The sequence below is a fragment of the Pseudomonas palleroniana genome (genome assembly GCF_003031675.1).
In the GTDB taxonomy this organism is placed as follows: Bacteria; Pseudomonadota; Gammaproteobacteria; order Pseudomonadales; family Pseudomonadaceae; genus Aquipseudomonas; species Aquipseudomonas palleroniana.
This window is the reverse complement of sequence record NZ_PYWX01000011.1, coordinates 228,847-280,716: the sequence shown is the minus strand read 5'-3', so window position 1 is coordinate 280,716 and position 51,870 is coordinate 228,847. Positions and strand designations below refer to the sequence as shown.

Below are 51,870 nucleotides of genomic sequence, written 5' to 3'. Positions count from 1 at the left end.
TGACTGGCACACCCTCATCGGGAGCAAGCCCCCTCCCACAAGTTATTCATCGTCCGTTCTATCGCTTAACTGACTGGCATTAGGGCCTGTCCCGCGCTGGGGGGCGAAGCCGCCCCAACAAGGACGCCGTGGTGTTTCAGCAATACCCAGGTGTGCGGATTTGGGGCGGCTGCGCCACCCAGCGCGGGGCAAGCCCGCTCACTACAAGGCAATGCGTTTGCCGGGGCGGGTGCTGATCGGCGCGGCCTGTCCGTCCTTCTGTTTGCCCGTTCGCGCTTCGCTGATCAGGCCCGGTATCAATTTGCCCTCCGGCAGATTCTTCCAGAACCGACTCGGCAAGTGCCCTTCCATGACTTTGGGGTTCAAGCGCGCCGGGTTGAAGATATGGCTGTAGTAGGTCAGCCACATGTCGCTGTGCGGGTCTTCGACAGTCTGCGCCAGTTGCCGCCACGCCTCGGGGCATTCGCGTTGATGAATCAACTGCTCGCCGTCGTAGTACACCCCGTCCAGAGGCGTGGCGATCATCCAGCGATGGCGCCCCATGCGTCCGATAAAATGCTGGCTGGCACTCTCGAGAATGTCATGGGCCGGCTCATGCCAGGCGACGTACTCCGGCAACTGCGGCCCCGCCTCGGCCGGCAGTGCAATGAACCGTACAAAGGCATGCAGGTGATGGGCTTCACGGCTCACCTGCTTGATCCGCCGCTGCAACTCGCTGCCCAACTTGTCCCCCGCCAGCATCGCCGTACGGTCGCCATGGCTGACCCGCCATAGCACTTCGTACAGCAGGCTCCAGCGCTGGTCGCCGTGGTAACGGGCCGCCGACTCCAGCAACACCAGCAATGCCTTGGGAATGCGCGCCTGGAACGGCCCCAGCCCGGCAGGGATCGGCTCATCGGTGGCAAACAGGTCCGCCACCTCTGCCTCACCCCAGCTCACCTGGCTCGGGTCGACCTGATGGCTGAGCAACCAGCGCGCCTGTTCGCGCCAGGTGCTGAACAGGTTGTCGCATTCCAGGCTGATCAACCCCATAACCCCATTTGTTGCGGCTGCGGACGGTCGCGCAACTGCTCGCGCAGCAGCACACTGCTGCTGTCGGCCTGTTGCGGGTGATAGTCACTGGTGATGAAGAACGGCTTGGCCTTGGCCAGCACGCACCGCATGCGCGCCAGGTCTTCGAAACGGATCTTGCGTTCACGCCGCAAGTCCACCAGGCGTTGGGTGGTACGCAAGCCAATGCCGGGGATGCGGGCGATCAACGTGGGTTCGGCGCGGTTCAGGTCCAAGGGAAACACTTCGCGGTTGTCCAGGGCCCAGGCCAGCTTGGGGTCGATATCCAACGCCAGGTGGCCTGGGCCTTCAAACAGCTCGTTGGCGCTGAAACCGTAGCTGCGCAACAGGAAGTCGGCCTGGTACAAGCGGTGCTCGCGCATCAGCGGGGGTGCGGCCAGGGGCACGCTTTTCGGGCTGTTGGGAATGGGGCTGAACGCCGAGTAATAAACGCGGCGCAGCTTGAAGTTGCCATACAACGCCTCGGCGCCATGCAGGATGGTGCTGTCGTCAGTGTCATCGGCGCCGACGATCATCTGCGTGCTCTGCCCGGCCGGGGCAAAACGCGGCGCCCGGGGTTCGTTGAGGACGGTCTGCTCGCCGGTGTAGATGGTGCGCATCGCCTGCTTGATCGAGCCGATCTGTTTCTCCGGTGCCAGGGTTTGCAGGCTGGCATCGGTGGGCAATTCGATATTCACGCTCAGGCGATCCGCGTAGCGCCCCGCTTCGGCGATCAGCGCCGGGTCGGCTTCGGGAATGGTCTTGAGGTGGATATAGCCGCGAAAGTCATGCTCTTCGCGCAGCAGCTTGGCCACGCGCACCAACTGTTCCATGGTGTAGTCGGCCGAACGGATGATGCCGGAACTGAGAAACAGCCCGCTGACGCAATTGCGCCGGTAGAAGTCCAGGGTCAGGGTGACCACCTCCTCCGGGCTGAAGCGTGCGCGGGGCACGTCGCTGGAGCGGCGGTTGACGCAGTACTGGCAGTCGTAGAGGCAGAAGTTGGTCAGCAACACCTTGAGCAACGACACGCAGCGACCATCCGGGGTATAGCTGTGGCAGATGCCCATGCCGTCGGTGGAACCCAGCCCGGCCTTGCCCTCGGAACTGCGCTTGGGCGCGCCACTGCTGGCGCAGGAAGCGTCGTACTTGGCGGCGTCGGCGAGGATGCTGAGTTTTTCGATCAACTGCATGGAGGGCTACCGATACTGGTTTTTTGTACAGTATCAGGAGCCGGACGGCGTTGCCAGTACCGTCTGTAGGAGCGAGCGTGCTCGCCCCTACGGCAGACGATCAGCTCGCGGTGGCGAGGAGCAGATCCTGCACCGAACGTCCTGTGCCACGATGGCGGTCATGCTCGAACAACGAGCTCGCAATTTCGTCCGCGCGAATCGGCAGTACCGACAGCAAGGTATCGCTCAAGCCATGGCTGGCCTGGCTGAAGCCCTGGATGTAGACGCCCGCCTTGCAACGTTCATCGGTGATGATGCGGTAATCGCGGGCCACTTCGAAGTCGCCCATATAGGCCTGCAACGGCGCCAACAGTTCGCGGTGTTGCTGGCGCTCATACCCCGTGGCGAGGATGACCGCGTCGTAGTGGTTGACGCTGGTTACGCCGCTGGCGTTGTCGCGCAGGATCAGTTCAATGCCCAGCGCGCTGGCGCTGGCTTTCTCCACCACGGTCAGGGGGCGGAACGCCTGGCGGGCGATGCCGGAGACTTTCTGGCGGTAGAAGATGCCGTAGATACGCTCGATCAGGTCCAGGTCCACCACCGAGTAGTTGGTGTTCTGGTACTCGGCAACCAGCCGCTCGCGTTCGGCACCGACTTGCTGGAACACCAGGTCGGTAAAGGCCGGCGAAAACACTTCGTTGACGAACGGGCTGTCATCGGCGGGCTTGAGTGCCGAACCGCGCAGGATCATGTCGACCTGCACCGACGGGAAGCTGTCGTTCAAGTCGATAAACGCCTCGGCCGCACTCTGACCACCGCCGATGATCGCAACACGCATCGCCTTGCCTTCGACACAGGGCTGGGTGGCCATGCGCTCCAGGTACTGAGAGTGGTGGAACACACGGCCATCATCCTTGAGGCCCTTGAACGCTTCGGGCACGCGCGCGGTGCCACCAGGGCTGACCACCACGTTGCGGGTGGTGCGTACATGCTGCTCGCCCACCGCATCGCGGGAAATCACACGCAGCGCTTCAACCTGCTGCTGATGCAGGATCGGCTCGATCGCCAGCACTTCTTCGCCGTAGCGCGCCTGGGCCTGGAACTGCCCGGCGACCCAGCGCAGGTAGTCGTTGTACTCCATGCGGCACGGATAGAAGGTGCCCAGATTGATGAAATCCACCAAACGGTCGTGGGCTTTCAAGTAATTGACGAAAGAGTAAGGGCTGGTGGGGTTGCGCAAGGTCACCAGGTCTTTGAGGAAAGAGATCTGCAACTCACTCTGGGTGACCAGGGTATTACCGTGCCAGCGATAGTCGGCCTGTTTGTCGAGAAACAGCACGTCCAGTTTGCCCTGGGCCTTTTCGCGTTCCTGCAGGGCGATGGCCAGCGCCAGGTTCGAAGGGCCGAAACCGATACCGATCAGGTCGTGAACCGCAGCCGAAGCAATTGCCTGTGTCATTCCAGTGTCCTCTGGATAAGCCCCTGGCGGTGGGGCGGGAATACCTTCGCGACCCGCACATCAGGTCGTGTGTTGATAGGAAACGAGGACAGTGAAATAAAATTTAACTGATCAGCGATCAGTGTGCTTCCCACTCGCGCATTCGCACCCGGCAATGCTTCATGGCATTGACGATGTGCTTTTCTACCAGGGCGCGGGAAATGTTCAGGCGCTCGGCGATTTGCAGGTGAGACAAGCCGTCGAGTTTGCGCAGCAGGAAGCTGTCGCGGCAGGCGGCCGGCAATTCGGCCAGGGCACGCTCGAGCATTTCCAGGCGCTGCCCGCGGTCGTGACTGATGTGCGGCGAGTCCGTGGCGAAACGCTCTTCGCTGTCCAGCACCTCCAGGGGTTCGGCCTGACGCAGGGCATTGCGTCGATGGCCGTCGATCACCAGGTTCAGTGCCGTGCGGTACAGAAACGCGCGTGGCTGCTCGATCGGCGTGTCACTGGAGCGTTCCAACACCCGGACATACGCGTCATGCACCACATCCTCGGCCACCTGGCGGTTGCCCAGCTTGGCGTTGAGGAAACACACCAGCTCGCGATAGTAGTTTTCCAACATGACTCCCGACAGACCCGTGGCGGCATTAGGTGCGCGCACCGGCAAGTGCGACTGTTCAGTGATAGCAGTTTGAGAGCGTGCAATTTATAGTAATTCTCATCTACTTTTAAACAGCTCTCGCCTCAACGGTCATTTTTTTTCTTCACCGAACCTGTAACTGCTTGTGTAACCGGCTAAATCTCCGGCCAATTTCCTCGTTTAACTGTCAGCTCTGCGCGACTGCGCCCCGATCTTGACTGGCTGGAACACAAGCATGAAACGCCCTCGACCTGCCCGACGCGCCCTGCTTATCGCAGCGTGCCTGATTCCCATCATCGCGGCCGCAGCCTGGCAGGCCCTTCCCCCGGGCCGCGACACTTACGCGACCGTCACCGTCACCCGCGGCAGTATCGAAAACAGCGTCACCGCCCTCGGCACCTTGCAACCCCGGCGCTATGTCGACGTTGGCGCCCAGGCTTCCGGGCAGATCCAGAAGATCCACGTAGAAGCCGGTGATCAGGTCAAGGCCGGCCAACTGCTGGTGGAGATCGACCCGTCCACGCAAAAAGCCAAGCTCGATGCCAGCCGCTACGCCATCGAAAACCTCAAGGCCCAGTTGCAGGAACAAACAGCCCAGCATGCCCTGGCACGCCAGAAGTACCAGCGTCAGCAACGCCTGGCCGCCGGCAACGCCACCCGTGAGGAAGATGTGCAAACCGCCCAGGCCGAACTGAGTGCCACCCAGGCGCGGGTCGAGATGTTCCAGGCACAGATTCGCCAGGCCCAGGCCAGCCTGCGCAGCGACGAAGCCGAGTTGGGTTACACGCGGATCTTCGCGCCGATGGATGGCACCGTGGTCGCCGTGGACGCACGCGTCGGCCAGACGCTCAATGCCCAGCAGCAAACACCCTTGATCCTGCGGATCGCCAAGCTGTCGCCGATGACGGTGTGGGCTGAGGTTTCAGAAGCCGACATCGGCCACGTCAAGCCCGGCATGACGGCCTACTTCACCACACTGAGCGGCGGTAATCGACGCTGGACCAGTACCGTGCGCCAGATCCTGCCGATCCCGCCCAAGCCCCTCAATGAGACCAACCAGGGCGGTGGCAGCCCCAGCAGCACGAGCAAAAGCGGGAGTGGCCGTGTGGTGCTGTATACGGTGCTTTTGGATGTGGACAACGCCGACAACGCGCTGATGGCCGAGATGACCGCCCAGGTATTTTTCGTCGCCGGCCAAGTCAAGGATGCGCTGACCGTGCCCGTTGCCGCCCTGCAAGGCACCGCCAGTGCCGACCGGCAGATCGCCCGGGTCGTGGCGAAAAACGGCGCTATCGAGGACCGCGAAGTCCGCCTGGGCATCAGCGACCGCCTGCGTGTCGAGGTGCTGGACGGCTTGCGCGAAGGCGAGCACCTGTTGATCGGCCCGGCCGACGGCAACGGGGGCTGAGTTGAGCACGCCCCTGATCGAACTCAAGCACATCCGCAAATCCTACGGCGGCGGTGACAGCCCGCAAGTCGACGTGCTGCGCGGCATCGACCTGTCGATTCATGCCGGGGAGTTCGTCGCCATCGTCGGTGCGTCCGGTTCCGGCAAATCCACGTTGATGAATATCCTCGGTTGCCTCGACCGACCCACCGAAGGCGAGTACCTGTTCGCCGGGGAAAATGTCGCGCACCTGGACAGCGACGCCTTGGCCTGGCTGCGCCGAGAGGCGTTCGGGTTTGTGTTTCAGGGTTATCACCTGATCCCGTCGGGCTCCGCCCAGGAAAACGTCGAGATGCCGGCGATCTACGCCGGTATCAGTGCCGATGAACGCCATGCGCGGGCCCATGCCCTGCTCACTCGCCTGGGCCTGGCCGAGCGCACCGGCAACCGTCCGCACCAGCTTTCCGGTGGCCAGCAGCAACGCGTGTCGATTGCCCGGGCACTGATGAATGGCGGGCATATCATCCTCGCCGACGAGCCCACCGGCGCCCTCGACAGCCACAGCGGCGCCGAGGTGATGAACCTGCTGGACGAGCTCGCGAGCCAGGGCCACGTGGTGATCCTGATCACCCACGACCGTGATGTGGCCGCACGCGCCAACCGTATCATCGAGATCCGCGACGGCCTGATCATCAGTGACTCGGCCGAGGCCGACAGCCCCGCCCCCACTCTTACGGCCGGCGCCCTGCAAGCGGTGGACCTGCGTCAGCGCCTGGCCGACGGCGCCGAACACAACGGCGCCTGGAAGGCCGAGCTGCTCGACGCCGTACGGGCGGCGTGGCGGGTGATGTGGATCAACCGATTTCGCACGGCCCTGACCTTGCTGGGGATCATTATCGGCGTCGCCTCGGTGGTGGTGATGCTGGCGGTGGGCGAAGGCAGCAAACGCCAGGTGATGGCGCAAATGGGCGCGTTCGGCTCGAACATTTTGTATGTCAGTGGTTCGTCGCCGAACCCGCGTACACCGCTGGGCATCATTACCCCGCAGGACGTGGCGGCGCTGGCCACGCTGCCGCAGGTCAAGCGCATCATGCCGGTCAACGGCGCCGAAGCCGGCGTGCGCTTCGGCAATATTGACTACATGGCCTATGTGGGCGGCAACGACACGCAATTCCCGGGCATTTTCAACTGGCCGGTCGTGGAAGGCAGCTACTTCACCGAAGCCGATGAACGCAACGCCGCCACGGTGGCGGTGATCGGCGCCCGCGTGCGCGACAAGTTGTTCAAAGGTTTGATCAACCCCATCGGCCAATACATCCTGATCGAAAACGTGCCATTCCAGGTGGTGGGCGTACTTCAGGAGAAGGGCTCCAGTTCCGGCAACAAAGACAGTGACGACCGCATCGCCATCCCCTACTCCGCCGCCAGCATCCGCCTGTTTGGCAGCTACAACCCGGAATACGTGGTGATCGCCGCCGCCGACGCCAGCCGGGTGCACGACGCCGAGCAGGCCATTGACCAATTGCTCAAGCGGCTGCACCACGGCAAGCCCGACTATCACCTGACCAACAACGCCGCCATGATCCAGGCCGAAGCCCGCACGCAGAACACCCTGTCGCTGATGCTGGGCTCGATTGCCGCCATTTCGTTGCTGGTGGGTGGCATCGGCGTGATGAACATCATGTTGATGACCGTGCGCGAACGCACCCGTGAAATCGGTATCCGCATGGCGACCGGTGCACGCCAGCGCGACATCCTGCGCCAGTTCCTCACCGAGGCGGTGATGCTCTCGGTGGTCGGCGGCCTGTGCGGTATCGGCCTGGCGCTGCTGGTGGGCGGCGTGTTGGTGCTGGCGCAGGTGGCGGTGCAGTTTTCCCTGGTGGCGGTGGCGGGTGCGTTTGGCTGTGCGCTGGTCACCGGTGTCGTATTCGGCTTTATGCCGGCCCGTAAAGCAGCCCGGCTCGATCCGGTTAAGGCGTTGACCAGTGAATAAACCCTTCCCGCTATCCGTGCTCAGCCTGTGCCTGGCGCTCAGCGCCTGCGCCGGCAACCCGCCGGCTGTGGACAACGGCATCGCGCCGCCGACTGCCTGGCAGTACGCGGAACGTGAGGCCGCGCAAGCAAGCAACCAGCGTTGGTGGACGCAGTTTGGCAGCGTGTCACTCAACCGGCTGATCGATCAGGCGCGCCGTGACAGTTTCGACGTGGCCGCCGCCATGGCACGGGTGCGCCAGGCCCAGGCCAGTGCCGTAATAGCCGGGGCGCCGTTGTTGCCTGAAGTTAAATTCAACCTGAGCGCCAGCCGTGAAAAACTGCTGCACGGCAGCGGTAACTCGTCGCTGGATGCTACCGAAAACAACAACACCGTGGACAATTTCGGCGCCAACCTCACCGCCAGTTATGAGCTGGACTTCTGGGGTGGCCGCGCCGCCGCCCGGGACAGTGCGCTGTACACCCTGCGCGCCAGTGAGTTCGACCAGGCCACCGTGGAACTGACGCTGCTCAGCAATGTGGCCGACCGCTACGCGCAAACCCTGGCCGCACGCCAACGCCTGCAGATCGCCGAGCTGAACCTGGCGAATGCGCGCAACGTGCTGAACCTGGTGCAAACCCGCTTTGACTCAGGCGCCGCCACCGCCCTGGAACTGGCCCAGCAGAAAAGCCTGGTGGCCAGCCAGCAGCGGCAGTTGCCGTTGATCCAACAACTGGCCGAGGAATCCCGGATTACCCTCGCCGCGCTGCTCGGCCAGCCGGTGCAAACCCTGGACCTGGGCAGCGAAGCGTTCCAAAGCCTGACTTGGCCGGCCATCGGCGCCGGGGTGCCCAGCCAGCTATTGAGCCGCCGTCCCGATCTCGCCCAGGCGGAAGCGCAACTGGCGGCGGCCAGTGCCGACATCACGGTGGCCCGCGCGGCGATGCTGCCCACCGTGACCCTGGGCGCGACCCTGGGCTCGGGCTCGTCCAAGGCAGAAGAGATTCTGCGCAGCCCGTTCTACAACCTGACCTCCGGGCTGGTCGCACCGATTTTCAACCATGGCCGTCTGACCGCCGAACGCGACAAAGCCCGCGCGCGCCAGGATGAGCTGCTGCAGGCTTACCGAGGCGCGATCATCAACGGCTTTGCCGATGTGGAAAAAGCCCTCAGCAGCATCACGCGCCTGGACCAGCAGCGCGAGTGGCAAGCCGAAGAACTGCAACAGGCCCAGACGGCCTTCCAGATCTCGCAAAGCCGCTACCAGGCCGGCGCGGAAGACCTGCTGACGGTTCTGGAAACCCAACGCACGCTGTACGCCGCCCAGGACTTGAACGTGCAACTGCGGCTGTCGCGCGTGCAAGCCAGCATTGCCTTGTACAAAGCATTGGGTGGCGGATGGAGTACAGATATCCGATAAACGAAACTCCTGTTTCTTACACAAACCGTTTTCTCCGCCTACATTTTATGACCCCAGGTCCTTGGTAAAAAAGCCGCCATCACATGGCTGCCCGGGACCTCTCGATGAAACCCAGTGTTCTTGTAACCAGCCTGGCGGGGGCGTGCTTGTGGCTGATGGCAGCGGTGCCCCATGCGCAACCGCTGATCGCGCCCACCGCGATTGACTGGCTGCTGGACTGCCCCCTCCCGGCTTTTGAACGACTGGATCCCGAGGTGCTTGAACGCACCCAATGCGGCCAGGTGAGCGTCCCGCGCGACCACGCCGCCCCCGCACGTGGCCGTGTGCGCCTGAACCTCACCCGCGTCGGTGCGCGGCAACCGCTCAACCGTGAAGGCGTGGTCTTCATCCAGGCCAGCGAGCCGCAAACCGCCAAGCGCACCACGTTTGCCCAGCAGTTGGCCAGCCGCTGGGAGTCTTATGCCACCCCGGCCTATCGCACACTGGTCGACCGCTATGATGTGATCGAATTGAGCCTGCGTGAGCTCAACGCCCCGAACGCAATCGAACAGGCCGCGCGAGACCTGGAGTATGTGCGCGAACAATTGGGCGAGGCCCAACTGCATTATCTGGGCAACGCCCAGGGCACCCGGCTCGGCAATCGTTACGGCGCGCTGTTTCCCGAGCGCGTTGCACGCATGGTGCTGGTCAACACCCGGCCGGGAGAACCGGGCGTTGCGGGTGTCGAGCAGTTGCTGCTCAAGGAGACGGCCCGATCCGGCAGCGATGGGTGTGTGGCCCGTTGGCTGGGGGATTTTCTGGTTTATGGCAAGCACCCGCCGCCTTCGGCGCGTTGCCTCGACACTGGCCATTGGGAGTAACCCCACGACAGCGTGCGTTGACCTGCCACTGATCAGTTCTACAATGCCCCCCATTCTTTCCCGGGAGCCTTCATGGACATCGAACTGGCACGCACCTTCCTCGAAATCGCCCGCTGCGGCAGCCTGGCCGCCGCAGCCGAGAAGTTGCACGTTACCCAGACCGCCATTACCGCCCGGGTCAAAAGCCTGGAGAGCCAGTTGGGCAGCACGCTGTTCGTGCGCAATCGCGCCGGTGCGCGGTTGACCGCTGATGGCGAGGCGTTTGTGGTTTACGCCAACCAGTTGCTGCAAACCTGGGAAGCGGCGCGGCGCGACCTGCCGTTGCCCGACGGCTATCGCAACGTGCTGCATATCGGTGGCGAGGTCAGCCTGTGCACCCCGTTGATGCTCGGCTGGGCGCGGGTGCTGCGCGAACAGATTCCGGGGTACGCGCTGCGTACCGAAGTACGCGAAGGCGACTACCTGCTGCGTCAATTGGAATTGGGCGTGCTGGATGCCGCCCTGGTATTCCAGCCGCAGTACTGGCCGGGTTTGCAGGTGGAGCAGGTGCTGGAAGAGAAACTGATCCTGGTGCAACTGGTGAGCAAGCCTGCGCCATACGTGTATATCGACTGGGGCCCGGGCTTTCGTCAGCAGCACGACGCCGCTCTGCCCGACAAGGCGCGTGCCGCCTTGAGCTTCAACCTCGGGCCACTGGCGCTGCAATACATCCTGGAAAATGGCGGCGCCGGCTACTTCCGCACCCGCGTCGTGCAGAGCTACCTGGACAGCGGCGTGATGCAACGCGTGCCCAAGGCGCCGGAGTTCAGTTTCCCGACTTACCTGGTGTATTCACGGGCGCGGGACTCGGCGGTGTTGCAACAGGCGCTGGAACTGTTGCGCGGGGTGGTCAAGGTCGAAAGTGACTGGTCGCAGCGCTGGGACCCACTGATGTGAATCACCCCTCGCACACTCAGATCACTTCGCCTGCAAAAACTCGCACAATTTCGAGCACCAACTAAGCTGACGTTCCAACAAAAAACACCGAGCTGCCCACCATGGCCCATCCCACCGAAGCCTTCCGCGCCCGCTACCGTGCCGGAGTCAGCCGCCATTACCACCCCTGGCTGCACGCCGGTTTCGTGTTGGGCTACGGCATTTTCTGCATCATCCTGGCCGGGGCCTCCCTTGAGCGTATCAGCCCGCTTGAATGGCTGACCGTCCCGCTGACGCTGGTGTTCTTCAACCTCTGCATCTACCTTGTCCACCGTCACCTGGGCCATCACAAGCACGCCTTCGCCCGGCTGTTCTACGCACGCCATACGGGCGATCACCACAGTTTCTTCACCCCCGGCTTCATGACCTACAGCAGCCCCAGGGACTGGCGCGTGATCCTGTTCCCGGCCTGGCTGATCGTGCTGCACAGCCTGGTCATCACTCTCCCCGCCTGGTGGTTGCTTCAACCACTGAACCCCAACGTCGCCGGGCTGTTTGCCGCCTGCATGATCCTTGGGTATTTACTTTACGAAGTGTTTCACGCCTGCGAGCACCTGCCCGTTGCCCATCCCATCGCACGCCTGCCATGGGTGCGCCAGATGCACCGGCTGCATGCCCTGCATCATCGCCGCGAATTGATGCAGGGGCGTAATTTCAACATCGTGCTACCGCTGATGGACTACCTGTTCGGCACCCTGCATTGGGAGCCGGCCCCCCACGACAACCAGGAATCGTCATGAGTACCCGTCCCAAAAAACTGCGTCATCTGCTGTTCGTACTGGTTCTGGCGGTGATCGCTTTTCTGCTGCTGATGCCGACCAAAGTCCAGCCGGTCAACTGGACGCCGCCCAAGGCGCCTTCATTGAAAGACGGGGTGTATGCCGAAAACCAGCGGCTGAAGCATGTCCAGAAAGTCGGCGCACAAAACATACCCGGGCCCGAGGCTTTGGTGCTGGATGCCCAGGGTTTGCTGATCAGTGGCTTGCATGACGGGAGGATCATTCGTACCGCGCCCGACAGCCAGACCCTGGAAGTACTGGCCAATACCGGTGGGCGACCGCTGGGCATGGCGCTGCATCCGGATGGGCGCTTGATCATTGCCGATGGCATCAAGGGCCTGCTCGCCCTGGATGGCGCCCGCCAACTCACGACCTTGAGCACCAGCGCCAACGGCGTGCCATTGGGTTTTACCGATGACGTGGTCGTGGATGCCGAAGGACGTTATGCCTACTTCAGCGACGCGTCGAGCCGCTGGGGTTACGGCCAGGATGGCGAAGCGGTGATTGAGCACGGCGCTGACGGGCGCCTGCTGCGTTATGACTTCAGCCACGGCACCACCGAAGTGCTGCTCGATCACTTGCAGTTCGCCAACGGCGTGGCGTTGGGCCCGGATGAAAATTACGTGCTGGTCAATGAGACCGGTGCCTACCGCATCAGCCGCTATTGGCTCAAGGGCGAACGCAGCGGCAGCCACGACCTGTTTATCGACAACCTCCCCGGCCTGCCGGACAACCTCAGCTTCAACGGCCACGAGCGCTTCTGGGTTGCCCTGTATTCACCGCGCAACCCTTTGCTGGATGCCTTCGCCGGCTATCCCTCACTGCGTAAAGTGATGGTGCGTGCCCTGATGGTGGTGCCCAAGCCCGTCGAGCGCAAAGCCTTTGTGCTGGGGCTGGATACCGAGGGCAAGGTGATCGCCAACCTGCAGGATGGCAGTGCGGGCAACTATTCGCCCATCACCACCGCGCGTGAATATGGCAACTGGTTGTACCTGGGTTCGTTGACGAACACGAGCCTGGCGCGCCTGCCCCTGAAATTGGCACTCAACGCCGAATGACAAAAAAGGGGCAGCCCGCCAAGGCTGCCCCCTCTGATTGACGCCGTTGGATCAGTGAATAATGGTCTGGGTGCAGATATGCCCCAGGCTCACGTATTGCACATTGTTCCCGCCCACGCCCACACCGGGGAACTCGGCCAGCTCGATGCGCCAGCCACCCTGGTTATAGGTGGTCGCCCACTTGTACGGAACGCCGGTGCTGCTGTCGTTGATCACGGTGCTGTAATCACCGAAGCAAGTGCCGATGTTGGCCGAAGCCTGGGACACGCCGGCGCTGTTGGTGGTCGCGGTGTAGTCGACCCAGCGGTAGTTCAAGTCGATGAAGTGGTTATCCACGCGCAGCACCGGGGTGACACCGAGCAGCGGCGCACCGGTGGAGTCCGACCATTTGGTCGACCAGTTCAGCACGCGAGCGGTTTGCGTGGCCAGCGGCATCTCACTCACCGGCACCCGCACGATGTTGTCACCCTTCACGTCGTGCGTATCCAGACGGGGCGTGGAACCCAGGCTCAGTTGGTAATACTTGCTCGGGTCCTGCGCCACGGCCGGGTTGGCACGTACCCGCACCTTGACCGTGGTGCCGGGCGCAACGCTCGGGTAGGTAGAGGTGGAACCGGCCGGTACAGGCACCCAATTCACCCCGTCGAAGCGGTCGAAGATCCACTGGTTGCGGCTGCCGCTCTCATCGCCCGCCAGGTACATGCTCACGCTCTGGCCACGCACGGCCTTGAAGTCGAAATAATCGACATCGCTGGCGTTGTCGAGGTTGCCACTGACCTTGTTCATCGAGTCCGGCAACACAAACGCAGTTTGCGCGGTGTCGTTGGGTTCGAAGGCGTCGATATTGGTGTCCACCGCCACACCGAAACTGAACTGCGCGTTGTTGGCGGTCTTGGCCAGCATGAACCAGTAGTAATCACCGGCCGGCAGGATGCCGGTCAGGTATTCATCGGCGCTGCCTGGGTTGTCGGACGTTGCCACCAACTGCGGGTTGCCCTGGCCGTCATCCACGAACAGGCTCAGCGACATATCGGCACCGGCGCTCTGGTCGATCAACTGCACCACCGCCCGCGCGTTTTGCGGCAGGTTGAAGTGGTAGGTGAAATCCTGGCCCGTCTGCACTTGGTCAATGGTGTAGAGGGTGTTGATGTCCAGGGTCGGAAACAGCGGTACAAAATCGGCAACGGCCGCGCTTTTCAGCTGAGCCTGGCTCGGCTTTTTCAACTCGCCGACGGCGGTGTTGAACGGTGCGGCTTTGGCGTTCTTGGTCACCGCCTTGGCCTTGCCCTTCATCGCGTCCAGCAGTTTTTGCCGAAGCTCGGCCGAGACCGGTACCGCCTCGATCTTGCCGCCAGGTTTGAGCGCGTCAACCACAGCTTGGTTGACCGTACCAGGGGTCAGTTTAGGAAGGGTTACGTCGGCCAGGGCAGAGGCCGAGGTGAAGCAGGCAGCCATCATGGCCGCGCCCAGGATCAGGCTTTTTTTCGATTTCATTTTTTATCCATCCGTAGTTAAAAAATTGAAGCTCAGGTGACGGGTGACGTCCTGTCACCTGGGATGGACTGTAGGATAAAGCTGTATGGATGTACAGTATTTTTCTAAATACAACGTAGGAGGCTTTCCTTCGATCTTGCAGGAGACTTCACTCAATACCCGGTCATCTCCAGGTACCCCACCCCACCCTCAAACTTCACCGGCCCTTCCCAGTACGGAATACTCAGGTTCATCCATGCCTTGGGGTTGACTGCTTCAAGGGTGATACCCAGCTGTTTGCCGGGGATTTTCAGCGACCAGCGTGTGGGAATCCGGCGCCCGTCGATGTGGGTGGTGTTCAGCGGGGTGAGTTGGATATCGGCGTTGTGCAAGGTCTGGGTGCGGCCCTGTGAATCGATCCAGGTGCCGGTCAGGTAGCCCGCGCCGTCTGTTTGTCGAACGCGGAACACCATCAGCTGTTCGCCTCGGTCCAGGTGCAGGGAGAACCAATCCCAGCCGGTCTGGCTGGGGGCCAGGGGCTGGCTGCTCCATTCGCGATCAAGCCAGGCGGGGCCACTGACCTGGTAGGTTTTGCCGTCGAGGGTGACACGGCCGTCAGCCATGAAAAACGGTTGGCTGTAGTAGTAAGAGGCTTGGCCCTGGTCGGATTTGCGGCTGTAGCCGTTGTCGCCTTGCAGCACCAGCGGGCGTTGGCTGGTCAGGTGCAGGTCGTAGGCGAATTGCGCACCACCGGCCTGGAGCTGCATCTCTGCCAGCGGGCTCGCCACGCCAGGGCGGGTGGCGAAGCTCCAGTCGTCGATCCAGGCGCTGAACGGCACGGCCTGGGCGCCCGCCTGGCCGACGCCGCCGCGGGCGAAACGTTCGGCGGCGTAATGCCGGGTGGCGGAGGTGACGGCGGCGTGGCCGAGCCAGATCGTCGAGTCGTGCCAGCCCGGCTCGGTGGGGCCTGCTTTCAGGGCGTTGCGAAACAGCGTCCATTGCACGCCGAACACATTGCCTTGCGCGTCCTTGAGGTTGGCGGTGACGTACCACCACTCGATGCGAAAGCCCGGGTGGGGGCCGTGGTCCTCGGGAAAGCTGAAGACTTTGCCGGGCACCACTTGGGCAAAATCCGCCGCATCGCTACCCAGGCCGGCGAAACTTTCTTCGGGCGCGGGGGCTTTATCGCACGCACTCAACAGGAGCAACGCCGCCCAAACCCACGCTTTAATCTTCATCGGCAAAGGTCCTCAATAAGTCCGCCGGGCGGCTGCGATACAACTGCCACAGAGGCCAGGCCGACGCCAGCAAGGTCGCGAACAGCGCCAGCCCGAGCAACTGCGCGAGCTGCCCCGGGAACACCTGCAACGGCAGGCGCCAGCCGAACGCCTGCACGTTGATCACTGCATCCAGGCACCACGCCAGCAGCAGCCCCAAGGGCAATGCCAGGATCAACGTGAGTACCGCCAGCAACCAGGTCTGGCCCAGGTTGAGCAACATCAGTTGCCTGCGTGTCACCCCCAGCGCCCACAACGGTGCAAGCTGGCCCAGGCGGCTTTGGCTCTGGGTCAGCAGGCTGATGAACAGCGCCACGCCGGCCACCCCCAGGGTGAGGCTGTTCAGCGCGGCGGTCGCCGCGAAGGTGCGTTCGAAGACCTGGCTGGACCAGCCCTTGAGTTGCTGTTGGTCGACGATGCGGCTGTCGTCGAGGCCAAATTCGCGCTGCACCGCCTGCGCCAGCGGCGTCACGTTATGCGGTGCCACACGCAGGTTGAAGCGTGCAGGCGACAGCGTCGGCCAATGCGCCAACAGGTGCTGTGCGTTGACCAGCACATGGCCCTTGGGGTTGCCGTAGTCGGCGTAGATCCCTACCACTTTGGGTGACCACAGACCCTGCGGCGTGGGGATATCAACGGCGTCGCCCAACTGCACGTGCAGGCGCCGCGCCAATTGTTCGCTGAGCATCAGGCTGTCGTCCTGGTGCAAGTGGTCCCAGGGTGCGCTCACCGCCTCCAGCAACGGCCAGTGCTGGCGATAGGTCGGGTCATCGACCACGCCGAACACATCCGCCGGCCAGCCTTGCAATTGCACCGCGACCTGCCAGGTGGGCAGCACCGTCTGTACCAGTGTCTGTTGCGCCAACCAGGTGCCCAGTTGCGAAGCCTGGGCCGGGGTTTGCGGGTTGATGTACAGCTCGGCGGTCAGGCGTTGTTCCAGCCAGTTGTTGAAGGTATGGCGAAACCCCGAGGTCATGGAACCCGCGCCGATGTTCGCCGCCAGGGCCAACAGCAATGCCATCAGTGCCAGGCTCAAGGCCGGCAGTTGCTGGCGACAATCGGCGAGAAACCACTGGCCGAGCACGGAACGGCTGCGCCCCAGCACGGCCTTCAGCACCCCATTGAGCAGCACCGGCAACCCCAGCGCGGCGCCCAGCAGCAAGGCCGCCATCAGCACAAAGCCGGCGGCCAGGCTGTCACCCAACCACAGCGCCAGCAGTGCGATCAGCAGCGTCGCCGCCGCGACCCAACCCTGGCGTCGCAGCCAGCGCCCATGGGCCTCATGCCAGGCCTGGGCATTGGCCAATGCCAACAGTGGCAAGCGCGCCGCCCGCCACAGGCTGCCGGCCCCCGCGAGCAAGGCCCCCATCAGGCTCAAGCCCAACCCGCTCAACCACCAGGCCGGGCTCAGGCTCAGTTGCCCTGCCACTTCGGCGCCATACAACCCACGCAAGCTGGCGGCCACATCCGGCAGCAACAGGCTGGCCAGCAGATACCCGCTGGCAACGCCCAGCACACCGCCGAATAACGACAGCACGCCAAGTTCCACACCGAGGCTGACGAGTAACATCCGTGCGCTGACCCCACAGGCGCGCAAGGTCCGCAGCAGGCCACGGCGCTGTTCCAGGGCCAGGCCGATGGCGGCGTGGACGATAAACAAGCCCACGACAAACGACAAAAAACCCAGTGCGTCGAGGTTCAGGTGAAAGCTCTCGGTCAGGCGTGCGAGGTTGTTGTCTTCACCTTGCTTGAGCTGCAATGGGACCGGGGGCGTGAGATGGGTTGCGGCGAAGGTCTTGTCCAACAGCAAACGCGAGAGTCGCCCGGGCATCGCCAGCAACGGTTGGGCAAACCCGATATCGGTCAGCAGCATGCCGGGGGCCATGTCCGGCTGCACCTGTAACGGCGGCAGCGCTTGCCCGTCTGCCGTCAGCGGCTGCGCGCCCTCGTGCAAGCCGAGCGCCTGCAAGGTTTGCGCGGCAATCCAGGTGCGCCCCGGCGGCTCGAAGAACGCGAGCATTTGCGCCTGGCTCAAGTGTTGCCCGGCCACGCTACCACTGCCGGGCAACGACAACGGTTCAATGCCCATCAACTGCAGGCGCTGGCTTTCATGCCCCTTGAGCACCACGCGCCCCTGCACCACCGGCGAAACCGGCCAGCCGGCACGGCGCAGTTCGGCGAACAGCGCCTGCGCAAAACCGCCGCCGTCCAACGCGCTCAAACTGGCCTGGGGTTCGCCGCCGATCAGTTGGCTGGCGCGTGCATAGCTGTCCCGCGCCTGGCTGTTAAGCGCCTGCACCCCAGTCAGTAACGCAGTGGCCAGCCACAAGCCGGTCAACACACTGAAGAACTGCACGGGATGACGCCGCCAATGGCTCAGCAGTGCGCGCAACGCCCAATAAAACACGGCCATCTCAACGGGCGTCCGCGGGCACGACGCGGCCGCGATGCAACACCACCTGGTGCTCGAGCCGTGCAGCGATGCGTGGGCTGTGGGTGACCATCAACAGGCTGGTGGAGCTGTCACGCAGCAGGTCCAGGAGTAATTGCAGCACCTCATCGCTGGTGGCTTCATCCAGATTGCCGGTCGGCTCATCGGCCAGCAGCAAGCCTGGTCGAGAGGCCAGCGCGCGTCCCACCGCGACCCGTTGTTGCTGGCCGCCGGACAATTGTTCGGGGTAACGCTTGAGCAAATCGCCCAGGCCCAGGCGCTCTACCAACTGCGCCTGCCAATGCGGATCAAAACGCCCAGCCAGACGCGCCTGGAACGCCAGGTTGTCCTCCACGCGCAAACTGCCGATCAAGTTGAATTGCTGGAACACCAGGCCGATTTCGGTTCGACGCCACTGGGCCAGTTGCCCTTCACTGAGTTGCTCCAGGCGCAATCCACCGACCTCAATACTGCCCGCGTCGACGCGATCCAGGCCGGCTATCAGGTGCAGCAAGGTACTTTTTCCACTTCCCGACTCGCCCATCAACGCCAGGCTGCTACGCTCAGTCAGGCATAGGTCCACCCCGGCCAGTACCGTCAGCGGTCCTTGGGGCGTGGCGTAGTTTTTGCGAACACCTTGCACCTGCAACATAAGAACGCTCGTTTGAAGGATTCCAAACGAGAATAACGGCTGCCTGCATGCCTCACGCAAATTTTTCACATGGATTTCACTGCTTGCCCACCCTCACCTCTCTAAATTGCCCACCAAGCGTCAACTGCCGGCAACTTGTTAGTTGCTGCCATCGACCCTTCTTAACATCTACGTGTTCAGCTAAAAGACAGCAGCCCTGTGACAGGCTTTTGCTCCATTACGGGCCCCCGCCGATTAGTTGCGCCTGTTTTTTACAACACAATAATAGTGACGATGGTGAACAGCGTGGCTGACGTAACCCTGAGCAAATCCCAATCCAATGGGGCAATGTTAAAGCGCTGGAAAAAAGCTCGATTGTCATTGGCCTGTGTCGCCGTTATCGGCCTGCTGCTGGCCGGCTTCCTGTTCTGGCCTACAACCCCTGTTGACCTTGGCGTCGGCAACCGCCTGGTGACCTCCGGGGTCCTGGCCAGTTGGCGCAACGGCGACCTGATCGTACTGGTACGCCATGAAGAACGCTGCGATCGCTCCAGCAACCCGTGTTTCGGACCGGCCGAAGGCCTGACGATCAACGGCACCCAACAAGCGACCAACCTGGGCAAAGCCTTCAATACCCTGGGCATGGAAAATACCGATGTGCTCGCCAGCCCCGCGACGCGCACCGCACAGACCGCACAATTCATGTTCGGCAAGGCCACATTGTTATCGTCCCCTTCGGCCATCTGCGGTAAAGCCATGGGCGAAGAGTTGCTCCCTCATAAAGAGCCTGGCCGCAACTTGGTAGTGGTTACCCACAGTGGCTGCATCAGCGATCTCCAGACAGAGCTGGGTTACCCCCATGCCGATGCGGCCGAGTATGGCAGCGCACTGTTTGTACAGGTCTTGCCAAACGGCAAGCTCAAGGCGGTGGGTTCGATGAAAACCGAAGAATGGGCGGCGGCTCTGAAACAACTTTAAACACACTTTTTTACATATTCGCACCTGTTGTGTTCAGCCAAACGACAGCCCTCTTCTGGCATGTTTAATCGCGCCCGTTAGTTAAGGACGTTATGACTTTTTCCCACCGCTTAGTGAACATTGTGATGCTTTGTTCTATGAATTCATTACACTCGTGGCCCTCCATTAAACGTCAAGGAGCGACGTGTTCATGACCCGGTTGAAACCTCTGCCGCTGTTTTTGCTCGGCTTCGCCATTTTCTTTTTGTTGCCGCTGGGTTTTCACGGCCTGTGGATTCCGGACGAGACCCGCTACGGCCAGGTGAGCCAGGAAATGCTCATGAGCGGCAACTGGGTATCGCCGCACTTCATGGGGTTGCGTTATTTCGAAAAACCGGCCGGCGGTTATTGGCTGATCGCCATCGGCCAGGCCGTGTTTGGCGAAAACCTGTTTGGTGTACGCATCGCCTCGGTGCTCACCACGGGCCTGAGTGTGTTGCTGGCCTATTTGATCGCCCGCCGCCTGTGGAATGACCCACGCAAGAGCTTCGCCTGCGCCCTGCTCTACATGAGCTTTGGCCTGGTGGCCGGCCAGGCGGGCTACTCCAACCTCGATCCCCAATTCACGTTCTGGGTCAACCTGAGCCTGGTTGCCCTGTGGTTTGCCCTGGACAGCCGCACTACTCACGGGCGGCTCGGTGCCTGGGCATTGCTGGGCGTCGCCTGTGGCATGGGCTTCCTGACCAAGGGTTTCCTGGCGTGGCTGTTGCCGGTCCTGATCGCCGTGCCATACCTGGTGTGGCAGCGCCGTGTAGGCGAGCTGTTGCGCTATGGCCCGTTGGCGGTGCTGGTCGCCGCGTTGGTGTGCTTGCCTTGGGTATTGGCCGTTCATGTACAGGAACCTGACTTCTGGCGCTTCTTCTTCTGGCACGAGCACATCCGCCGCTTCGCCGCCGACAACGCCCAGCATGCGCGCCCGATCTGGTTCTTCCTGCCGATCATGGTAGTGGCGTGCCTGCCTTGGTCGGCGCTGTTGCCGGCCACGCTGCTCAAGACCTGGAAGGAAAAAGGCCAGCCGGCGATTGCCTTCCTCGCCTTGTGGATGTTGCTGCCGCTAGCCTTTTTCAGCCTGAGCAAGGGCAAGCTGCCGACCTACATCATGCCGTGCCTGCTGCCCCTGGCCCTGTTGATGGGCCACGCCTTGATCGACCTGGTCAAGCAAGGCAAGACACGTTCGATCCTGGTCAATGGCGTGGTCAACGCCCTGATCGGCCTGACGGCGATGGTGGCGCTGATCTACCTGCAAGTCAGCAACCCGGTGTACGGCAACAGCCATGCCGAGATGTTCAGCCTGTCCCTGACCTTCATCGTGCTGCTGGGCTGGATTCTGGCCAACCTGCTGCAAGTGGTGCGCCCGCTGACCTTGTGGGCGATGCCGGCCCTGGGCATTGGCTTGCTGGTGGCGCTGTTGCCGGCGGGCATGCCGGCGATGATCACGGATAACGAAATGCCCGACCAGTTCGTGGCGGAGCATCTGGATGAATTGCAACAAACCCATGCTTTGCTGAGCAACGAATTGGGCTCTGCGTCGGCGTTGTCGTGGCGCCTGCGTCGTCCGCAAGTGATGATTTATGACACCGAAGGCGAGTTGCGCTACGGCCTGCGCTATGACGATTCAGTGCACCGCAAGGTCGACCTGGCCAGTGTCCAGGGCTGGTTGGCCGATGCACGTAAACAAGGCTCGGTCGGCGTACTGATGCGGGTCAAGAACACCAGTGAACATCTCGAGGAAGGGCAATTGCCACCCGGTGGCAAACGCTATCGCAAGGGCGACCTGCTGCTGATCGTTTACCCACAACAACCTTGATGCAGCGCCTGCCACAGGAATAACCGATGAATTTCTGGAAAACCGAACGTGGCGCGCTGGTGCTGCTGCTGAGCGTTTCCGCCCTGCTCCTGCTGCTGGGATTGGGCGCACGCGATCTGTGGGGGCCGGAAACCCGCTGGGCCAACATCGCCTTGCAGATGCTGCAAAGTGGCGATTACTTCGACCCCTACCTCAAGGGCATGCCGTATTACGACAAACCCCTGCCCTCCTATTGGCTGATCACCGGCTTTGCCAACTTGATGGGGGGCCTGGGCCCTTGGTCGTTGCGCCTGTCGTCAGTCATCTCGGCCTGGTTGAGCATCTGGCTGGTGTACCTGATCGGTGAACGCCTGTTCCGCAAAGGCACCGGGCTGATTGCCGGCTGGATGCTCGCGACCACGTTCTACTTCCTGTTCTGGGCCCGCGTGGCCACGGCGGATGTGCTGACGGTGTGCGGCGTGCTGGCGGCAGTGTGGTGGTACTGGCGCGGGCCGGATGACACTCGCCTGGGACGCTATACCGTGTTCTTCCTGCTGCTGGCGGCAACCTCGCTGTTCAAAGGCTTGATCGGTTTTGTGCTGCCGGGCCTGGTGCTGTTGCCGCACCTGCTCAGTGAGCACCGCTACAAGCGCCACCTCAACCTGCGCCTGGTGGCAGCCATCGTCATCGCCGCAGCGTTCTACGCCATTCCGTTTGTACTGTCCCACCTCTACGGCGCACCGACCTACGGCGCCAGCGGCCTGGAGCTGGTGTTTCGCGAAAACGTGGTGCGCTTCTTCGACCCCTTCGACCATATGGGACCGATCTACACCTACCTGATCTACCTGCCGGTCTACACCCTGCCCTGGGCACCTTGCTGGGTGCTGGGCCTGTGGCTGGCCGTGCGCAACTGGCGCCAGACGCCAGCCAATGTGCGCTGGCTGGTGTGGGGCCTGGGCCTGCTGTTCGTATTCTTCACCGCCAGCGGCAGCCGCCGCAGTTATTACGTGCTGCCGCTGGTGCCGTTTGCGCAGTTGCTGGCCGCCTGGTGGTTGAGCGAGCGCCTGGAGAAAAAGCTGGCCCGTTGGCCGCGCTGGCAAAAAGGTTTCGGCTTCACCGCAGGCTTGCTGCTGTTGGTACTGGGTGTGATCTACCCCTGGACCACCGGCAACGGCGGCGTAACCCGTTTCGCCGAAGACGTGCAAGCCGAGGCCGTCAAAACCGCGCCGTGGAACCAATGGCAGATGGTGCTGGTAGAAGTGGACAACAAACTGCCGATGTACTTGCAGAACGGCAGGCAAAACGGCGCCAAACCCTTCTACTACGTCAGCGAAACCCAGGACTTCCCGCGCCAGGGCGACAGTGCCGCGTTCATGGCCTGGCTGAAAAAAACCAGCGGCCAGGACTTCGATCCGCAACGCACAATCATCGTCGCCCAGTATTCCAAGGAAGACCCGACGCCGCTGGCGTTTTTGGGGGCGGACCATCAGGTCATCACCACCCAGCCGGACAATGGCGAACGGCTGTTTCAGAAGCGTTCGGGGGGCAGTGTGGCGTTTGTTCCTGCGCCTCAGTAGCACGTCATGGTGATTGCCATGACCACTACAAATGCCAGTTAGTTAAGGATTAACGCGGTCACTGTGGGAGGGGGCTTGCTCCCGATAGGCCGCGCAGCGGCCTCAAAAATGGCCTGCTATGCAGGCCATCGGGAGCAAGCCCCCTCCCACACTGCATGCCAATCCTCAGATCCGGCGACGACGGTTGAGTTGGGGGATGGCCGTTTGGGGGGCTTCCACGCGCTGCACGCTGGCCGTTGTACGGGCCGCCAGTTGCGCCAGGGTCGGCTGGCTGAACAAGCTGCGTGCATCCACCTCCAACCCGGCCTTGCGCAAGCGTGCCACCAGACTCACCGCCAGTAAGGAATGCCCGCCCAGCTCAAAGAAATGGTCGTGGCGCCCTACCCGCTCGAGTTTCAAGACGTCGGCCCAGATGCCCGCCATCACGGTTTCCACCTCGCCCTGCGGCGGCTCATACGCACGGCTGACCACGGCATCCAACCCCGGCTCCGGCAGGGCCTTGCGGTCGAGCTTGCCGGCGGGGTTGAGGGGCAATTCACTCAATTGCACAAAGGCGGCCGGCACCATGTATTCCGGCAATCGCTCCAGCACATGGGCACGCAAGGCTTCCAGGCTCGGCGCCGGGGCGCGCAGGGTGAAGTAGGCGACCAGGCGTTCATCGCGAATCAGTACCGCCACTTCACGCAGTGCCGGGTGCGCCGCCAGGCAGGCTTCAATTTCGCCCAACTCCAGACGCACGCCGCGCAGCTTGATCTGAAAGTCATTGCGCCCCAGGAACACCAGGTTGCCGTCCGGCAGGTAACGCACCAGGTCGCCAGTGCGATACAACCGATCACCGGGTACGAACGGGCTGTCGATAAAGCGCTCGGCGGTCATTTGCTCCAGCCCCAGGTAGCCTCGTGCTACGCCGACGCCGCCGATATGCAGCTGACCGCTGACACCCAGCGGCACCGGCCTGTCGTGCTGATCCAGCACATAAAGGCGGGTGTTACTGATGGCCCGCCCGATCGGCAACTGCAGGGCAGGCACCGGCGCATCGGGTTGCAGGGTCCAGATGCAGCTGTCGACCGTGGCTTCGGTGGGGCCATAGACGTTGTGCAAGCGTACCTGGGGCAAGCGCGCCCGGACGCTGCGGGCCAAGGCTTCGGTGAGTTCACCACCGCCGCAAAAAACGTCGGTGAGGCTGCTGCACAACGCCGACGCTTCCAGTTCGAGAAATTGCTGCAGCATGGCCGGTACAAATTGGATCACGGTGATGCGCTGCGTGCGAATCACCTCAGCCAGGTAAGCCGGGTCGCGATGACCGTCAACCCGTGCCAGCACCAGGCGCATGCCATGGGTCAACGGCCAGAACAGCTCCCACACCGAGCCATCGAAACTGAATGGAGCCCTTTGCAGCAAGGCGCCCCCTGCAGCGTCCGGGCACAATCGGCAAGCCCACTGCATCAGGTTGCACAGGCCGCGATGCTCGACCATCACGCCCTTGGGCGTGCCGGTGGAGCCGGAGGTATACATCACATAGGCCAGGTTGGCGGCGCTCAGGCCGGGAACCAAGGGGTTGCCGGTCGGTGCGTGGCTCCAGGCACAACGGTCGAAGTCGATGACCGGGAGCGAGACTTCACCCAATAACTCGCGCGTAGCCGCGTGTACCAGCAGCGCTACGGGTTGACTGTCTTTGAGCATGTAGGCCAGGCGTTCGCTTGGAAAGCCCGGGTCCAGCGGCACATAGGCGCCGCCGGCCTTGAGAATCGCCAGCAAGCCCACGACCAGTTCCAACCCGCGCTCGACGCACAACGCTACCCGCGAATCCGCTTGCACCCCACGCTCGCGCAGGTGAAAAGCCAATTGGTTGGCGCGCTCGTTGAGCTCGCGATAAGTCAGTTGGCCGGCATCGGCCTGTACCGCAATGGCCTGCGGAGTGTGTCGCGCATGGGCTTCAAACAACCCTTGCAGGGTGGCAGTCGTGGGGTAGTCGACGTGACCGGGGTTGAACTCCACCAACAGCTTGCGCAACTCGCTGGCGGGTAACACCGGCACCTCGCTCAAAAGCGTTTGCGGGGCCTGCTCAAGTGCCTGCGCCAGCCCGTTCAATACGGTGTCGAGATAGTCCAGCAAACGCTCGGCACCGACCTCGCGTGGCGCCATCGCCTTGAGCTGAAAACCGCTCGCGGTGTCGTCCACGCTGATCATCAGCGGATAACTGACGATGTCTTCACTGCTGACCAGGGCGACGCCCGGCACCAGGTCAAAGTCCTTGTCGCCAGGGGTATGCCGATAGTTGAGCAGGCTGTTGAATAGCGGCGTCACGCTGCTGCAACGTTGCGCCAACGCCAGGGACGCTTGCTCGTGAACGAGCAAGGCGCTCAGTTGCGCATGGGTGTCGCCCAACGCCTCGACCACGGTCTTGCCGGCCAGGCACGCCCGCAACGGCAAGGTGTTGATAAACATACCCAGTGCACGGTCAGCGCCCTCGCCCGCCTGCAAGCGGCCCAGCAGCACCGTACCGAACACCACGTCATCGCGGCCGGATACGCAACCCAGCACCTGGGCCCACGCCAAGTGGAACAGGCTCGCGGCGCTCACACCCAGCGCACTGGCCTGCGCCCGCAAACGCCGGTTGAGGGGGGCCGTCACCGAGCGTTCGAAGGCTTCGATTTCAGTGCGGTCCAGCTGATGTTCCTGTAGACCGAACGCCAGGGTCGGCTCGCTGACATCCGCCAACCGCTCGCGAAAAAACGCCTCGTGGGCGGCCTGCTGTGCCGCACAGCGACTCTGTGCCACGACGTTGCGATAAGGCACCGGCGGCGCAAGCTGTGCCTGTTGACCGAGCATGTGGGCGCGGATTTCGTTGGCCAGGACCGTCATCGAGGTAGCGTCATTGACCAGGTGATGGAAGCGTAACCTCGCCGTCCAGCCTTGCTGCCGAGGGTCTTCGGCATACTCCAGGGCCATCAGCGGCGCCTGGCGCAAGTCCAGGGGCTCACACTGTTCACGCAGGGGTTCGACGCGCAAGTGAGCCTGGCGCCACACCACTTGCATCGGCTGCTCAAGGGCCTCCCACACCAGGCTGGTGCGCAGGATGTCGTGGCGGTCGATCACCTGTTGCAGGGCCTGGGCAAACGCGTCCAACTGCTCGCGCCGGGCAAAGCTGAATATCGCGTGTTGCTGGTACGGGTCGTGTTCGTCGGTGATGTGGTGATAGAGCAAGCCTTCCTGCAGCGGCGCCAGCGGGTAGATTTCCTGCACATTGGCGGCGCCTCCCGGAATGCCGGCAACGATGCGCTCCAGACTCGCCTGGTCCAGCTCGGCCAGCGCGAGCATGTCCGGGGTGATCTGGGTGCAGTGCGCTGCAATCCGGTTGGCCGGTACCTCGCTGTCACTGCCGGCACTCGCCGCCGCCAGTGCGGCCAGGGTCGGCTGGCCGAACAGCACCTGCACATCGGCCCGCAACCCGGCCTGGCGCATGCGCTGCACCAGTTGCACCGCCAGCAATGAATGCCCGCCCAGTTCGAAGAAGTGGTCGTGACGCCCGACCTGTTGCACGTGCAACAGGTCGGCCCAGATCTGCGCCAGGGTGGTTTCCACGCCCTCATGCGGTGCCTCGAACGCGCGCGTGATGAAAGCAGCCTGGGTCGGCGCAGGCAGCGCTTTACGGTCGAGCTTGCCATTGGCGGTCAGGGGCAACCCGTCGAGCTTCACGTAGGCCGCGGGCAGCATGTAGTCAGGCAGCGACCCTTGCAGATGCGCGCGCAACGCGTCGATATCGACCGGATGCCGCGCAACGAACCACGCCAGCAATTGCCCCTCGCGATACAGCACCACCGCGTCCTGAACCGCCGGATGCATGGCCAGGGCAGATTCGATTTCCCCCAGTTCAATACGCACGCCACGGATTTTCACCTGGTCGTCGTTGCGCCCCAGGTATTCAAGGTTGCCATCAGGCAACCAGCGCGCCAGGTCGCCGGTGCGGTAGAGGCGCCCCTCGTCGAAAGGGTTATCGAGAAAGCGCTCGGCACTCAGTTCGGGACGGTTCAGATAGCCACGCGCCACGCCTTTACCGCCAACGTACAACTCCCCCGTCGCGCCGACGGGCACCTGGCGCTGTTGCGCATCGAGCAAGTACACGCGGGCATTGGCAATCGGCCCGCCGATATGCAGCGACCGGCCCACTTCGACGCGCCCGCTGGTGGCGACCACCGTGGCTTCAGTGGGGCCATAGTTGTTGACCACCTCGAAGGTTTGCGCTCGGCTGTACGTGCGCAGACGGTCGCCACCAATCAACAGGATGCGCAGGGTCGGGTGTTCCAGCTGCCGGCTGAAGGCGTACTCGGCCACCGGCGTGGGCAGGAAGCATACGTCCAGAGGTTGCGCACGCCACCAGTCGAGCAAGGCATCAATGTCTTCAGCCCCTTCCTGGGGCGGTGGCAGGTGCAGCGTCGCGCCCACACACAGCGCCGGCCAGACCTCCCAGGCCATCGCGTCAAAACCGAACCCGGCCACGCTGGCGGTGTGGCTGCCGGCCTGTAGCTTGAACGCCTGGCAATGCCAGTCCACCAGGTTGGACAGGGTGTGATGCTCGACCATCACGCCCTTGGGCAACCCCGTGGAACCGGAGGTGTAGATCACATAGGCCAGGTTCGACGCGCCGGCCGCCCCCCGCGGGTTGTCGCCCAAGTGCACCGTCGGCCGATCAAGCAGCAGCACCGGTACGTCCAGGGCAGGCAGCCGATGCAGCAGAGCATGCTGGGTCAGCACGGCCACCGGGGCACTGTCGTGCAACAGGTAGTTCAGGCGCTCGGCGGGATGAGCCGGGTCTATCGGCACATAACAGGCGCCGGACTTGAGGATCGCCAGCAGCCCCACCAAGGTATCCAGGCCACGTCGGGCCACGATCGCCACGCGATCATCCGGCTCCACACCGTGCGCCAACAGTTGATGGGCCAACGCATTGGCCTGCTGGTTGAGCTGCTGGTAGCTCAGTTGCCGCCCTTGGCACACCGCCGCGACGGCCTGGGGCGTAAGTGCCACCTGGGCTTCGATACGCCGGTGCAGGGTCTGCGGCGTGGTGTTGGGCTGCGCGGTGGCATTCCAGCGTTGCAGCTGTGCCTGTTCGGCCGGCGTCACCAATGAGAACTGCGCGAGCGTCAACTCGGTGTTTTCCAGCCCCTGCTCCAGCAGCCAGGTGAAGCGCTGCGCCAACGCCTGTACCTCGTCGTGCTGGAAGTACGCCTCGTTGTAGACGCAATGCAGGCACGCCGTGTCCTGGTAGCGGTTGCTGCGCAGGTGAATGGCGATCGGCAACGGTTCGTGATGGTTGGAGACCTTGATCGCCCGGGCCTGGACCTGGCCATAGCGCAGGTCATGGTCGTCCTGTTCGAAGGACACCGACAGGTCGAACAACTGGCCGCGATCGGTGCGGCGCAGGCCCAGTTCGCGGTTCATTTCACTCAAGGGGAAACGCTGGTGGCGAAAATCCCGCTTGAGCTGATCGCGCACACCGCGCACCAGTGCGCTGAACGGCAACTGCTCACTGAACTGAAAACGCACCGCACTCACCTGGGTGAACAAGCCCACCGTGGAACGAAACCGTGCGTTGGAACGATTAAGAATCGGCAGCCCCACCACCCAGTCATCACGCTGATGGGTGCGGGTGAAATACACATACAACGCCGCCAGCAACACGTGAAACGCCGAGGCCTGGTAATGGTTGGCCACGCGTTCCATACGATCGAGCAGCGACACCGGGAAGGGTTGCAGCAGGGTGTTGCTCGGTGCCGGGGTATTCAACCGGGGGGTGAGCAGCGGCTCGGGCAGCAGTTGGTATTTGTCCAGCCAGTAGTCCCGGTCACGGGCGTAGCGGGCGGATTGATGGTAGTGCAGGTCAGCCTCGATGAAGTCGATATAGGACGGCGCTCGCAGCTCAGGTGACCGGCCGTGCTGCAGGTCGGTGTACAGCCGAGCCAGGGATTGCAGCATCTGGCCAAAGCCCCAACCGTCGAGAATCAGGTGATGGGCCTGAGTGCCCAGGCGATAGTGATCATCGTCCAGCTTGACCAAAAAAAAGCGAAACAGCGGCTCGCCGGTCATGGCGTAGGGCCGAGACATCGTGGCCTGCATCAGGGCCTGGGTAGCCGCCTTGGGGTCGGGCAGTGCAGAGAAGTCATGCAGCGTCACTTCGGTCGTCAAGGCGGTGGCGAAGGTTTGCCGGGGCAAGCCATTGCCATCGCTGTGCAGTTGCGTACGCAACGCATCGTGCTTGGCCACCAGCAACTCGACGGCACGCTGGATCAAACCCGGCACCACCGGGCCCGCAAAATCGACATAACCGCCGATGTTGTACAGCGGCGAGTCGCCCACCCGCAGTTGGTCGAGCCAGATGTCTTGTTGGGCGGCGGTGAGGGGATAACTGACCGGCAGGCTGTCGAGATACTTCATAAGATCCTTCTCATGGGGTCAACACTGGCCGCGCAGGAAGTCCATTACGACGAATTGTCCGGATTGGAGCACGCAGGGCCGGGGACGTCTGTCACCCCAAACCCGGACATTCCTGCACGCCAACGGACCTCGCTGATGGTTCATTACTGAAACGATTAAAGCTGTGTAGGACATTGGCTATATCCAGCCGATGCCACTTGTCTAAAATTTCTATTTAAAATTAATATTTCACTTAAATATCAAGTAGTTAAATAACTCTAAAAATCACCTTCGGCTTTTTTCTGTCGGAATACACCTTCAGAAACGTCGAATTAATGACACCGTTTTTATGGCAGGTTGTGTCCCTCGTTTCCGCTACATACGTAGGACAATTCGCTATGGCTAAATAAAATCTCGAACTCCGAGCTGCGTTCAAGGAGTACGGCACGTCCCTCCAGACCCGGGGCGTCCGTTGACGGTTTTCGACATCAAGGATGAGATGGCTATGAGTCTGCCCCGTAGTATTGGCAACACGGAAAACCCGCATTTCTATGCTGAATTGGGTGAGTTGATTTCCAACAGCGGCCACACGAGCTTCGCCGCCAACATGCTGCACCTGTTGGACAAGTGGGTACCGATTCACTTGGTGGACCTGAGTGAATGGACCCTCGATGAACTGCGCGACAACGTGCTGGATATCACGTTGCTGGGCAGCGCCGGCCTGCAACAAGACCTGTGCGCGCCCCAGCCCTTGCAGCCGCTCAAGGATCATCCGCTGCTGCGCGAGATGCTGCGCATGCAAGACCCGCTGCTGATCCAGTTGAAGGCCAAGGCCGACAGCACTCATCCGCTGGGCACCTCGCACCAGTGCAACCTGGTGTCGCGCCAGGGCAATCGGCGCTGCGTGATTTCACTGTATCGCCAAGCGACCCAGCGCGGATTTTCCCTGGCCGAATTGTCGTTTCTCAAGAGTCTGTCAGACACCTTGCTACCGCTGATGGAGCGGCATGCGCAACTCCTGCGCCAGGCACCCGACACCGAGGCCGAGCCGAGCCAAAACCTGATGGAGCAGTCACAGTTGCAGCGTGAGTTCTACAAGCGCTTGTCGCTCAGTGACATCACCCTCTCCGCCCGGGAGCAGGAAGTCTGCCTTGGCCTGTTGACCGGCGGCACCGTGCCGCAAATGGCGGAAAAACTCAGCGTGAAAAACAGCTCGATCGAAACGTACCTCAAGCGTGCCGCCGCCAAGTTGGGCGTCAGTGGCCGCCATGGCCTGGCCAAATGGATGGTTGGCGCCTGATGAGCTGATGGACTTTCGCCGCGCTGGGCATGGCGCGTGGAGCGTCAACGCAAACCCGACTGCCGCAACCGGTATTCCCCCGGAGTCAGCTGTGCGTAACGAAGGAAAAACCGGCTGAAATAGGCCGGGTCCTTGAACCCCAACTGGTAGCAGATTTCATTGGCGGAGCTGCCGGTAAACAGCAACAGGCGCTTGGCTTCCTGCATCAGGCGCTCCAGGATCAGGCGCTTGGACGGCAGGTCGGCCAGGCGCCGACAGACCTCATTGAGGCGCGCTTCGGTGACGCCGATCCCCTCGGCGTAACGCGCCAATGGCCAGTGCTCCAAATAGTGGGCTTCGATCAGTTCGTTGAAGCGATGGAAGATGCGCAGGTCCTCATGCCGCGTCGGGCGCGCCGGCAGCGAGTGGGCGCACAGCCGCAGCAGGCGAATCATGATCAGGCGGGTCAGGCTATCCAGCGCGGCGGCGCGCCCTGCCCATTCGGCGTTGATCTCGCTGCTCAAGGCTTCAAACAGTTGATCCAGCCCTTGGGCATCCTCCGTCAACGTGACGCAGGCGGCACCTGAAGTCAGGCTGGGGTCGGCTTCCATCAAGGCCCAGACCAATTGCTGGCGCACCGTCAACACATGCCCATCGGCATCGGCTTCAGTGACAAAGGCATGGGGCACCGTGGGCGGCGTGAGGAAAAACATCGGCCCCGACTCGACGAACTGGCGGTCATCCAGATACACCCGCACCGCGCCACTTTTCACGTAATGCACCTGGAAAAACCGGTCATGCCGATGCACAGGCATGTTGCGCCCGAAAAATCCCGCCAGGTTGGCGAGCTTGTCGTAATGCACCTCGGCATCGCTGTAACGCTGGTCGTAGACCTGCCCGATATTGATGTTGGGAATCGGCTTCACGCTGCTCTCTTCTTGTTATTGAGCGGTCGCTGGATTTTGCCACGCTTGACGGTAGTTAACATATTAATTATAACGTTAACAAATTAACGAACGGCCGATGCAGCCGTCGCCACCGTCAGGAGAAACGCATGAGCCGTACCCTGCATGATGTTGCCAGCGGCACCCTGTTCGGCGTTGCGCTGAACTACCAGGGCCTGCTGGACCAGCATCTCGCCGCCTTCGAACAGGCGCCCTACCAGAAGCCGCCGTCCAAGCCGGTGCTATTCATCAAAACCCCCAATACGCGCAATGAGCACGACGGTGTCGTCCTGCACCCCGCAGGAGAGCGCCTGCAACCGGGGCCTGCGCTGGGTGTGGTGATCGGCCGACGCGCCAGCCGCGTCAGCCTGGAAAACGCCATGACCCATGTGGCCGGGTATGTGGTGGTCAATGAGTTCAGCTTGCCGGAAGACAGTTACTACCGCCCTGCCGTCAAAGCCAAATGCCGCGATGGCTTCTGTGCCTTGGGGCCGCAGGTGGTGCCACGGGATCAAATCGCCAACCCCAATCAGTTGAGTCTCAAACTCTGGGTCAACGGTGAGCTGCGCCAGGAAAACTCCACGTCCAACTGGGTGCGGGACATTGCGCAATTGATCGCCGAGATCAGCGAGTTCATGACCCTGCACCCGGGCGATGTGCTGATCATCGGCACCCCGCAAGGCCGTGTGGATGTGCAGCCAGGCGACCGGGTTGAAGTCGAGATCGAGGGCGTGGGCCACCTGGTCAGCCATGTCCAAGCGGAGAATCAAGCATGAGACACGCCCGCATCCGCTTTGAAGGTCAAACCCACGCCGTCCAGGTCGAGGCCGATAACAGCGTGCGCCTGAACGATGGCCGCCGGGTCGCGGAAGATCAGGTGCAATGGCTGCCGCCGGCTACCGGCACCATGTTCGCCCTCGGCTTGAACTACGCCGACCACGCCGCCGAGCTGGCCTTCAAGCCGCCGACCGAACCCCTGGTATTCATCAAGTCCGTGGGCACCTACACCGGCCATCGTGAGGTCACCTGGCGCCCGGACAACATCGCCTACATGCACTACGAGTGCGAGCTGGTAGCGGTCATCGGCAAGACCGCACGCAACGTCAAGCGCGCCGAGGCCCTGGACTATCTCGCGGGCTACACGGTGTGCAACGACTATGCGATCCGCGACTACCTGGAAAACTACTACCGCCCCAACCTGCGCGTGAAAAACCGCGACGCCACCACGCCGGTCGGCCCGTGGATCGTCGATGTGGCCGACGTGCCCGACCCCGGCAACCTGACCCTGCGCACCTGGATCAACGGTGAACTGCGCCAGACCGGCAATACCCGCGACATGATTTTCGATATTCCCTACCTGATCGAATACCTGTCCAGCTTCATGACCCTGCAGCCCGGCGACATGATCGCCACCGGCACGCCCGAGGGCCTGGCCGACGTAGTGCCAGGCGATGAAGTGGTGGTGGAAGTCGAAGGCGTAGGCCGCCTGGTCAACCGAATTGTCAGCGAGGCGGACTTTTTCTCCGCCCGGAAAGAGGCGTGAACCGCATGATCAAACATTGGATCAACGGCCGTGAGGTCGAAAGCAAAGACACCTTCATCAACTACAACCCGGCCACCGGCGAGGCCATTGGCGAAGTCGCCAGTGGCGGGGCCGCAGAGGTCGCCCAAGCGGTGGCGGCCGCCAAAGAGGCGTTCCCCAAGTGGGCCAACACCCCGGCCAAGGAGCGCGCCCGGTTGATGCGCAAGCTCGGCGAATTGATCGAGCAGAACGTGCCGCGCCTGGCCGAGCTGGAAACCCTCGACACCGGCCTGCCGATCCACCAGACCCGGAACGTGCTGATCCCACGCGCTTCGCATAACTTCGACTTCTTCGCCGAGGTCTGCACACGCATGGACGGCCATAGCTACCCCGTCGACGATCAGATGCTCAATTACACCCTCTACCAACCGGTAGGCGTGTGCGGGCTGGTGTCGCCGTGGAACGTGCCGTTCATGACCGCCACCTGGAAGACCGCACCGTGTCTGGCGCTGGGCAATACGGCGGTGTTGAAGATGTCGGAGCTGTCACCGCTGACCGCCAATGAACTCGGACGCCTGGCGGTGGAAGCCGGGATTCCCAACGGCGTGCTCAATGTGATCCAGGGTTATGGCGCGACTGCCGGCGATGCGCTGGTGCGCCACCCGGACGTGCGCGCGATTTCCTTTACCGGGGGTACCGCCACCGGCAAGAAAATCATGCAGACCGCCGGCCTGAAAAAGTACTCCATGGAGCTGGGCGGCAAGTCGCCGGTGCTGATCTTTGAAGATGCCGACCTTGAACGTGCCCTCGACGCCGCGCTCTTCACCATCTTTTCCCTGAACGGCGAACGTTGCACCGCCGGCAGCCGGATCTTTATCCAGGAAAGCGTCTACCCGCAATTCGTCGCCGAGTTTGCCGCTCGTGCCAAGCGCTTGATCGTCGGTGACCCTCAAGACCCGAAGACCCAGGTCGGCTCGATGATCACCCAGGCGCATTATGACAAGGTCACCGGCTACATCCGGATCGGCCTCGAAGAAGGTGCCACCCTGCTCGCCGGAGGCCTGGAGCGTCCGGCCAACTTGCCTGCGCATTTGAGCAAAGGCCAGTTTATCCAGCCGACCGTCTTTGCCGATGTGCACAACAAGATGCGCATCGCCCAGGAAGAAATCTTCGGCCCGGTGGTGTGCCTGATTCCCTTCAAGGATGAGGCCGAGGCGCTGCAACTGGCCAACGATACCGAATACGGCCTGGCCTCTTACATCTGGACCCAGGATATCGGCAAGGCCCATCGCCTGGCGCACGGAATCGAGGCCGGCATGGTATTTATCAACAGCCAGAATGTGCGGGACCTGCGCCAGCCGTTCGGCGGGGTCAAAGGCTCCGGCACCGGCCGCGAAGGCGGTCAGTACAGCTTTGAAGTGTTTGCCGAGATCAAGAACGTGTGCATTTCCATGGGCAGCCATCACATCCCGCGTTGGGGCGTATAGCCACCGACGTTTGCACTCCAACAAGAATAATGACTCAGGAGAATCATCATGGGCGAAGTAGTTCTGGCAGCGAAAATCTGCCACGTACCGTCGATGTACCTGTCGGAACTGCCCGGCAAACATCATGGCTGTCGCGAAGCGGCGATTGCCGGCCATAAGGAAATCGGCCGTCGCGCTCGAGCATTGGGCGCCGACACCGCCGTGGTATTCGACGTGCACTGGCTGGTCAACAGTGGGTATCACGTCAACTGCGGCGCACAGTTCCAGGGGACCTACACCAGCAACGAGCTGCCGCACTTCATCAAGAACATGGACTACGCCTACCCCGGCTGCCCTGAGCTGGGAGAGCTGATCGCCGCCGAGGCCAACCTGGCCGGTGTGCGCAGCATGGCCCATAACATCCCCAGCCTGGAACTGGAATACGGCACGCTGGTGCCCATGCGCTACATGCACATGGACGTGCCGGAGGCTGAAAAACTCCAGGTCATTTCCATCGCCGCCTGGTGCGCCTGGCATCGCCTGGAGGACAGCTTCACGTTCGGCGCCGCCGTGCGCCGAGCCATCGAAAAGAGTGACCGCAAGGTCCTGGTGCTGGCCTCCGGCTCGCTGTCGCACCGTTTCTCGGACGACCGCGAGGCCGAAGCGAATATCCACAACTGGACCCGCGAATTCGACAAGCAGATGGACCTGCATGTCGTGGAAATGTGGAAGCAAGGCCGCTTCAAGGAGTTCTGCGCGATGTTGCCCGATTACGCCGAACACTGCTTCGGCGAAGGCAAGATGCACGACACCGCCATGCTCCTGGGCCTGCTGGGCGGACCGGAATATGCCCAGCCCGCCGAGATCATCACGCCGCCGTTCGGCAGCTCGGGCACCGGCCAGATCAACGCGATTTTCCCGCTGTAAACCTGGGAGCAAGCCATGCCGCACTTTATCGCCGAGTACACCGACAACCTCGAACAACAGGCCGACCTGCCCGGCCTGTTTGAAAAAGTCCATCGCGTGCTGGGAGACAGTGGCGTGTTTCCCCTTGGCGGTATCCGCAGCCGGGGTGTACGCCTGGACACCTGGCGCATGGCCGATGGCAAGCACGACTACGCCTTTGTGCACATGACGCTCAAGGTTGGCCACGGCCGCGACTTGGCCACGCGCCAGGCGATGGCCGAGGCGGTCTTTGCGCTGATCACCGCGCACTTCGCCGAGCTGCAGGCGCAGCGCTTGCTGGCGCTGTCGTTCGAGATGGTCGAGCTGCACCCACAGCTCAACTTCAAGCAGAACAACGTGCATGCGTTCCTGAACAACCCGGCGAACTGAAACGGACGCAGTCCTTGCAGGAGCGAGCTTGCTCGCGAAGATCCCACAAGCACCGTGGGTAACCAGGGGCATTGCGTTTTGTTGAGGTTTTTCGCGAGCAAGCTCGCTCCTACAAATAAAAAGTACAACATCATGAGCACAGCCCATTCCACTGCCGGCCGCGTACTGGCCGAGCACGACCGCACCCATCGTTTAGTCACCTGGCGTCTGATGCCGCTGTTGCTGGTGTGTTACCTGTTCGCCCATCTGGACCGCATCAACATCGGTTTTGCCAAGATGCAGATGAGCAGCGACCTGCACTTCAGCGATACGGTCTATGGCTTCGGCGCCGGGCTGTTCTTTATCGCCTACGCGCTGTTCGGCGTGCCGAGCAACATGGCACTGGACAGGGTTGGCCCGAGGCGCTGGATCGCCAGCCTGATGATCGTGTGGGGGCTTTTGTCCACCGGCATGTTGTGGGTCGAGAGTGCCCGTGGCTTCTATGTGCTGCGTTTTCTGCTGGGGGTGGCCGAGGCGGGGTTTTTCCCGGGCATCCTGGTGTTTCTCAACCGCTGGTATCCGGCGCGCCGTCGCGCTCAGGTCACCGCGCTGTTTGCGATTGCGGTGCCCATGGCCGGAGTCCTGGGTGGGCCGATTTCCGGTGCCATCCTGGAAAATTTCCACGACGTAGGCAGCCTGCGCGGCTGGCAGTGGATGTTCCTGATCGAAGGCGCGCCGGTGGTGCTCCTCGGGCTGGTGGTACTCAAGTGGTTGCCGGAGGGTTTCGATTCGGTGGACTGGCTGACGCTCGAGCAAAAACAACAACTGCGTGCCCAACTCAGCAGCGAAGAACAGCGCAAGACCATCACCTCATTCGGCGGCATCCTGCGTGACCGGCAAGTGTGGCTGCTGGTGGCGGTGTATTTTGCGGTGATGCTCGCGGTGAACACCCTCGCGTTCTGGATGCCCACCCTGATCCACGGCGCCGGTATTGGTCGCGACAGCCAGGTCGGCTTGTTGAGTGCCGTGCCGTATCTGGCCGGCTGCTGTTTCATGATCGGCTGCGGGCGGTCTTCCGACCGTCATCGCGAGCGCCGCTGGCACCTGTGCATACCGCTGCTGATGGCCGCCGTCGGCATTGCCGTGGCCGGCCTGGCGCCGGGCAACCCGTTACTGGTGATGGGTGGGTTGGTGGTGGCCGGCATGGGCGCCAGTGCGGCCCTGCCGATGTTCTGGCAGTTGCCGCCGGCGTTTCTGTCCAACACCACCCAGGCGGCCGGTATTGCCATGATCAGCTCGTTCGGCAGCATCGCCGCGTTCCTCGCGCCCTACCTGATCGGCTGGATGCGCGACGCCACTCAGAGCGCCAGCCTGGCCCTGTATGGACTCGCCCTGTTTATCGCCTTCGGCGGCCTGCTGGTGCTGCGCACCCACGCCGCCATCGTCAACCCACACTAGAGACCATTGCCATGCTCGACTCCCAGCAAATCCTCGAGGCGGCCAACCGCCTGGACCAAGCCGAACGCAGCCGCGAACAGCTACGCCAGTTTTCCCTCGACTACCCGGGCATCACGATCGAGGATGCCTACGCGATCCAGCGCGCCTGGGTCGCGCAGAAGATCAAGGACGGGCGCACCTTGAAGGGCCACAAGATCGGCCTGACTTCGCGCGCCATGCAGGTCTCGTCGAACATCACCGAGCCCGACTACGGTGTGCTGCTCGATGACATGTTTTTCGACGAAGGCAGTGACATTCCCTTCGAACGCTTCATCGTGCCGCGGGTGGAGGTCGAACTCGCATTCATCCTCGGCAAGCCCCTCAAAGGCCCGAACTGCACGGTGTTCGATGTACTCGACGCCACCGAGTGGGTGATCCCGGCCCTGGAGATCATCGACGCACGCATCCAGCAGGTCGACCCCCACACCCACACGACCCGCAAGGTGTTCGACACCATTTCCGACAACGCCGCGAATGCCGGTGTGGTACTCGGCGGCCGCGCCGTGCGCCCCACCGAGATCGACCTGCGCAAGGTGCCGGCGGTGCTGTACCGCAATGGCGTGATCGAGGAATCCGGCGTATCGGCGGCGGTGCTCAACCACCCGGCCAAGGGGGTGGCGTGGCTGGCCAACAAACTGGCGCCGTACGACGTCACGCTGCTGCCGGGGCAAATCATCCTGGGGGGGTCCTTTACCCGGCCGGTGGCGGCCAACCCTGGCGATACCTTTCATGTCGACTACGACCTGCTCGGGTCGATTGCCTGCCGTTTCGTCTGAGCCCTGGAGGATTGCCATGGACATGCCCGTCAACCGCTTCAAACACCGCTTGCTCAACGGCGAAGTACAGATCGGCCTATGGCTCGGCCTCGCCGACGCCTACTGCGCGGAACTGGCCGCCAACGCCGGTTTCGACTGGCTGTTGATCGACGGCGAACACGCGCCCAACCCCTTGCAGGGCATGCTCGGCCAGTTGCAGGCCGTGGCGCCCTACCCTGGCCAGGCGTTGATTCGCCCGGTGATCGGTGACAGCGCGCTGATCAAGCAGCTACTGGATATCGGCGCCCAGACGTTACTGGTGCCGATGGTGGAAAGTGCCGCCCAGGCCCGGGAACTGGTACGCGCCATGCGCTACCCGCCTCATGGTATTCGCGGGGTCGGCAGTGCCTTGGCCCGGGCGTCACGCTGGAACAGCATCCCCGACTACCTCGACAAAGCCGATGAGCAAATGTGCCTGTTGGTGCAGATCGAAAACCGCGAGAGCCTGGCCAATCTGGACGCGATTGCCGCCGTCGACGGAGTCGACGGTGTCTTTATCGGCCCGGCGGACTTGAGCGCATCGATGGGGCATCGGGGCAATCCTGGGCACCCTGAGGTGCAGGCGGCGATCGAAGACGCCATCGTCCGCATCACGCAGGCAGGTAAGGCGGCGGGGATTCTCAGTGCCGATGAACGCCTGGCGCGACGCTATATCGAACTGGGCGCTACGTTTGTGGCGGTGGGGGTGGATACCACGGTGTTGATGCGCGGGTTGCAGGCGTTGGCCGGAAAATTCAAAAGCATTCCAGCGGTCGCAACGCTTGGCGGGGTGTACTGATAATCCCGTGTGGGAGGGGCGGTGCGACGACGCGACTTGCCCCCTCCCACATTTTGCTTCTCAGTGGGAGGGGCAATGATTCAGCGCTTGAGGTTGATGTTCTTCAAGTCTTCCAGCAGCCCCAACAGGGCCTCGAACTTCTCTTCGCCCAACTGATCCTGCAAGCGCTGATAGTTGGCCTCCATGCACTGGCTCATGGACTCGAAACTCGCTTTGCCCTTGTCGGCCAGCGTCACCAGTACGCGGCGCTGGTCCTGCTCGGCTTTGCGCCGGTGCACCATGCCGGCGGCTTCCATGCGCACCAGCACGCCGGTCATGCTCGGCTTGAGGATGCAGGCCAGTTCCGCCAACTGGTAAATCTCCAGCTCACCATATTGCTCAAGGATGCGGATGATCCGCCATTGCTGTTCGGTCAGGCCGTGCTCATTCAAGGACGGGCGGAAGAAACTCATTGCTGCTTCGCGGGCTTGCAGCAGGGTCAAGGTCAGGGACTGGCGAGGTTTGGACATAGGGATCAGGGTCACGAGGTATTTAGTTAATAATTTAACGAAACTCTAGCATTCCCTGCCGACGAGCGCGCTATAACTTGTTGATCGCACCGCCCGTGGCGCTCTGAATCAAATGCCTGGGCACGCAGCGTCAAGACTTCCATCCCGTCTGGGGCCCTAATGGAGGCATCCGCTTTAGAGCCTTCCTTCACTTTTTCAGGCTACGCCATGATCAACATCGAAACCCCGACGTATTACACCGCGACCAAGAAATACAACCTCAGCTTCCCCACCCTGGAACAGGATATCGACGCCGATGTGGTGGTGATCGGCGGGGGGTTCTCCGGCATCAACACGGCCCTGGAACTGGCGGAAAAAGGCATCACCAACATCGTCGTGCTGGAGGCCCGCTACCTGGGCTTCGGCGGCACTGGCCGCAACGGCGGGCAGATCATGGCCGGCATCGGCCACGACCTGGAGAAGATCAAAAAGGATGTCGGCGAAGACGGCCTGCGCCAAGTGTTCGAGATCAGCGACCTGGGTGCCGACATCATCAAGAACCGTATCGCCAAGTACAACATCGATGCGGATTTCTGCCACGGCTACGGCTACATGGGCTTCAACGCCCGCCAGGAAAAAACCCTGCGCGCCTGGGAAAAAGACTTCAAGTCGATCAACAGCCAGCACGAGATCCGCTTTCTCGGCGGCAGCGATGTGCAACAGATCATCGGCTCCACCGCCTACACGAGCGCCCTGCTGCACATGGGCGGCGGGCATGTGCACTCGCTGAACCTGCTGCTGGGCGAAGCCACCGCCCTGGCCGGCCATGGCGTACGGATTTTCGAGAACAGCCCGGCGCTGGAAGTCCGCTATGGCGAGCGCATCACCGTGCGTACCGGGCGCGGTTCGGTGCGCGCCAGCAAGTTGTTGTGGGCCTGCGACAGTTTCCTCAACAAGCTGGAACCGGAGCTGCATCGCTCGACCATCAACACCTACGCGTTCCAGATGATGACCGAGCCGTTGCCCGAAGAGTTGATCCAGCGCATCAGCCCGATTCGCGGGGCCTACAGCGACATCCGCCCGGTGATCGACTACTACCGCGTGACCAACGAGAACCGCCTGCTGTTCGGCGCCGCCACCCCGCTGGTGGAACATATTCCCCGCGACCTAAAGGCCTGGAACCGGCACCTGATGCTGAAGATTTTCCCCTACCTCAAGGACGTGAAAATCGACCTGGCCTGGGGCGGCCCGATGGCGTGCAGCCCCAACCTGTTTCCGCAGATCGGCACCTTGCCGGGGCGCAGCAATGCGTTTTTCGTGCAGGGCTACTCAGGCTTTGGCGTAACGCCCAGCCACATCATCTGCAAGGTTTTGGCCGAAGGCATGAGCGAAGGCTCGGCGCGCTATGACCTGGTCAGTTCCATTCATCGCCCCACCATCATCGGCAAGGACGCTATCCGCCCATTGCTGCTGACGGCGGGCAAATCCTGGCACCAACTTTCCGGTTACTGGAACGGGCGCCGCTAATCCCCCTTTTTACTCATCAGGAGCAACTGCCATGACCCTTACCACCCTCAAACACGACGTCCAGCTATCGGCACTCGACGCCTGGGGCAGTGTGGCCGACCTCGGCTCGCAGATTCTCGAAGGCGAAGTACGCGCCTTCGGCAAGATGACATTCGGCGCGCCGACCGACCCCGTCAGCAGCGCTTATTTCGGCACGACCCAAGGCAAGTTCCGCATGATCTACCCGTTCGCCGAACAAGCCACCCTCCTGACCGGCGAGGTGATCCTGACCGATGAATCCACCGGCCAGTCGGCGCGCTACAAGGCCGGAGACAGCTGGTTCGTGACCAAGGGCACGCCGGTGTTGTGGGAAGTGGTCAGCGAGAGTTTCGTCAAACACTACTTCGCCGTCGTGTAAGGAGGCGTTGCCATGACGAGTTCTACCGATTGGATCACCGTCGGCGCGCTGGCCGACGGTTTCGCCCCGCACGCCTTTATCCTGCCGAACCTGGCCGAGCTGGCCGGCCAGACGTTCACCCTGCACTTCGCCAATGGCTGGCAGATCGAGCATCGTTTCGAGCCGGAGCGCCTGGCCTGGCATGCCGCCGATGGGCACTCCAGCGGCAGCGCGCCCTACCGCGCCACCTCGATCCGCCCAGGGCTGTACCTGGTGGATTTCATCAAGCACGAAGCCGGGCAAAGCTGGTCGATCAGCCTGGTGCTGGATGTTGCGGGAGCGTCGTTCACGGCCGTGATCGGCAGCCTGCCCAGTCCACAGCAGACCCAGGAAGGCCTTTACCATCGTGCCCTGGCCGGCAAACCGCTGACCTCGGTGCAGGTAGACTTCCTCCACGGCAGCCTCGACCGCCCCTGGCAGGACGGTCATTGCCCGCACGCACCTACCGCCGAGCTGGTGGGGCTGCGCAACCAATATCGCTACAGCCCCAGCGAAGTCTATGAGCACATCTACCTCAACGAGCGCTTCTACGCGTGGCAGTGCCTCAAAGGCGTGGAGCAAGGCCTGTGCGACACCGACCGCTGCCATTACTACAAGATCGCCGAGCAGTTGTACCTGTTTGTATGGCAGGAGAAGATCGTGCCCACCCTCGGCCTGGTGCTGATTGATCTGCAACAGCACCGCAGCGACGGCAAGATTTTCGGCTATGCCGGGACGTCGTTCGATGCGCTGTCGAACTTCCCGGTCAGCTCGTACTGCCAGGTCCTCAACCGCACGGAATACCCCCGTGACTGAGCCGCGCACGGTGCTGATCACCGGCGCCGGCAGCGGCATCGGCGCGGCCTGCGCGCGGATGTATGCCGAGGACGGCGCACGCCTGGTGCTGGTCGGCCGGCGTCGTGAGCCGCTGGAGCAGGTGGCACGCGAAACCGGTGGGCTGATCCTGGTGGGCGACGCCGCCTGCCCGGACACCTGGGACGGCTTTATCCAGCAGATCCATGAGCATTACGGGCGCCTCGACGTGCTGCTGGCCTGTGCCGGTGGCCATGGCCTGGGCAGCGCGACCCAGACCCGCCCCGCCACTTGGGCAGACGCCCTGCGCAGTAACCTCGACAGCGCGTTCTACAGTGCCCGCGCCTGTTTGCCGTTGCTGCAGGCGAGCACGGGCAACATCGTGCTGATCGGCTCCATCGCCTCGTTGGCCGCAGGGCCTGAAGTGTGCGGCTACACCACGGCCAAACATGCGTTGCTCGGGCTCAATCGCTCCCTCGCGCGCGATTACGGGCCGTACGGCGTGCGGGTGAACGCGGTGTGCCCGGGCTGGGTACACACGCCCATGGCCGATGCGGAGATGCAAGCGTTGATGGACGCTTATGGCGATACCTTGCAGCAGGCCTATGCCCGCGTATGCACCGACGTCCCTTTGCGACGGGCCGCCCAGCCGGAGGAAATCGCCAAGGTGTGCCGCTTCCTGGCGTCCAGCGATGCCTCGATCATGACCGGCGCCACCGTGGTGGCCGACGGTGGTTCCAGCATCGTAGACGTTCCCACGCTGGCTTTCGCACACTTGGAGAGCGCCCATGAATGACCTGGAATTCAGCGGGCAAGTGGTGCTGGTTACCGGCGGCGCCCAAGGCATCGGGTGTGGCATCGTCGAGGCTTTTGCCCGGCGCGGCGCACGGGTGGTGATTGCCGACCGCCTGCTGGCGCAGGCCCAGGCAGTGGCCGCGACACTGTGCACGCAGGGTTATGACGTCCAAGCGCTGGGTGTGGACCTGGCGGAGGCCGAGGCGGTGCGGGGCTGCGTCCAGGCGCTGCCCCGGCTGGATACCGTGGTGCACAACGCCGGGTATTTTCCATTGACCGCCCTGGAAGACATCACCCCGGCACTCCTGCAGCGCACCTTGGCGGTCAACCTGTCGGCGCTGTTCTGGCTGACCCAGGCGGCGTTGCCGATGTTCCGCGCACAAGGCCGGGGCTGTGTGCTGGTCACGTCGTCCGTCACCGGCAATCGGGTCGGCTACCCGGGGCTGAGTCATTACGCGGCGTCCAAGGCCGGGGTCAACGGTTTTATCCGCAATGCTGCGCTGGAGCTGGCACCGCTGAACGTGCGGGTCAATGGCGTGGAGCCCGGCATGATCGCCACTGCGGCGATGGGTAATCTGGGCGACGCTTCGGTGACTGACAGCATCGCCCGTCGCGTACCCCTGGGGCGCCTGGGTGTGGCGGCGGATATTGCCGGGGCCATGCTGTTCCTGGCCTCGGATCTGGCCAGCTATATCACCGGGCAGACCCTGGTGGTAGATGGTGGCTCGACCTTGCCGGAGGTCTGAAATGCGATTCGAATGTGGGAGGGGGCTTGCTCCCGATAGCGGTGGGTCAGTCAATACAAGGACTGACTAATCCACCGCTATCGGGAGCAAGCCCCCTCCCACATGGGATCGAGTTTGTTTTGGCGAATGTCTTTATGCTCCCACCGCCTGCATCCGGCTTGATCTGAAATCCTTCGGCGACACCTCAAACTGCTTCTTGAACGATCGGCTGAAGTGCGCCGAATCGGTAAAGCCCCACTTGTAGGCAATCGAGGTGATCGACTCGCTGCGCAGGAACGGGTTAGTCAAATCGTCCGCACTGCGCTTGAGCCGCGCCCGCTGGATATAACGGCAGACACTGTCGTCCTGTTCTTCAAACAACCGGTACAACTGGCGCACGGAAATGTTGAGCCGATTGGCCAGTCCGATCGGGCTCAGGCCCGGCTGGCTGAGTGACTCATCAATCACCTTCTGCACATAGCTGCGCAGGTTGTTGCCGTGCAGCGCCGCCACGCCTTCGCAGCACTCATCGCCCTGCTCCAGGGCCGAGCTCAGCAGCGAGACGAACGCCGCTTGCAACGCCTCGACTTCACCCCCGCCGTCTTCGCTGTCGTCCTTGCACAGTTGGTCCATCAGCACGTGCAGCATGCGCCCACAGGCCTTGGTCGAGGAGATCTTGCCAAAGGCACGTGCATCACCGCCCACGTGTTTGCAGACCTCGGCGCGCGCGAGAGACAGCGAGGCATGTTCAATCAGGCCGAAGGGGGTGATTTCAATAGAGCCCACCGAATCCATCAGCAGCATCTCGCCGGGGGCCAGTTGCAGGGTCTGGCCGTTCTGGACGATTTGCGAGTAACCGCTGCGCTGGCTGACCAGGAAACACTCCTGGTCATTATCGTGGTCGGCGTGGTGCGCCGGGCGCGTGATCAGCCCAGCATTGGTGCGCAGGATAGCCAGGCCACGTGGCAGGTTATGGATCTCGCCGATGAACAGCGAGCGGTTGAACGCCAGTTCGGTATCGAAGTGGCCGCACGCAGCGCGCAGTTCGCTGTTCCAGCTGTCGAGTCCATCGTGTGCATGCTGTGGGATGCTCATGGGGTGTCTCCGCAATGGCTTCTTTTTGTTGTTCTGGCGCAATAGTTAACATGTTATCTATATACGCGCAACAACAACCTGTCTGCCATTGCAGAAGCACTAATGATGCCAATCAGAGGTTCGATAACACGCGTGGCAACCCGGCCAACGTCGCGAGCAAATGCCCGCGTTGTACCGGGCTCAGGGCGATATAACGCCGAAACGCCGGCATTCGATTGACCACTTCACTGCCGCCCATATGTTCCAGCCGCACGGTCCATTGCCGGTCGCGCAGTTCAAGGCGCAAGCGCTTGAAATCCAGTGGCATCAGCGCCTGGTACAGCGCCTCGTCGGCCTGCAACCGCGCCTGCAACTCACGGCCCAGTGCCGGGTCGCCGCAGCGGCGCCGCACACGAAGACCAGTGCGGCGAATCGCGCCACCATGCTGCACCTCGAAACTCCCAGCGCCGCCTGCCCCAGCGGGGACTTGCAGGACAAATTCGGTCATGACCAAGTGCATCAACAGCTGCGCCTCGGTGCGCTCGACGATCTCAAACGCGAAGCCGTCCACTTCGGTGGCCAGCCCAAGATTGCGTCGCAAATGCGCCAGGGTCACCCCTGGCCGATAGCCGCTCGGGGCGCGGTCGGCGCGCAACAGCTCAAACAGTTTTTGCCGCAAAGTCGCCATAGCCGTCATGGAGATGCCCCGGTTCATTGCTGAACTCCTTGGCCAGCACCTCCTCCACGGAGGCCGGCTTGAAGGGGTTGACCTTCTGCACCACGAGGGTCCAGAACAATGCATACGCCGCCGTCACGCCCAGCATCACGCCAAATGGCACATAAATGTCCGCCGGGTGCATGCCGGGCGGTGTGATAAACCACATGCCCAACAGGATGCCGATACTCGATACGATCTGCGGCAACGGAAACCATGGCGAACGGTAGGCACGCGGCAAATCCGGGCGACGAATGCGCAGGATCACCACCGATACCGTCACCAGCAGGTAGGCAAAGCTCCACGCACACACCGCCGCCAGTACCAGGTGCATGATGTTGTCGGTGTTACCGCCCAGGTACAGTGCGTGCAGGCAGGGAATCAGCATCGCCACCAGGATGCACAGCAGCGGCGTCTTGAAGCGCGGGTGCAGGTAGGTGAAGACCTTGGGCAGCGCACCGTCCACCGCCATGCCGTAGAGGATGCGCGGCACACCCGCCATCAGGGTATTGATGGTCGCCGCCCCGGCAAACAGAAAGCCGATGCCCAGCCACAGTGGGCCGACCTGCCCCATCACCTGCTCGGCGAATTTGGGAATGGCCATGGGGGTGTCCAGCAGGTGCAGGCCGGACGCCGCATCCAGCACCACGTTTTCCACTTGGCGCTTCATCGCCGCACCGTAGATGAACATGCAGGTGGCCACCCCCATCAGCCCCAGCATCATCGCACGGGGCATCACTCTGGCCGATTGGCGCAGGTCCGGCGCCAGGGGTGTGACGAACTCGCAGCCGACGAACATGAACATCGCCATGCCCACCAGTGACAGCACCGTGATCAGGTCCGTGCCCACCAATGAGGCGCCGAACCAGCCGTCCAACTGCACCGCCGGGGCGGCGATCAGGCCGAGCACGCCGAACACCATCAGGGTGGTCCACATGCCAAAGGTGAGGATGATTTCCGCACGGCCGAACGCGCTGACGCCGAAGGCATTCAGCACGCCGAAGACCATCACGAAGCCCACGCCGAGCAGCCATGAACCGCCAGCGGATTCGGCCAGGGTATTGAGGTGTTCGAAATTCACCAAGGCCATGACCCCGGAGAGGATGGTCTCGGCGGTGCCGGCGAACACATGCACGATGAGGTAGGCCGACAAGGTGCCGGTGATCGCAAAAAAACGCCCCATGCCGCAGTTGATGTAGTCGTACACCGAACCGGTGGTGGGCAGGATCGCGGCGGCTTCGGCGAAGGTGGTCGCCTGGGCCAGCATCATGACCACCGCGATCAGCATCGCCAGGGCAAACGCACTGCCGCCGATGCCGAACCCCATGGTTGCGGTGAGTATCACGGGGCTCGCCATGATCAGGCCGATGGTGCTGGCCAACGCGGTGGGAAAACCTACCGTACCCCGGTTGAGGTGCGCGGTGAGTGGGTCGTTGCTCGACATGGTGGGGCCCTCGAAAACGGTTTTTTTTAATGTATCGGCACTCTGCGCCCCACCCGAGTTGCTCGTCTTGCCCCTGTGTGCCGCCGGTTTTGTTGCTCCCTGCCACGGCGCAGAGTCTGGCGGCCAGGGTCAATTCCCTGGCACGCAAATGAAAGACTTCAGCGCCCGGCGCTCGCCCTAATGCGCCCTCACTCTTAACCAAGATGGGGGCAATAACAATGGAGCACACCCTGAAAAATCGTCGCCTGCGCCAGGCGGTCGTGCTGGGCATCACCCTGCTGGCGGGCAAAGCCTGCGCCATCGAGTTGTACGCCGATGCCGACACCCAGGTCACCGGCAATTTCCTTGCCGTGTACGGCATGTTCAACAGCCCGAAGAACTACGACGGGCGCAGCGGCGGTTCCACCTGGCGAGAGGCTTTCATCAAGTATGGCCTGAGCGTGAACCAGAGCCTGGGCAGCTTTGGCGGGGTGTATGGCACAGCCAACCTGGTGAGTTCCGGTACCTGGGGCGACGGCGATGCCTCCGGCGTCACCACCGGCCAGGAACGCACCACCAAGTTTGACGAAGCCTTTGCCGGCTGGCGCTCCGGCGACCTGTTCCCGGCCCTGGGCAAAGACGGCGTGGACCTCTCGTTCGGCCGACAGGTCACCACCCTGGGCGACGGTTTTATCGTCAACGACGACGGGCCCAATCTGGGCAAAGGCGTGGGTGATGGTGAGTTCAACCGGGGCGGCGCCTACTACATCGCGGCGCGCCATGCCTTCGACAAGACCGCCGTGATCCGCCTGGGCGGCAAGGAGGGCGTGCATGGCAGCCTGATGTGGATCAAATCCGATAACCCGGCCCAGGCCATGACCGAAATGGCCGCCGCCACCCTGGAATACAGCGCCGCGCCGGGCACCCTGGGGTTCACCTATCTTCACGGAATCGATGTGGATGAACGCTTCGCCAGCGATGTACAACGCCAACGCAAAGGCATGAACCTCTACAGCCTGCGCGGCACCGGCAATGCCGGTATCGAGCATGCACATTTCGCCTTCGAACTGGCCCGCCAGGACCGCCGCGACAGCCAGGAAAACGCCGGCTACGCCGAAGCCGGCTACACCTTCGCCGACCTGCCGTGGTCACCCGACCTGACGTATCGCTACGCGCGTTATTCGAAAAACTGGGACGGTATGTTCTCAGGCTTCAACCGAGGCTACGGCACCTGGGTACAAGGCGAAGTGGCGGGCAACTATTCCGGGCCGTACAACACCAATACGGCGGTGCAACACGTGGCACTCAAGGTCAAGCCGCTGGACAACGTCACCCTCGGCGCACTGTTTTTCGACTACAACACCGTCAGCACCCGTGGCCAACTCAACCTGGATGGCCGCGAGCTGGACCTGTACGCCGAGTGGGCAGTCAACGAGCACCTGATCGTCACCCCCCTGCTGGGCCTGTATAAACCCAACAAGGGAGCAGAGACCGGCGGCAACCAGGTCGGTGGCAACGGCACCAATGTCTACAGTCAGTTGGTGGTCGCCGTCCCCTTCTGAACCTCCTCGGGCGCGCACGGACGCAGCGCCCGGACTTCTGCATAAGCACCTTGGTGATAGAGCAGCGGCGCACGGCCGAAGTCATCGAAAGCCACGACCTTGCCGATCATGATCCAGTGGTCGCCGCCGTCCACCTGCTGGTATTTCTCACAGTGAAAGCGTGCACTGCAATCGGCGAATACCGGCGAACCGCCCTCGCCCGGTTCGTACTCGATCAGGGCAAAACGATCTTCACGGGGGCGCGCAAAATTATTGGACAGGTGTACCTGGTCTGCCGCCAGTACATTCACCGCGAAGTGGCTGGCCTCCTCGAACACTTCATGGCTATTGGAACGTTTGTCGATGCTCCACAGCACCAGCGGTGGGTCGAGGGACACCGAGTTGAAGCTGTTGGCGGTCACGCCGACCTTGCGCCCGGAGGCGGTGGCCGCGGTGACCACGGTCACACCGGTGGCGAAGTTGCCCAGGGCACGGCGAAAGGCCCGTGGGTCGAAAAGGCAGTTGTCAGACATGCAAGACTCCCGGGCGCATCCCGTGGGGGCACCCTCATCGTTATGAGTGAAGAACGTGTCACACCATGCTCGGGTCCGGCGCAAGCCCCATCAGCTCGCGGCCGAGGATTTGCGCGCAGACATCGTAATCGGTGTAGGCATGGGCGCCGGTCATATGGGAATCGCGGAACAGGCGCTGCATTTCGTTGTGCTCAAACCAGGCATTACCCCCCGCCGCAGCAAACAGGCGATCGACTGCCTCAATGCACATTTTAGTTGCGTAGGCTTGGTTGGTACGCCAGAACGCCAGGGTTTCGCGGCTCGGGTAACGCTGCGCCGCGCTGTGTTCGGCATGCTCCTGCCAGGTTTTTTCAAGGAAGGCGCGGGCGGCAGCCACCTGGTGCGTGGACTCGGCCAGGCGCATCAACGCCGGGGTGGCGGCGCCCACTGCGGCACCGGTGTAGGCGCGCACGCGGTTTTTGGTTTTTTCACGGAACACCTCCAGCATGCGTTCGGCCACGCCGAGGCTGACGGTGGAAAAACCGCTGGCGAAGTACGGCCGATACGGTGCATAGAAAATCTGACTGTCGGGGTAGAGACCAAAACCTGCGGATTTGCCTTCCATCATGTCCTTGGCCTTCTGGATACGGTGTTCGGGCACCCAGGCGTTGTCGATGAGCAAGGTCTTGGTGCCGCTGCCTTTCATACCGGCGGCGTACCAGTCATCACGGATCTGGTAGTCGCTGCGCGGCAGCACCGCAAAGCAGTAATCCTGGGTGCCTTCGGCGTTCTCGCGGCGGCAGCCGACAATCGCCCACTCGCCATGGTCACAGCCACTGCTCCAGCCCATCTCGCCACTGAAATACACACCGCCCTCGCCCTCCGTCACCCGCCCGAACGGCGCGATACTGCTGCTGGCCGTGGCATCCGGGTTCTCGCCCCAGATCTCCTGCTGCAACTTCGCCGAGAACAGCGCCAACTGGTGACTGTGGGTACACAGCAAGCTCATGGCCCAGGCGGTGCTGGCGCAGCTGCCGGCGAGCAAGGCGATGCAGTCGGCGAATTCGGGCAGCGACAGCTCCAGGCCACCAAATGCCTTGGGCTGAAAAGCACGGTGCAGGCCGATGCTTTTGAGCAAGGCGATATTTTCATCCGGCACTTGGCGCAGTTGTTCAGCGCGTACGGCATTCGCGGCGATGGCGGGCAGGAGGGGCTTGAGGTCTTCGAGCAGCGGGTTTGGCTTTTTCATGGATGGCCCTGCTTATTATTGGAGGTCCGGCACACGCTCCGGATCGAGGAACGACGCTGGATGCAGGGCCAGTATCGACCGCATGGCCCAGGCGCAAAATGCACGTTCCACAGGCAAGGTTGTACTTTTCACAAGTTCGGCAGGCACAGGCATAAAACCTGGCAGGCACAGTCAAGCCACCTCGATAGCCGTTGGTTACCCTCGATTTTTCTCAGTGAACTGCCAGGAATCTTTCATGAGCGATATCCCGCTGCTGCCTCAGGTCGAAGCTTTTCTGCGTCGCCGCCATGGGTTGTTCATCGACGGCATCAACGTGCCGAGCCATGCCGACCAGACACTGGCCGTGACCAATCCTGCCACCGGCCAGGTCATCGCCCAGGTTGCCGACGCGGACCTTGCGGATATCGACGCCGCCGTCAGCTCCGCCACCCGCGGCTTTGCGCGGTGGTCCCAGACCGCACCGGCGACACGCGGCAATGTGTTGCTGAAACTCGCCGACCTGCTGGAACACAACCGCGAAGAACTGGCGCAGATCGAAACCTGCCAGTCAGGCAAGATCATCCAGATTGCGCGCGCCTTCGAGGTCGACCAGGCCGCGCACTTCCTGCGTTATTACGCCGGTTGGGCCACCAAGATCAGCGGCCAGACGATCACGCCATCGCTGCCCTCCTTCAATGGCGAGCGCTACACCGCCTTCACCCTGCGCGAACCGGTGGGTGTGGTGGTGGGCATAGTGCCGTGGAATTTCTCGACCATGATCGCCATCTGGAAACTCGCTTCGGCGCTGGTGTGCGGTTGCAGCATCATCATCAAACCCAGCGAATTCACACCGCTGACCCTGCTGCGCATCGCTGAGCTGGCCATCGAAGCCGGGTTGCCGGCAGGCGTGCTCAATGTGCTGACCGGGGGTGGCCACGTCGGCAAGGGCCTGGTGGAGCACCCCGGCACCCACAAGGTGTCGTTCACCGGCTCGGTGACCACCGGCATCGCCGTGGGCCGCAGCGCCATGGGGGCAGGCTTGACCCGCACAACCCTGGAGCTGGGCGGCAAGAACGCCGCCGGGTTCCTGCCCGATGTGGACGTGGACAAAGCGGTGGAAGGCATCATCGAGGCCGGGTTTCTGCACTCCGGGCAAATCTGCGCGGCGGCCGAACGCTTCTTCGTGCATCGCTCGCAGATCGACGCGGTACTGGAAAAACTCAGCCGGCGCCTGCGCCGCCTGACCATCGGCTCGCCCCTGGACGAACGCACCGAATTCGGCCCGGTGACCCACCGCCAGCACCAACTCAAACTGCTCGGTTACTTCACCCAGGCCCGCGCAGAGCACAACACGATCATCCATGGCGGCACCCTGCTCGATCGCCCCGGTTGCTACGTCGAACCCACGGTGATCCTGGCCAACAATATCAACGACACCCTGCTCAATGAAGAAACCTTCGGCCCTATCGCCACCTTCCTGCCCTACGACAGCGAAGACGAACTGCTCGCCCTGATGAACAACAGCCCCTTCGGCCTCAGCGCCAGCCTGTGGACCCATGACCTGGGCAAAGCCCTGCGCATGGTACCGGCCATCCAGGCGGGCACGGTGTGGGTGAATATGCACACACTGCTCGACCCGGCG

At 62.5% G+C, this 51,870-nt stretch carries 41 protein-coding genes and 1 pseudogene (1 of these 42 only partly in view); 26 read left to right on the top strand and 16 right to left on the bottom strand.

The features are described from left to right. Positions 1 to 201 precede the first annotated feature (201 nt). The 4 genes from C9383_RS04210 to C9383_RS04195 all read right to left on the bottom strand — a co-directional run bounded on the left by C9383_RS04210 (position 202) and on the right by C9383_RS04195 (position 4,282). Positions 202 to 1,026: a TIGR03915 family putative DNA repair protein gene (locus C9383_RS04210; RefSeq protein WP_060756819.1), complete on the bottom strand. Its 825-nt coding sequence runs from the start codon at positions 1,024 to 1,026 to the stop codon at positions 202 to 204. Continuing rightward, positions 1,023 to 2,243, bottom strand: a complete 1,221-nt coding sequence (locus C9383_RS04205) for a putative DNA modification/repair radical SAM protein (RefSeq protein WP_060756820.1) — start codon at positions 2,241 to 2,243, stop codon at positions 1,023 to 1,025. Before C9383_RS04205 ends, C9383_RS04210 begins: the two co-directional genes overlap by 4 nt. A gap of 100 nt (positions 2,244 to 2,343) precedes the next feature. Beyond that, the gene (locus C9383_RS04200; RefSeq protein WP_090369989.1) at positions 2,344 to 3,681 is read right to left on the bottom strand and encodes a lysine N(6)-hydroxylase/L-ornithine N(5)-oxygenase family protein; all 1,338 of its coding nucleotides are present in this window, start codon (positions 3,679 to 3,681) and stop codon (positions 2,344 to 2,346) included. Between the two features lie 118 nt (positions 3,682 to 3,799). Next, complete coding sequence (locus tag C9383_RS04195; RefSeq protein ID WP_090369987.1) at positions 3,800 to 4,282, bottom strand: sigma-70 family RNA polymerase sigma factor; 483 nt, start codon at positions 4,280 to 4,282, stop codon at positions 3,800 to 3,802. Between the two features lie 253 nt (positions 4,283 to 4,535). Here C9383_RS04195 and C9383_RS04190 point away from each other — a divergent pair, with 253 nt between their 5' ends. The 7 genes from C9383_RS04190 to C9383_RS04160 all read left to right on the top strand — a co-directional run bounded on the left by C9383_RS04190 (position 4,536) and on the right by C9383_RS04160 (position 12,751). After that, complete coding sequence (locus C9383_RS04190) at positions 4,536 to 5,708, top strand: efflux RND transporter periplasmic adaptor subunit (protein ID WP_090369985.1); 1,173 nt, start codon at positions 4,536 to 4,538, stop codon at positions 5,706 to 5,708. 1 nt (position 5,709) lies between these two features. Then, positions 5,710 to 7,680 (top strand): MacB family efflux pump subunit, encoded by a 1,971-nt coding sequence (locus C9383_RS04185; RefSeq protein WP_090369982.1) that lies wholly within the window; start codon positions 5,710 to 5,712, stop codon positions 7,678 to 7,680. Then, a complete protein-coding gene (locus C9383_RS04180; RefSeq protein WP_174554036.1) occupies positions 7,673 to 9,079 on the top strand; it encodes an efflux transporter outer membrane subunit in 1,407 nt (468 codons plus the stop codon). The genes C9383_RS04185 and C9383_RS04180 overlap by 8 nt, the downstream gene beginning before the upstream one ends. Positions 9,080 to 9,183: 104 nt before the next feature. Further along, positions 9,184 to 9,939 carry an alpha/beta fold hydrolase gene (locus C9383_RS04175; protein WP_090369980.1) on the top strand — a complete coding sequence of 252 codons (756 nt, stop codon included), beginning with the start codon at positions 9,184 to 9,186 and terminating at the stop codon, positions 9,937 to 9,939. Between the two features lie 72 nt (positions 9,940 to 10,011). Continuing rightward, complete coding sequence (locus tag C9383_RS04170; RefSeq protein WP_090369978.1) at positions 10,012 to 10,875, top strand: LysR family transcriptional regulator; 864 nt, start codon at positions 10,012 to 10,014, stop codon at positions 10,873 to 10,875. Between the two features lie 101 nt (positions 10,876 to 10,976). Then, a complete protein-coding gene (locus C9383_RS04165) occupies positions 10,977 to 11,654 on the top strand; it encodes a sterol desaturase family protein (RefSeq protein ID WP_090369976.1) in 678 nt (225 codons plus the stop codon). Further along, entirely contained in the window at positions 11,651 to 12,751 is a 1,101-nt protein-coding gene (locus tag C9383_RS04160; protein ID WP_090369974.1) for an SMP-30/gluconolactonase/LRE family protein, read from the top strand. The genes C9383_RS04165 and C9383_RS04160 overlap by 4 nt, the downstream gene beginning before the upstream one ends. Before the next feature lie 51 nt (positions 12,752 to 12,802). Here C9383_RS04160 and C9383_RS04155 read toward each other — a convergent pair whose 3' ends face one another. The 4 genes from C9383_RS04155 to C9383_RS04140 form a co-directional block, all read right to left on the bottom strand. Beyond that, positions 12,803 to 14,245: a hypothetical protein gene (locus C9383_RS04155; protein WP_090369972.1), complete on the bottom strand. Its 1,443-nt coding sequence runs from the start codon at positions 14,243 to 14,245 to the stop codon at positions 12,803 to 12,805. A gap of 152 nt (positions 14,246 to 14,397) precedes the next feature. After that, positions 14,398 to 15,462 carry a lipocalin-like domain-containing protein gene (locus tag C9383_RS04150; protein WP_090369970.1) on the bottom strand — a complete coding sequence of 355 codons (1,065 nt, stop codon included), beginning with the start codon at positions 15,460 to 15,462 and terminating at the stop codon, positions 14,398 to 14,400. After that, a complete protein-coding gene (locus tag C9383_RS04145) occupies positions 15,452 to 17,914 on the bottom strand; it encodes an ABC transporter permease (RefSeq protein ID WP_090369967.1) in 2,463 nt (820 codons plus the stop codon). The genes C9383_RS04150 and C9383_RS04145 overlap by 11 nt, the downstream gene beginning before the upstream one ends. Position 17,915: 1 nt before the next feature. Further along, complete coding sequence (locus tag C9383_RS04140; protein ID WP_060756833.1) at positions 17,916 to 18,584, bottom strand: ABC transporter ATP-binding protein; 669 nt, start codon at positions 18,582 to 18,584, stop codon at positions 17,916 to 17,918. Between the two features lie 276 nt (positions 18,585 to 18,860). Between C9383_RS04140 and pmrG the strand changes: the two genes are divergently transcribed. The 3 genes from pmrG (at position 18,861) to C9383_RS04125 (ending at position 22,943) form a co-directional block, all read left to right on the top strand. Beyond that, entirely contained in the window at positions 18,861 to 19,541 is a 681-nt protein-coding gene (gene pmrG, locus C9383_RS04135) for a lipopolysaccharide core heptose(II)-phosphate phosphatase PmrG (protein ID WP_413037835.1), read from the top strand. A 190-nt stretch (positions 19,542 to 19,731) separates the two neighbouring features. Next, positions 19,732 to 21,387, top strand: coding sequence for a lipid IV(A) 4-amino-4-deoxy-L-arabinosyltransferase (gene arnT / locus C9383_RS04130; RefSeq protein WP_090369963.1), 1,656 nt, complete (start codon positions 19,732 to 19,734; stop codon positions 21,385 to 21,387). Positions 21,388 to 21,413: 26 nt separating this feature from the next. Further along, positions 21,414 to 22,943 (top strand): ArnT family glycosyltransferase, encoded by a 1,530-nt coding sequence (locus tag C9383_RS04125; protein ID WP_090369960.1) that lies wholly within the window; start codon positions 21,414 to 21,416, stop codon positions 22,941 to 22,943. 165 nt (positions 22,944 to 23,108) lie between these two features. Here the strand turns inward: C9383_RS04125 and C9383_RS04120 are convergent, their stop codons facing one another. Continuing rightward, positions 23,109 to 29,378, bottom strand: coding sequence for a non-ribosomal peptide synthetase (locus C9383_RS04120; protein ID WP_090369959.1), 6,270 nt, complete (start codon positions 29,376 to 29,378; stop codon positions 23,109 to 23,111). A gap of 484 nt (positions 29,379 to 29,862) precedes the next feature. Between C9383_RS04120 and C9383_RS04115 the strand changes: the two genes are divergently transcribed. Further along, positions 29,863 to 30,657 (top strand): helix-turn-helix transcriptional regulator, encoded by a 795-nt coding sequence (locus C9383_RS04115; protein ID WP_090372358.1) that lies wholly within the window; start codon positions 29,863 to 29,865, stop codon positions 30,655 to 30,657. A 44-nt stretch (positions 30,658 to 30,701) separates the two neighbouring features. Here the strand turns inward: C9383_RS04115 and hpaA are convergent, their stop codons facing one another. Further along, positions 30,702 to 31,562, bottom strand: a complete 861-nt coding sequence (hpaA, locus tag C9383_RS04110; RefSeq protein WP_090369957.1) for a 4-hydroxyphenylacetate catabolism regulatory protein HpaA — start codon at positions 31,560 to 31,562, stop codon at positions 30,702 to 30,704. A 128-nt stretch (positions 31,563 to 31,690) separates the two neighbouring features. Between hpaA and C9383_RS04105 the strand changes: the two genes are divergently transcribed. The 8 genes from C9383_RS04105 to hpaI all read left to right on the top strand — a co-directional run bounded on the left by C9383_RS04105 (position 31,691) and on the right by hpaI (position 38,972). Further along, a complete protein-coding gene (locus tag C9383_RS04105; protein ID WP_090369955.1) occupies positions 31,691 to 32,356 on the top strand; it encodes a fumarylacetoacetate hydrolase family protein in 666 nt (221 codons plus the stop codon). Then, positions 32,353 to 33,123 carry a fumarylacetoacetate hydrolase family protein gene (locus tag C9383_RS04100; protein ID WP_090369953.1) on the top strand — a complete coding sequence of 257 codons (771 nt, stop codon included), beginning with the start codon at positions 32,353 to 32,355 and terminating at the stop codon, positions 33,121 to 33,123. Before C9383_RS04105 ends, C9383_RS04100 begins: the two co-directional genes overlap by 4 nt. 5 nt (positions 33,124 to 33,128) lie before the next feature. Further along, positions 33,129 to 34,589 carry a 5-carboxymethyl-2-hydroxymuconate semialdehyde dehydrogenase gene (hpaE, locus tag C9383_RS04095; RefSeq protein ID WP_090369951.1) on the top strand — a complete coding sequence of 487 codons (1,461 nt, stop codon included), beginning with the start codon at positions 33,129 to 33,131 and terminating at the stop codon, positions 34,587 to 34,589. Positions 34,590 to 34,637: 48 nt separating this feature from the next. After that, complete coding sequence (gene hpaD, locus C9383_RS04090; RefSeq protein WP_090369949.1) at positions 34,638 to 35,495, top strand: 3,4-dihydroxyphenylacetate 2,3-dioxygenase; 858 nt, start codon at positions 34,638 to 34,640, stop codon at positions 35,493 to 35,495. Between the two features lie 15 nt (positions 35,496 to 35,510). Continuing rightward, the gene (locus C9383_RS04085; RefSeq protein WP_090369947.1) at positions 35,511 to 35,903 is read left to right on the top strand and encodes a tautomerase family protein; all 393 of its coding nucleotides are present in this window, start codon (positions 35,511 to 35,513) and stop codon (positions 35,901 to 35,903) included. Between the two features lie 132 nt (positions 35,904 to 36,035). Further along, positions 36,036 to 37,340 carry an MFS transporter gene (locus C9383_RS04080; protein ID WP_090369945.1) on the top strand — a complete coding sequence of 435 codons (1,305 nt, stop codon included), beginning with the start codon at positions 36,036 to 36,038 and terminating at the stop codon, positions 37,338 to 37,340. Positions 37,341 to 37,351: 11 nt separating this feature from the next. Then, the gene (hpaH, locus tag C9383_RS04075) at positions 37,352 to 38,155 is read left to right on the top strand and encodes a 2-oxo-hept-4-ene-1,7-dioate hydratase (protein WP_090369943.1); all 804 of its coding nucleotides are present in this window, start codon (positions 37,352 to 37,354) and stop codon (positions 38,153 to 38,155) included. Between the two features lie 16 nt (positions 38,156 to 38,171). Then, positions 38,172 to 38,972 carry a 4-hydroxy-2-oxoheptanedioate aldolase gene (gene hpaI, locus C9383_RS04070; protein WP_090369941.1) on the top strand — a complete coding sequence of 267 codons (801 nt, stop codon included), beginning with the start codon at positions 38,172 to 38,174 and terminating at the stop codon, positions 38,970 to 38,972. A gap of 80 nt (positions 38,973 to 39,052) precedes the next feature. Here the strand turns inward: hpaI and hpaR are convergent, their stop codons facing one another. Beyond that, on the bottom strand, positions 39,053 to 39,481 hold the full coding sequence (gene hpaR, locus C9383_RS04065) for a homoprotocatechuate degradation operon regulator HpaR (RefSeq protein ID WP_090369939.1): 429 nt from the start codon (positions 39,479 to 39,481) through the stop codon (positions 39,053 to 39,055). 207 nt (positions 39,482 to 39,688) lie between these two features. On the opposite strand from hpaR, the gene C9383_RS04060 reads away from it, so the two are divergent. The 5 genes from C9383_RS04060 to C9383_RS04040 are packed head-to-tail and all read left to right on the top strand — an operon-like array spanning position 39,689 to position 43,756. Then, positions 39,689 to 40,987 carry an NAD(P)/FAD-dependent oxidoreductase gene (locus C9383_RS04060; protein WP_090369937.1) on the top strand — a complete coding sequence of 433 codons (1,299 nt, stop codon included), beginning with the start codon at positions 39,689 to 39,691 and terminating at the stop codon, positions 40,985 to 40,987. A 31-nt stretch (positions 40,988 to 41,018) separates the two neighbouring features. Then, positions 41,019 to 41,384 carry a cupin domain-containing protein gene (locus C9383_RS04055; RefSeq protein WP_090369935.1) on the top strand — a complete coding sequence of 122 codons (366 nt, stop codon included), beginning with the start codon at positions 41,019 to 41,021 and terminating at the stop codon, positions 41,382 to 41,384. A gap of 12 nt (positions 41,385 to 41,396) precedes the next feature. Then, the gene (locus C9383_RS04050) at positions 41,397 to 42,218 is read left to right on the top strand and encodes a molybdenum cofactor biosynthesis F family protein (RefSeq protein WP_090369933.1); all 822 of its coding nucleotides are present in this window, start codon (positions 41,397 to 41,399) and stop codon (positions 42,216 to 42,218) included. Then, positions 42,211 to 43,011, top strand: a complete 801-nt coding sequence (locus tag C9383_RS04045; protein WP_090369931.1) for an SDR family NAD(P)-dependent oxidoreductase — start codon at positions 42,211 to 42,213, stop codon at positions 43,009 to 43,011. Before C9383_RS04050 ends, C9383_RS04045 begins: the two co-directional genes overlap by 8 nt. Next, positions 43,004 to 43,756 carry an SDR family oxidoreductase gene (locus tag C9383_RS04040; protein WP_090369929.1) on the top strand — a complete coding sequence of 251 codons (753 nt, stop codon included), beginning with the start codon at positions 43,004 to 43,006 and terminating at the stop codon, positions 43,754 to 43,756. The genes C9383_RS04045 and C9383_RS04040 overlap by 8 nt, the downstream gene beginning before the upstream one ends. 132 nt (positions 43,757 to 43,888) lie before the next feature. Here the strand turns inward: C9383_RS04040 and feaR are convergent, their stop codons facing one another. From feaR to C9383_RS04025, 3 genes are all read right to left on the bottom strand, one after another. Then, positions 43,889 to 44,830 carry a transcriptional regulator FeaR gene (gene feaR / locus C9383_RS04035; protein WP_090369927.1) on the bottom strand — a complete coding sequence of 314 codons (942 nt, stop codon included), beginning with the start codon at positions 44,828 to 44,830 and terminating at the stop codon, positions 43,889 to 43,891. Between the two features lie 112 nt (positions 44,831 to 44,942). After that, complete coding sequence (locus C9383_RS04030) at positions 44,943 to 45,524, bottom strand: DUF3156 family protein (protein ID WP_235863246.1); 582 nt, start codon at positions 45,522 to 45,524, stop codon at positions 44,943 to 44,945. Next, positions 45,469 to 46,968 (bottom strand): APC family permease, encoded by a 1,500-nt coding sequence (locus C9383_RS04025; RefSeq protein ID WP_060756854.1) that lies wholly within the window; start codon positions 46,966 to 46,968, stop codon positions 45,469 to 45,471. The genes C9383_RS04030 and C9383_RS04025 overlap by 56 nt, the downstream gene beginning before the upstream one ends. Before the next feature lie 218 nt (positions 46,969 to 47,186). Here C9383_RS04025 and C9383_RS04015 point away from each other — a divergent pair, with 218 nt between their 5' ends. Continuing rightward, positions 47,187 to 48,509, top strand: a complete 1,323-nt coding sequence (locus C9383_RS04015; protein WP_090369924.1) for an alginate export family protein — start codon at positions 47,187 to 47,189, stop codon at positions 48,507 to 48,509. A gap of 32 nt (positions 48,510 to 48,541) precedes the next feature. Here the strand turns inward: C9383_RS04015 and C9383_RS04010 are convergent. Both C9383_RS04010 and C9383_RS04005 read right to left on the bottom strand, forming a co-directional pair. Next, a pseudogene (locus C9383_RS04010) lies at positions 48,542 to 49,021 on the bottom strand (flavin reductase family protein); the annotation flags it as partial. A gap of 58 nt (positions 49,022 to 49,079) precedes the next feature. Next, positions 49,080 to 50,249, bottom strand: coding sequence for a p-hydroxyphenylacetate 3-hydroxylase oxygenase component (locus C9383_RS04005; RefSeq protein WP_060756857.1), 1,170 nt, complete (start codon positions 50,247 to 50,249; stop codon positions 49,080 to 49,082). Between the two features lie 235 nt (positions 50,250 to 50,484). On the opposite strand from C9383_RS04005, the gene C9383_RS04000 reads away from it, so the two are divergent. Beyond that, a protein-coding gene (locus C9383_RS04000) for an aldehyde dehydrogenase family protein (RefSeq protein ID WP_090369922.1) crosses the window boundary here: on the top strand, positions 50,485 to 51,870 show its 5' portion. The gene runs 102 nt beyond the window's last position; the window shows 1,386 of its 1,488 coding nt (coding positions 1-1,386); its start codon is at positions 50,485 to 50,487; the stop codon falls past the right edge of the window.

What these genes read in the sequence shown, in the direction of transcription:
- hpaE (WP_090369951.1), top strand. Translation starts at nt 33,129, where the DNA reads ATGATCAAACATTGGATCAACGGCCGTGAGGTCGAAAGCAAAGACACC.
- C9383_RS04040 (WP_090369929.1), top strand. Translation starts at nt 43,004, where the DNA reads ATGAATGACCTGGAATTCAGCGGGCAAGTGGTGCTGGTTACCGGCGGC.
- arnT (WP_090369963.1), top strand. Translation starts at nt 19,732, where the DNA reads ATGACCCGGTTGAAACCTCTGCCGCTGTTTTTGCTCGGCTTCGCCATT.
- feaR (WP_090369927.1), bottom strand. Translation starts at nt 44,830, where the DNA reads ATGAGCATCCCACAGCATGCACACGATGGACTCGACAGCTGGAACAGC.
- C9383_RS04165 (WP_090369976.1), top strand. Translation starts at nt 10,977, where the DNA reads ATGGCCCATCCCACCGAAGCCTTCCGCGCCCGCTACCGTGCCGGAGTC.
- C9383_RS04085 (WP_090369947.1), top strand. Translation starts at nt 35,511, where the DNA reads ATGCCGCACTTTATCGCCGAGTACACCGACAACCTCGAACAACAGGCC.
- C9383_RS04050 (WP_090369933.1), top strand. Translation starts at nt 41,397, where the DNA reads ATGACGAGTTCTACCGATTGGATCACCGTCGGCGCGCTGGCCGACGGT.
- C9383_RS04105 (WP_090369955.1), top strand. Translation starts at nt 31,691, where the DNA reads ATGAGCCGTACCCTGCATGATGTTGCCAGCGGCACCCTGTTCGGCGTT.
- C9383_RS04025 (WP_060756854.1), bottom strand. Translation starts at nt 46,968, where the DNA reads ATGTCGAGCAACGACCCACTCACCGCGCACCTCAACCGGGGTACGGTA.
- C9383_RS04145 (WP_090369967.1), bottom strand. Translation starts at nt 17,914, where the DNA reads ATGGCCGTGTTTTATTGGGCGTTGCGCGCACTGCTGAGCCATTGGCGG.
- C9383_RS04125 (WP_090369960.1), top strand. Translation starts at nt 21,414, where the DNA reads ATGAATTTCTGGAAAACCGAACGTGGCGCGCTGGTGCTGCTGCTGAGC.
- C9383_RS04190 (WP_090369985.1), top strand. Translation starts at nt 4,536, where the DNA reads ATGAAACGCCCTCGACCTGCCCGACGCGCCCTGCTTATCGCAGCGTGC.
- C9383_RS04170 (WP_090369978.1), top strand. Translation starts at nt 10,012, where the DNA reads ATGGACATCGAACTGGCACGCACCTTCCTCGAAATCGCCCGCTGCGGC.
- C9383_RS04015 (WP_090369924.1), top strand. Translation starts at nt 47,187, where the DNA reads ATGGAGCACACCCTGAAAAATCGTCGCCTGCGCCAGGCGGTCGTGCTG.
- C9383_RS04030 (WP_235863246.1), bottom strand. Translation starts at nt 45,524, where the DNA reads ATGAACCGGGGCATCTCCATGACGGCTATGGCGACTTTGCGGCAAAAA.
- C9383_RS04060 (WP_090369937.1), top strand. Translation starts at nt 39,689, where the DNA reads ATGATCAACATCGAAACCCCGACGTATTACACCGCGACCAAGAAATAC.
- hpaI (WP_090369941.1), top strand. Translation starts at nt 38,172, where the DNA reads ATGGACATGCCCGTCAACCGCTTCAAACACCGCTTGCTCAACGGCGAA.
- C9383_RS04080 (WP_090369945.1), top strand. Translation starts at nt 36,036, where the DNA reads ATGAGCACAGCCCATTCCACTGCCGGCCGCGTACTGGCCGAGCACGAC.
- hpaD (WP_090369949.1), top strand. Translation starts at nt 34,638, where the DNA reads ATGGGCGAAGTAGTTCTGGCAGCGAAAATCTGCCACGTACCGTCGATG.
- C9383_RS04120 (WP_090369959.1), bottom strand. Translation starts at nt 29,378, where the DNA reads ATGAAGTATCTCGACAGCCTGCCGGTCAGTTATCCCCTCACCGCCGCC.
- C9383_RS04140 (WP_060756833.1), bottom strand. Translation starts at nt 18,584, where the DNA reads ATGTTGCAGGTGCAAGGTGTTCGCAAAAACTACGCCACGCCCCAAGGA.
- C9383_RS04160 (WP_090369974.1), top strand. Translation starts at nt 11,651, where the DNA reads ATGAGTACCCGTCCCAAAAAACTGCGTCATCTGCTGTTCGTACTGGTT.
- C9383_RS04175 (WP_090369980.1), top strand. Translation starts at nt 9,184, where the DNA reads ATGAAACCCAGTGTTCTTGTAACCAGCCTGGCGGGGGCGTGCTTGTGG.
- C9383_RS04055 (WP_090369935.1), top strand. Translation starts at nt 41,019, where the DNA reads ATGACCCTTACCACCCTCAAACACGACGTCCAGCTATCGGCACTCGAC.
- hpaH (WP_090369943.1), top strand. Translation starts at nt 37,352, where the DNA reads ATGCTCGACTCCCAGCAAATCCTCGAGGCGGCCAACCGCCTGGACCAA.
- C9383_RS04200 (WP_090369989.1), bottom strand. Translation starts at nt 3,681, where the DNA reads ATGACACAGGCAATTGCTTCGGCTGCGGTTCACGACCTGATCGGTATC.
- C9383_RS04150 (WP_090369970.1), bottom strand. Translation starts at nt 15,462, where the DNA reads ATGAAGATTAAAGCGTGGGTTTGGGCGGCGTTGCTCCTGTTGAGTGCG.
- C9383_RS04205 (WP_060756820.1), bottom strand. Translation starts at nt 2,243, where the DNA reads ATGCAGTTGATCGAAAAACTCAGCATCCTCGCCGACGCCGCCAAGTAC.
- C9383_RS04195 (WP_090369987.1), bottom strand. Translation starts at nt 4,282, where the DNA reads ATGTTGGAAAACTACTATCGCGAGCTGGTGTGTTTCCTCAACGCCAAG.
- C9383_RS04100 (WP_090369953.1), top strand. Translation starts at nt 32,353, where the DNA reads ATGAGACACGCCCGCATCCGCTTTGAAGGTCAAACCCACGCCGTCCAG.
- C9383_RS04115 (WP_090372358.1), top strand. Translation starts at nt 29,863, where the DNA reads ATGAGTCTGCCCCGTAGTATTGGCAACACGGAAAACCCGCATTTCTAT.
- C9383_RS04155 (WP_090369972.1), bottom strand. Translation starts at nt 14,245, where the DNA reads ATGAAATCGAAAAAAAGCCTGATCCTGGGCGCGGCCATGATGGCTGCC.
- hpaR (WP_090369939.1), bottom strand. Translation starts at nt 39,481, where the DNA reads ATGTCCAAACCTCGCCAGTCCCTGACCTTGACCCTGCTGCAAGCCCGC.
- C9383_RS04005 (WP_060756857.1), bottom strand. Translation starts at nt 50,249, where the DNA reads ATGAAAAAGCCAAACCCGCTGCTCGAAGACCTCAAGCCCCTCCTGCCC.